This is a genomic window from Paraburkholderia sp. FW306-2-2C-D06C, assembly GCF_058781505.1.
Genome location: NZ_JBYSWU010000047.1, coordinates 1 through 57187, shown reverse-complemented (window position 1 = coordinate 57187; position 57187 = coordinate 1). Strand labels below are relative to the sequence as shown.

The window sequence follows — 57187 nt, the reverse complement described above, 5'->3', positions numbered from 1 at the left end:
ACCAACCTGGGCGACGCCGCCATCACGCTACCCGTGGCCGCTATCTGCGCCGGCTGGATCGCGCTATTCGATGTCCGCCTGGCATGCCGATGGATCGGCGCACTGGCCGCCGGCATGGCTCTGGTTGGCGCAACCAAGATCATCTACGCCGGGTGGGGCCTATCCATCCCGAGCTCGGATTTCCGCGTCGTTAGCGGACACACCATGCTGTCGACTTCAGTATGGATTGTGACGATCACCCTTCAATTGAAGTGGTGGCGTCAACCTCCGATACCAGGCATCGTCGCCGGCATGGCCATTGGGCTCCTGACCGGCATTTCCCGAGTCGTGGGCCACTCGCATTCGCTGCCCGAAGTGGTCACCGGCTGGGTTTTAGGCGTACTTGTGGCCGCGATATTCTTACGGGCTACTACTGGCATCCAGTTTGAGCGCTTCCGGCCTATCTGGTCGACCATCAGCCTTCTGCTTGTCGCGACGCTCGCCTATGGACACAAAGCGCCGCTGCAACATCTCATTGAGACGCGCTCGCCGGAACTCCGCAGCCATACGCCCTCTGTCCTCGCCCGCCTCGGTCGAATCGCCTATCGCGTCCATTCTCACGAAGCCACGTCGGCAAGATGACGCTCCTCAGTGAGCACCTGTTCGCTGACCCGATTCGGAAGAAACTGTTCGACGTGGCCGTATGGAATGCGGGAATCGATAAAATTCGTCAACGCCGCCTTGAAGTTCTCAGACGAAAATCGCTCTGCGTTCCTGCGACATTGCCGCGGATCAAACAGATTGGCATTGTGTTCAAATCGGATGACCGCCTCCAGCAGTGCTTCCGGCGTCTGCTCCCCGAAGAAAACGCCGGTCGGTCTTTCAAGCGGCAGACCAACAACGGACTCGAGCGCACCGCCCCTGCCGAACGCGATGACCGGCGTTCCACATGCTTGAGCTTCCACCACCGAGATACCGAAGTCCTCCTCAGCCGCAAACACAAACGCGCGGGCTCGCCGTAAATGGTCGACAAGGACTTCCGACGATTGATGACCCAGGATCGTCACGTTTTCCCCGGCAATGGATTTGATCTTTTTCATCTCGGGTCCGTCTCCGATCACCACAAGCCGGCGCTCAGGTGTCTGCGAGAAGGTCCGCACGATCAGATCGATACGCTTATAGGGCACCATGCGCGACGCCGTAACGTAAAAGTCGTCCTTCTGCGTGCACATCGTCATGTTTTTCAAATCGACCGGTGGGTAAATGACCGTCGCTTCACGTTGGTACGCTTTCCGGATCCGCCGGGCGATGAATTGCGAATTCGCGACGAGGTGATCGACTCCGTTCGCCGAGCGCGAATCCCAGCCCCGGATGTAGTGAAGCAGAACGCGCGCCATCGCGGATTTGAGCCCCCTCGCCAGATGCGACTCCCTGAGGTATTGATGCTGCAAGTCCCAGGCATAGCGAATAGGCGAATGAACGTAGCTGACATGCACCTGGTTCGGTCCGGTGAGAACACCCTTCGCGACCGCGTGCGAGCTGGAAATGACGAGATCGTAACCGGACAGGTCGACTTGTTCGATGGCGATCGGCATCAAAGGCAGGTATGCGCGGTAACGATTGCGGGCAAAGGGCAGCTTCTGGATAAATGAAGTCTCGACGGATTTGCCCTGCAGGCACTCGCGATCTTCCATAAAATCCACAATCGCGAAGACGTCCGCTTTCGGAAAGCATTCGATGATGTTCTTCAGGACCTTCTCTGCCCCACCCGAAACGACTAGCCAATCGTGAACAATGGCGACTTTCACTTCGACCTCCTGTGAGATTAGGATCGAAACCCTACGTGTTCGACAAACATGATTCACTCGTCCTTTGCGGTGCCCGCCTGAGTCCGTGCGCCCCATGCAAGCCGAACCATCCCAACCGCCCGTTTGGCGCCCGGCACCAGGCCAAACAGTTCCAGGCGAATCATGGTGCCCATCAGCAATGCCGATAGCGTTGCTTCACCAATCACCCGCGCGAATGCCATTCCAATTGCGCCATATCGAGGCGCGAGGAAAAGTGCCGCGGCAAGATTGGCGAGACCCGACACGACTCCGACGACGGCAAGCAGCCGGTCCTTCTTCCGCGGCACGAACACGTAGAACGCGGCGAATTCGTTAAACGCAGCGAACGGGAACATCCACGCGAAACACTGAAGTACGCGAGCGCTCGGCTCGAAGGCGGCACCCAGTATCAAAGGCAGCAGGAAAGGCGACAACGTTAGCGCGCCGCATAGAATCAATAGTCCATAACCCATCAGCAACGTTGCGCCTCGCCGGGTAGTGGCGTGCGCACCGTCCCTGTCTCCTTGCGCGAGTTGCCGGGAAATCGTGGGAATGAACACTTGCGACGCCGGCCCCATCAGGCTGAGCCCGATTGTTGCGAAGCGTTCGGCGGCGCCGAAGTAGCCCACCTGAGCGGGAGTGGACAAGAGAGTCAGCAGGTAGGTCGACGACGCCGTGAGGACGACCGATCCCGACGAATAACAGAAGAGCATTGTCGAGCTTCGCAGGAGCGGAACGATTCCGGCTAACCTGAGACGCGGCAACCCCAGTTGAGCGGTTGTGAGACCGTATGAAATCGCGAGAGATGCCACGCCTGCGATCAACAGGCTCCCAAGCACCCATACGGAGTCCTTCGGCCCTCTCACCAGATTCAGAACCAGCACGAGGCTCAAGGCGAAGCCGGAAACTTCGATCATGATGGGCGTTCGAAAGTGCTGACGCCCCTGAAACAGCCACCCGAGATTCAAAGCGGAGACAATACCCAGCAGGGTCGCCAGCAGACCGATGACGGGCCGTTCCGCCAATGTGGGAGAACACATCGTGGCAACAATGCCGACACATCCACCCGCCAGCCCCAGCAAAAGACGCGCACTTACGTGCAAGGAGTAGATGGCATTGCATTCTTCAGCCGATTTCGCGTTCGATACTTCGCGCATGCCGACGAAGGTGAATCCGTAGCTTACGAGCATCCATATCACGTTCATTAGTGACATCGACGCCAGGACGCGACCATATTCGGCCACACCAAGAATCCTGCCGTAGAACGGCACCACAATGATGAGATAAACGTATCTCATCACATACCCGCCGTAGACAAACGCAATGACGTTAACGTTCTCTCGTTTATCCATGCTGTTCCCCTTTGAACCGGATCGACACGCGTTCTGGACTTAGTGCTCGACCGTGCGACGACGGGCAAGCGGGTTGGTTATGTAACGAACCACAAAGTCAGAAAGTGGCGAGTACGGTACGAGACACAGACTTGATAAAGCGAGAGTGCCGAGCTTCTTCTTTAGACTCCAGAATGGGTTGGCGACGATCGCATGCAAATACCCGCGAGACTCCCGGAACATCCAGCGCCACCGTGTTAAAAGCGGCGCGCCGTAAACGGCCGCGCAGAAGCCAGCCTTCTCATGAGCAAAATCATGAAATGACACCGGAAGCTCGATCTGCAGCCGGGAACGTGCAATGTCCCTCAATATCGCCCACCGCATACTTAAGGCTTTCGGGGCCTTGGAGATTTTCTCCGAGTTAGCGAACGACGCAGTAGAGCCGACCGAGTTATGCACACGATAGCCCCCTAGCGATCTCGTGACGGTCGCGACAGGACCTAATAAAGCCGTCCCGTAGATGGCGTAGAAGTCCGCTCCGTAGCGATTTACATTCTCCTCCGGAACCGGAAAAATGTGCTTTAGCGCGCTCACACGATACGCATTTCCCGACGCGGGCGGCGATGGATACAGCCACCCGCCCCGCAATAGCGCGCCGCAATTGGCAGGCGGCTCGGTGTGCGGCACATAGGCGCCAGTTGGCTTTCCCATCACGTCCATGACGTCCAGGCGAAACTGCACCTTCGTCCGATCACCGTCATCGAAGATCCGCATCACTTCGGATACGGCGCCCGGATACAGGACGTCATCCGAATCGAGGAAGATCACATATTCGGTCTCGAGAATCGAAATCGCACGATTGTAAGCGGATACCTGACCGCCGTTTTCCTTGAAAATCGACACGATGCGCGCCCCATATCTTTCAATGATTGCGCGCGACCCGTCGGTCGAACCATCGTCGACGACAATCACACGTGTTCCCGGATGGTCCTGCTCGAGCGCAGAGTCGATCGCCGTGGCCAGATAGTGCTCGTAGTTGTAGTTGCAGATGACAACGGTGGCTTGGTTCATGGTATCTGGACGCTATCTAAAAGAGTCGGTCAGTGTGAATCCGCCGACAGTGAAACTGACAATTCCCGCAGCAAGCACGCGACGCACACCCCGCACACCCATTGAGCATCGCCTCCCGCCTGTCCGAATTGCTACGATTGAGTATGGACAACGACATAAGCGAGGTGCTTCGGTGGATCGTTATCCGGACCATTGACGCGACTTGGCACCTTGAATCGAATGTTCATGTTTTCGCCCTCCCACGTCAGACTGACATCGTCACGAGAACTCCTCAGGCCAGTCAGTGCGTCGATCAACTCGACATTTGCACGGCGCGACGGCGGCGGTTTGATCCCGGACGCAGTGACCGTTCGCCAGCCCGCGTCCGCGCTCAACTGAAGCACGATGTCTTTGCCGGAAAGTAGTGCACTTCCAGATACACCTGTACCGAACTTCAACGGTTTCGAAAAACTTGCAAGCGAGCCGGCAACGGTCTTACGAAGCACGATCAGACTTTTCCCCGATACGTTGTACGTCCTGTGAGGCGGCCCCCGATGTGTAAGACGGAACGGTTCGTAGCCATCCCAGTGATAGACCATGGAGAGATACTTGTCCGCGTCGGTCCAGTTCCGATCGAGCGCCCACACTGCAAAGTCAAAAAAATAGCGCGGCAAATAGTGCACATCCTTCATGTAGGCGTCACCGATTTCTGTTTGCCATATACCGCGAGCGGGACCATTCCTAACGTATTGCTGATAAAGCGAATCGAGATCGGCGACAGCGAGGTAATGCGTGTCGAGGTAGTCGACCCAATCGATCATGCGCTCCTTCAAGACGGGGCTCCTGTACTCCAGCCATTTGCTGAAATTGGCAAGCCCCCCCCGATCCGGCCATCCACCGTAGACAACATAGGCCCCGTAACGGCGGATGATTCGTGCCGCCGGGATATGGATTCGTTCAACGTAGTCCTGCATGGCGCGCTCATAGGGCGCTGAGCGCTTCTTGTCGACGTTGAAATCCGGGCCGTGCCAGAACGTGGCCTGAGGCAATCCCCCGGACAGCTTGCCGGCCGCCTCGTTCCAGATCTGGAAGTAGCGCAGGTTATAAGGCGGTGCGGAGTACTTGCGGACGACCGCTTCGACATATCGTTTCCACGCCTCCACATCCACAGGTGCCGAATTCGAGTCCCCCGGCACGCTCGCATTCCACGTAGGCGTATAGCCGAGCAACAGGAGAGATCCGATCCCGTTCCGGTTGTTTCGGATCAGAACCGACGGCAGATCGCTGTCAAATTCAGAGCCTGTCCTGTCGACGCGCATGACTTCGCCGGGCGAATCAGGTTGTCCAGGTCCCACAGAGCCGCGCCCCCAGCTGATGCCCATCTCGCGCCACATCTGAATGTCTCTAGCCGATCCGGGCCAGCCGTTTGTCCCGATCAATTCAGTGATCCTGCGCCCGGTGGCATCGTGCGTGCGGGAATCGGCCAGCAGCGCAAACGAGGTCTTCGCTCGCGTCATCGGCAAGACAGCCCCCGCGAGCGCTGCCAGTGTCCGCAACGCCCGCCGCCTGCCGGCACCGCGACCGGTCCGAAACATAAGCCTGCCCACCAGCATTCGCTAGCTCACCGACGCGCTGGGCGCAAGCTCGGACAGCCGGGTGCCAGTTTGGCCATACAGAATCTCCAGCATTCTCTGCGCCGAGCGCTCCCACTGATATTCCCGTGCATGAACCAGACCCTTTGTTCGATAGCGTTGCCGTAGCCCGTCGTCGGACATCATCAACGAAACCTTTTCGGCGATGTCCTGAGCGGAGCTCGCGTCGCAATACATAGCGGCATCCCCACACGCTTCCGGTATCGAAGTACGCGAAGAGGCGATCACCGGGCAGCCACAGTACATCGCCTCGAGCGGCGGCAGCCCGAATCCTTCGTACAGGGAGGGAAAGACGAGGCAGCCAGCATTCTCATAAAGCGCTTTCAATTCACCATCTGAAACAAATCCCGTCCACACGATCTGTTTCGAGTGCGCCGTTCGCCCAATACTTTCGCTATTGAAGATACGCGGATTCTTGCCTCCGACAACGACGAACTTGACGTCGCCGAAATGCTCGAGCTGATCGATGGCTTCTAACGCGCATTGCAAATTCTTCCGCGGATCAAGGCTGCCGACAATGATGCAGTACGCGTCCTTCACAAGATGAAGCCGTCTCACTGTCGCGGGATTCGATACAACGCGATCCAGATGATCCGCGCCGGGCGGGACGACCGCGACGCGTGCCTCATCGATCTTCAAGTGATGACAGATCCGTCTTTTTGAAAATGTCGATACCGTCAGGATCATCGGCTTCATCCTTGGCAGTATGGAAAAGCAGATCCGATACCACAGCAGAAACTTCTTCGAGAACCCTTGCGGGACGTCATAGACGGCCATGTCGTGGACCATCACGACCTGTCCGCGCTTGAAGATCGGATTGGTATTGCAGAGATTGAGAAGCGTCATTCCCCTTGCGGCGATTGGAAGCGTAATCTGCTCCCAAAGTGTGCCGCGCAGCCACGGAAAGCGCCTTTGATGCTTAAGCAGCGCACCCGGTTCGATGGCGTTTTCAGGCACGAAAACCTCCAGTTCGTCGCCAGGATTTGCGCGCATCTGCATGGCTCTCGTTAGTTCATAGGCAACTCTTTGAACACCGGTGATTTGCTGCGAGGTGAACTTTCCGTTGATTGCGAAGGCCATCAGGTTCTCCGTTTTTCGAATTGCAGAACATCCGGTCGCAACTCGCTTGCGACCCGGTCATTTCAGCGTTGGTTCGAGATCGCCAAAGTCGCTGGCGTAGTTCGTCGGATACCCGTAATAGCGGGTACTACGCCGTAGCGGGATGCCATTGAAGACCGCACCTGCCATGCGTCCCTCGGCGCGCTCCAACTTCTTGACCGTGTCGGCAATTTCCTGCTCGGTTTGCATTCCCGAGCGCAAGACAAGTAGCGATGCGCCGGCCTCACTGGCAACGATGGAAGCGTCAGTGACGGCGAGAAACGGAGGCGTATCCACAATTACCAGGTCGAACTGGTTGACGAGCTGCTCCAGTACATCCTTGAAGCGCGGCCTCATTAGCATCGCGGCGGGGTTCTCCGGACGCGCCCCGCATGACAGGAAGGACAGGCCGTCTATGCTGGTATGTCGCAGCGCATGACGCAACGCCATCCGCTCAGAGAGAACTTCGGAGAGACCGCCGCGGTTGTTCTGATCGAAAAACGACGCGAGGTGGCCGCGACGCATATCGGCGTCTACCAATACGACCCGCGAGCCGATCTCGGCATGCAGGATCGCCAGATTCGCCGCAACAAAGCTCTTTCCGGCAGACGGCGTCGGACCAATAACCATCAGGATGTTATTGCGCGCGTGCGCAAGGTCGCGCGTCACCGCGGTGCGCACAGTGCGAAGCGCCTCGACCGAGGGGTCGTTCGGAAAACATGCCGCGAGGACTCTGTTGCCATCAGCACGCAGGGAACCAGATGGATCCAGCTCATTGGCGCCACCCTGCAACCGGATATCGGATGCGGCTCGCTGGAACGGTAACGTAGTTCGCCCTCCACTGGTCGGCAGTGGTTTGCGTGCTCCATTCTGGGCGCTACGGTCGAGCAACACCTGCTGTTGACTGAATAGAATCTCGCCGAGCACCGGCACGCTGAATCGATGTTCAACGTATTTCGGATCCGTCACTCCAATCATGACGTGACGGCGCATGAAAACCAGGACGATGCCCGACACGATACCGAGCACCACGCCGGCCGGCAGCACGAGCGCGGGATTCGGCTTGACGGGCCGGTGCGGCCTGACTGCAGCGTCGACGATATGCGCGCCTCCCGTCGTGCTCGCACGCCGCACCTGCAATTGCTCGGCTTTCTGGACCATACCTAGATAAATCGTCTCCGCGACCTTCTGGGCCCGGACGAGATCGACGCTTTCGCGTTCAGATGCCGGCATGCTGCCAAAACGGCCGTCAAATTCCGCCTTCGCGTTTTTCAACTGCTCGAGTTGTTTATCGACGCTCTGCACCCAGCGGCTCTCGGGCGTGAAGCGCTCCAGCAGTTGGGTACGCTGTAGTTGCAGGCCCGCGATTTGCTTATCAAGGTCGAGCCCGCCCTGGAGGTAGGATTGCGCCTCGGTAGTCGGCTGCATGGACTGGGACGTCGCTCTGAAACGCTTGAGCGCTTCCTCGGACTTCCTGAGATCCGCGAGCAAACGGGGAAGCTCGCCGTTAATGAACGCGAGAGTGGTCGTGTCGTTGAGTTGCCGGCTGGCAACGGCAGCTGAAAGGTATTGCTTTCCTAGCGCGTCGGCGACTTCGGTGGCCTTGTCGCGACTCGTATCCGAATACTCTATTTGAAGCAGACCCGAGTCCTTAACCTTATCGCCAACTTTCACTACGTTGTCAAAGCGCTTGATGGCGTCAATTGAATTCCAGCGAATGACCTTGAATTCCGTGCCCGGTCGCGCGATCAATTGCTTCACCAGCATTGAAACGTCGTTTCCCTTCGCGGTCGCACCCACCGTCCCTTTGACCAGAACCTGACCAGAAGGACCACGCAACTCATACGCGCCACCAACAAGGGCAATCAAGGTCAATTGCTCTTCCTCGAGATCCTTTGGAACGTCCAGCGCACCGATCTGAACGCGTTCTCCTCCCCATGCGAACGTCTTCAATCCAAACCATGCTCCAGCCGGCTCACCAGGGGTGGCGAATTTTTCCGCGATATCGCCCAGCAGCGGAATCTTGTGCGGCGTCACGGTAACGTCGAACCGGTATTTCTCGATCACCGGCTCCAGTACCGAACGAGTCCGCATGACGGCCATTTCGGTAACCGGCGACGGCGCAGGCGGAGGAAGCGCCTCCTGGCTCTGTATTGCGAGGCCGAGCGCATTCGGTTCTGGCGGATCTACGCGCACGAGGACGTCGGCAGAGTAGATCGGCGTGGCGATAAGCAGATAACCCACCGCCAGCATAGAGACAATCGCCGTCGCGGCCAGAATCTCCCAGACGTGGTCTCGCATCAGATTGAGCATTCCGCCCACGCTGAGTTGACTGCGCTCTACGTTGGCGGCAAAGGGGAGCGAATTCGAAGGGTAATAATCCAACGGTGTGATCCTTCCAAGTTCGATGGGCGATGTCATGGTTCGGTACCGAGCCGCGGCACCGGTGTTTCGCAATCTGGAAGCGGCGCTGGCCTAATCGGATGCAGCACCCGCCCAACGCCGCCCTGGAGTTTCTGCTGGCTCGCATCAGGTTTAGGACCCGCTCTCAGGACTTCTTGAGCGCAGTCCAGACGATGCAGGGCGCGCTTCACCTCCGGCGCAATTGCAGATCTGCCCGGAGGCGCATTGCTTCATTCATCACGATATGAACTCCTTGTACACATCCAACAATAACTCGTGTTAATTCGTACTACCAATAGTCACACTGACTGAAAGTCAGAAAAATTTGTCTCTTCCATTTTTTTCGAACAAGTGGCTGCCCCAACTTTTGAACGAGCTGGGACATATTGAACGGCTGGCATCGGTGATGTCGACGCCGCGGTGTCGCGACAACCGGAGACCAGCGTCAAGAAGATCCAACGCGGGCCCCACAGGTCGCTGAGAAGACGGTTTCGCCTGATATGGCGTGTACCTCTCTCTATGCAGGTTGGCTCCCTGCAACCGGGGCCTTACACCTTCATGACTTGAAGTCCAGAAGGCAATCGAATGCTCGTAGAAGGCAATGATCTGACACGCTCTCCTCACCGCATTGGACGCGCCCTAAAAGTAAACTACTCCGCGTCAGCTCTCAGGAACTGACGCGTTCGCAACAACAGCTTTTGCATCCATGTTGCACTGAAGCATAGTCCCCACCAAAGGCACCGGATCGCCTTCGGCCTAAATTCGGGTGCTATTGGCCGATTCCGTTGAACGCGTTACAAATACCGCGACGTCAGAAAGCGTTGTTGCGGTCTGCAATTGATGTAACAGAGTTATACACGACGCATTTTTAAGTCGTGACACTATCGCGGTGACAGTTCGTCTCGCGCAATCGTCTGCTCTGGCGCGGCTCGCGGGCCGCAATTCCTTGCTACTCGGGGCAGACGGCCGCACGCACGCACAACTTCGGGTCGTCAACCTGCAAAATATTTGCGGGAAAAGTTTCCGATGAATTGAGCAACACGCGAAGATTCCTCAGTTTAATTAGAGGTAATAGTTTCATTCATTCTGACAATTACGCCAACACCCCTCGAAACTGGACAGGTCGCACGACTCGTTTCGATACGATAAGCTTGCTACGTAGTGTGATGCATCCATTTGCATAACTAAGTGACTGCTTTCACTCGTTTTTCTACGCCCTGCATCAAAGATGCACCAAGCGGGACTGAAGGTTATGAAACACATTGGACTTCTAGTTTTTCAGGAATGCTCATTGACGACCACAGGAGCGATCGGAGATGCCTTCCGCCTAGCTAACCAGTTTGGGATGACAGGAGGCGAGCAGCCTCCCTATAGGTTTTCAGTGTTGTCGGACGAAGGTGGCCTGGTAACTAGTTCGTCCAGCATTTCTATCTGGACGCAACGACTGGAGCGGTACAGCGTGGCCGAATTCCACGCGTTCTTTGTGGCTTGCCGCGACGCGACGGTGTCAGCGGAATCGAACGATAGCCTGCTTTCATGGATTACACGTCAAGGCTCCATTGCATCGTTTGGTATGCAGCAAGGAGCGAAAAATCTGGCCGTCGTCTGCAGGAACCCGCGGCAATCAACCGTGCCGATTTTTCTCTTTGACGACTGTTTCGGTGGAACGCCGAATCGCGGCGCGACACCCACCGACGTGGTTCTTGCACAGATCGAGCGCGACCTGAGCACGGATACCGCTCGAAGGATCGCCCGCGCGCTGCACACAAGGTTCGTCGAGCACATCGGGCCTGAGTTTGACGATGCAAGCATCGTTACGACAACCGAGAAGATCCGCGAGTCGGCGCGATGGATCAAAGAGAACTACAGCAACCCCATTTCGGTTGCTCTAGCAGCAGAATCCGCTGCGATGAGCAAGCGCAATTTTCAACGCCGCTTTAAATTCGAGTTCGGCATGACGCCACTCGAGTACCTGCTACGCACGCGCTTCGAAGTCGTTCGCACAATACTAAGGAATACCGACTTACCAGTCGACAAGATTGCGAGACGGTGTGGAATGGGAGACGGCAACCGCCTAGGCCGCCTGTTCAAGGAAAGATATGGCATGTCGCCTACGCAATTCCGCGCGCAGCAGCGCTTTGAACTCGGCGAGCGGAGCCTGCCCCATGACGAAAGTTGGGAGAACGTTAGCGAGATATTGCGGGAAACACCCTGAGCCGCCTAAACCTTTAGATGCAGTCTGGCAAGACCATCAGTTATGGATGGAAAAATGAAGAACAAAAAGTCCGCGCAATTCGACAGACACGCCGGCTCGGCCGCCCGACGACGAAATCGAGCCGATCTGTTCGAAGATATTGCGCCAAACGAAGGGATGTTCTCACCGGATAAGCTTCATCTCTCACCAAAAAGACCTGAGTCAGTCGCGCGAAGAATCAAGAATGCAGCGAAGTCGATGCTACCAGATGCTCTATTCCTGAGTCTGCTGCATCATAAATGCGTCGGCCGCTATCCAAACCTCATTCGTCCCACTACCTTCAACGAGAAGATCCTGCTACGGAGCCTCAGGCCCGACCCACGCTATGTCACATTGGCCGATAAGCTTTCAGTGCGAGAATATATTGCGGCGAAGCTTGGCGAGAAGCATCTCATTCCACTGCTCGCGGCGCCCGGGATTTTCACACGCGAGATCTTCGACGCACTCCCGGGTTCCTTCGTGATGAAGGCAAACCACGGCAGTAATTTTGTCGAAGTCGTTCGAAACAAGTCGGAGACCTCCTTCGGAAAATTGCAGCATCTGGCAGCACAATGGTTGTCCACCGACTTTTACACGATTGCACGGGAGAGGCACTACCGGAAAATAAGGCCGCGCATCTTCTTTGAACACCTTCTTCTGGACCAACGTGGCCAGATTCCCGCAGACTACAAAGTGCATTGCTTCGGCGGCAGAGCGGGACGACCGCTCATCTATATTCTGGTGATCTCGGATAGATTCGGGGGCGATACCAGCGGCGATGTGTACGACGTTGATTGGAATCATCTTGACGTAGCCATCGGCCACTACAAGCGCAGCGCAACGCCGCCCCCTCGGCCAAAGAACCTCGAGTCGGTGTTGGCTGCGGCAGCCACTCTATGCGAAGACTTCGACTATGTCCGCGTCGACTTATATGCTCCAGATGACAAGGTCTACTTTGGTGAGTTGACGTTCACACCCGGCGCCGGCGTATTGCCTTTTTCCCCCGACCGCGTCGACTACGAATGGGGCAGACTTCTGACCTGAACTCGAGGCTAATAGCACCACGTTGGACGGGTCCGCGACCTTGCAAGGACATGCGACCTGCTCCCGACTAGCAAGGCGAGTCAGGAGCAGGTCTATCTTGCGCTACAAATGCGGGGCGGGTTAATTGTCAGGATAGCCCGCTACGAAGCTCGAAAATGCACTGTATGGCGGATTCAGTGCGACACCGTTGTTCATAATGCCGAACGTATTGTCTCCGCTATCCAGCACGTAGTACATCACCGACTGGATGTTGTGCGTCTTTCTTGCCTGATAGAACTCGCCCAGTTTTGTGGTGATGTAATTCGCCCGATAGGCCTGGGTTTGCTCAGGGCCCGTGTTCCACTCCGAAATGATAAAGGGCACACCGTATCTTGCCTTGCAATAGGTAGGCAAATCAAAGCCGGGACCCGCCCCATCGGAACCGATGTTGAAAATGTCTCCGTACACTTCGTAATTGTGCCAGGTAGTGATGTCCCAGCGCACCTTGGAATAGCCCCCGCTTCCATCGGGCTGCATGCCGTCCCACAACGCGTCAGCCGCGCCAACATCCGCCACGCAAAAGTTGATGCCGCACTTTGCGGAGGCCTGGACTGATTTCACCCCGTCGATCATGCCGCGCATCACGCCACGCATGACCGGCCAGTTCGCATTGTTGAAATCGACGGCCTTCGTACCTGCGTTGGTAAAGTCCAGAATCGTGGCGTTTTGCCGTGTCAACTCATTTCCACATTCGTAAATTGTGACGCCGTATGGCTTCAGAGCGTTGGCAACCGCCATGCCGGCCGCGAAACCACGGTTGTAAGCGGCAGACTCGCCATTCAGGAGGCTTCCGTTGGTGTCGTAGACGCCTTGATTGACCAGCACAAGCAGCGTGAGCCCGGCTGACTGGAATGCTTGCGCCAGTTTCACCACGGCACTCAACTGATTCGGGTCGTCGCTGCAGCCGACGCGGTAGCTCGTACAGCCTAGACCCTTCAGGATCGAGACGAGTTGCCCAGGCGTGTACGCGTAGTCGTAATGTCCGTTCATCCCGTAGAAGGTGCCCGCTGTCGCAGCCGTGGCGATGCGGGGATCTTTGCACGGCAGCCATTGCGGGGAAACCTCCGCGTTCACGTAGAACTGGCCGCCTGTGCCGCTATGCCAGATCTTGCCGCCGTACCAGAGGACAAGCGATACGTTGTACGTGTTGCCTACGGTTGCTCCGTTCTTATAAATGACACCGTTGACGAGAGTCCATATCGCACCCGTCTTGTCGATAATGTACGGCGCTGAAGGAATCGTCGTACCGTCGGCAGAAGTGCCGCCCAGGCGCGGATCGTTGCAGGCGGTCCATGTGGAGCCGTTCCATGAATAGAACTGACCTCCGGTGCCTTCGTGATAAATACTCCCGCTGTACCACAGCACGAGCGTCACATTGTAGGTATTCCCCGCTTTGGCACCGTTCCGATATACCGATCCCTGCGCCAAGGTCCATACGGCGCCCGTGCTGTCGGTGATAGAGGTCGCCGACGGTATTGTCGTGCCACTCGCCGACGCAGTGCTCGCATGTGCCGTCGCATTACTGACGGCGGATCCGGAGTTACTGCTACTTCCGCCTTCGGAGCTTCCACCGCACGCGCTCAAAAGATAACTTCCGCTGAGAGCCGTCAGGCAACCAAGAAATTGACGTCGTTTTATCATTGCGAATTTAGTCCACTGTCGAAAAAGTCTCGATAAAAAATCCAAATGGTCGTTTTTGGATGTTTCGAATGAGTCAGTGCGCATAGACAAAGCGCGTTGAATTTCGCAGCCCTCAAAGCAAAAATTTTTCTAGTGACTTCTTCGTTCAGTTTGAAAGCTCGATTAAACCGCCAGGGGTAACGTTTGGTTAAACGCGGCGAGCCAATGGACAAGCGCCGCCTTTGCGAGCGAAGCCGATCCGCGCGCCACGCCACGTTTAACGAACGATTGAGACGATCTAACTGCGACACCCACCGTTGTTCAAAACCTACCGCCACGCGCCGGACAAACGTTCGACCGGGCAGGACTGCCATTAGCAGCCATCCGGCAAATTCTTCACGCTTACCGCCGCAACCGGGGTAAATCGTACCCGGAATGGCGGGTTGATCACAAACGAAATAGTCGCCTTCCGCCAAATAGCAGAATTCTTTCTATTACTTTGCCGCGTCGCAAAGATTTCGGCTTTCTCATGATGATCGGAAGATTGGATGCACACGAACTTTGCGATTTCGACCCCGAATGGAGCGACTCCGAGTGACTCTAATTGGTGTGCGCAGACGCTGTGCTAACGCGACGCTCACGCTAGTCGTCTCGCTTCCCTGCCTCACGAGGTAGCGAAGCCATTCTGAAAGGTACGGAACGTCGAACAGGTGTGGCGCGACGTAGCGATCTTCTCAGGTGGCATCTCGTCATTAAGAGAGAACGAGATTTCAAATGCACTCTCTATTTATAACTCACAGTGCCGTTCGAGGATGCAGTGTCCAATAAGCACAAAGTGGTCGAAAGTTCTCATGCTCGTCGCGCGGCACGCAAATCGCGCGGCGAGCGCTTCAGCGTATTCCCCAGCACGCGCTGAATATCCACTTCGCGAGTAATGCGGGTTTTCCCACATACCTGAAATTGACGCTCCGTCATCCTGTCAGTTCAGGCGTGTGCTGGGAGATCGCCATGTCGGTCTATGTCGATGAGGGGTTCAGGCCCTGTGTCACGGAATGCGCAACCGTGGCCTTTCGTGTCTGTTTTGACGATCGCGCGCAGATCTTCGAAGTGAGCGCTGAGGCGCTGATCAGATATTGCGGGGCCGCGAGCAGGCGGCGGACAGATCTTCTCATCGCGTTCGAAGACGCGCAGCTCGAGATATTGAGGGTGGCGGAACTCAAACAATCCTTCAAGCCCGCGGAGCCCATCAAGCTGGGGCTCGAAGAATTCAAAATGGTCATGCACTAGGTGCTGGCGGAAACGGCACGGCCGAAGGCAACGACGGCGCGTGCCGCGCACCCAGACATTCAACGACGCCGCCACCTCCTCCGCTGTCAGCGACAAGTGTGAGTAAAGCGCCGAGATGGCCCGCGATGCCACGCACCGATGAACGATTATTCTTCGGCGTTCAGCGTCACTTTTTTGATGCCGAAATCTTTAATCCCCCATTGCGAGAGCAGTGCTGCGTAGCTGCCATCGGCAATCATCTGGTTGACCGCATTTGAAACCGTCTTGATCAAGGCGATGTTCCCTTTGGCGATGCCGATACCGTTGTATCGCCAGACGAAGGGCGCGCCGAGCACTTGATAGAGGCCAACGCTGTCATGCAGCGGGAAACCACGGATGAATAAGTGAGCATGAAACTCGTCCTTTATTGTTGTGCGGATCGGCTCAGCTCAAAGCGGCCAACTTAGCCGAGCTTCGCGTCCAGCCACAACGCGAACGCGGACACGAGCGGAGTGTCCGCGAGTTCGTGACGGGACACCAGATAATAGGCGTGCCGCGAGGGCACCGTGATGTTGAACGGGCGAATCAACGTGCCGTCGACCAGATCGTCCCGCACCGAGAAACTGTCGCCCAGCGCGACACCCTGACCGCGCACGGCAGCTTCGATGCCGATGTGCGCGTTGCCGATTTCCAGAATCCGCAGACCCTCGAGCTTGTCGGCCGACGCTTGCGCGAGCCATCGCATCCACGATCCCGAGTGTTCGCAGAACAATGTCTTGCCAGCGAGATCCCCGACCTTGCGGATTGCGTCGGGCCCGTTCATCAGCGCCGGACTGACGACGGGGAACAACGCCGGATGGGTGATGAGCGTCACACGGCGGTCGCGCCAACGGCCCTCGCCATAACGCACACAAACGTCGACATCGGGAGCATAGACCTCGCGGTCATCGTTGGACGGGATCACCTTGAGTTTGATCCCCGGATAGTGATCGAGAAACTCGCCGATATGCCGCGCAAGCCAGCGCGAGGTGAACAGCAGCGGCGTCGAAACAACGAGATCGCCGGCCATGGCGGGCGAACCCAGTTTGACCACCGCACTCGCGATCATGTCGAACGCGCCTTTGACGGGATGCAACAGCGCTTCGCCCTCCCGGGTCAGCTTGACGCGCGCCTTCGACCTGACGAATAGCGCCACCCCAAGCGTGCCCTCGAGAATGCGGATCTGGTGACTGACAGCACTTGCCGTAACGTTCAATTCCTGCGCCGCGCCCGACACGCTGCCGCGCCGTGCCGCCGCCTCGAAGGCCCGAAGTGGGTTGAGCGGCGGAAGGCGATCTCTCATGGGCAGGGACAAGATGCTGAGAAAAATTTTATTTCATCAGAATTTAATTCTCGCTACAAGAAGAAAAGTTGAACACGTAGAGTTCATATAACCCAACTACGCAAGGCATCCGGCAATGAGCATTTCTGAACCAATCGAGCGCTTGTGGGGTGGCCGCTTCAAGTCCGGTCCCTCAGCCGCATTGGAGGCCTTGTCGAGATCCGACCCAAGCTTCTTTCGCCTCGCCCCCTACGATCTCGCCGGATCCCGCGCCCATGCGCATGAACTGCGTCGCGCGGGAATCCTGAACGATGACGAACTGCAGCAGCTTCTGAATGCGCTGGCGCAAATCGAAGCTGAGTTTCTCGCGGGCGAGATCGCCCCGTCGCTGGCCGACGAAGATGTACACACGTTTCTCGAGCGCGCGTTAACGGAGCGTCTGAACACGGTCGGCGGCAAGTTGCGAGCGGGACGTTCGCGCAACGACCAGGCGGCGAACGATCTGCGTCTTTATCTGCGTGACAAGGCGCGCAAACTTGCTCTGGGTGTGATCGGTCTTCAGAACGCACTCGTCGAACAGGCGCAGACGCATGTGCAAACCGTGACCGCGGGTTTTACCCACTTGCAGCCGGCTCAGCCCATCGTGTTCGCGCATCAGTTACTCGCGCATGCACAAGCCATCTATCGTGACGTGGACCGTCTGCTGGACTGGGACCGCCGCAGTGCGCGCTCGCCGCTGGGCGCCGCCGCACTGGCGGGTTCGGCGATCTGCCTGCAGCCGGAACTCTCCGCCGAGGAGTTGGCGTATGACGCGCCGTGTGAAAATTCGATCGATGCGGTTGCGTCACGCGACCATGTCGCCGAATTCGTGTTCATCGCGAGCATGCTGGCTGTGAACCTGTCGCGACTGTCCGAGGAAGTGATCCTGTGGACGTCCCGCCAGTTCGCCTGGGTCGAACTCGACGACGGCTATGCGACCGGCAGCTCGATCATGCCGCAAAAGAAGAACTCCGACATTGCCGAATTGACGCGCGGCAAGGCCGGCCGCCTGATCGGAAACCTGAGTGGTCTGCTGGCGACGCTGAAGTCGTTGCCGCTTGCCTACAACCGCGATCTTGCCGAAGACAAGATTGCGGCATTCGACTGCATCGACACGTTGGAACTCGTGTTGCCAGCAATGGCGGGCATGATCCGTACGATGCGCGTGAATGTCGACGAAATGCGGCGCCAGGCCCCGCTCGGCTTCACGCTGGCAACCGAGGTTGCGGACTGGCTCGCGCTGCGCGGCGTACCGTTCAGCGAGGCGCACGAGATCACGGGCGCACTGGTGTGCGCCTGCGAAGTGCAAGGCATCGAACTCGCTGACGTGTCGGCTGAAACGCTGGCCACGGTAGACGCCCGCCTCGAGCCGGCCGTGCTCGAGCGGGTCACACTGGACGCGGCCGTTGCAGCGCGCAGCGGCTTTGGCGGGACCGCGCCGCCGCGCGTCGCCGAACAGATCGCACGCCTGCGTGCGGCCATCGACCGACAGGCCGCCTGGGCAGCGGATTACAGGGGACCCACATGTTGAGCACATCGCAGAACAGCCAGGCAGCAACGGGCGCGGACGACGTCACCGGCATCTCGCATCTGGAGCATGTGCGACGCCGCTACTGGGGACGCTATCTCGCATCGGCGGCGATCATCGCGATCGTGGGCTATGTGGTCGCCGCTTTTGCACATGGACAGATTGAATGGCGCTACGTCGCGCGCTTCCTGACGGCGCGCTCGATCCTTACCGGTCTGGTCAACACGATCGTGATGACCATCCTGGCGATGGCGCTCGGCATCGTACTCGGTGTGATCACCGCGATCATGCGGCTATCGACCAATCCGGTATTGCAAACCGTCGCGCAGGCTTATGTGTGGCTGTTCCGCGGCACGCCGGTGATCCTGCAGCTGCTGCTGTGGTTCAACCTGGCGCTGGTGTTTCCGGCGCTGGGCATTCCAGGCCTGTTCGAGTTCCGCACCGTCGACGTGATGACGCCGTTCCTCGCCGCGCTGCTCGGTCTTGGCATCAACCAGGGCGCGTACACCTCGGAAGTGGTGCGGGCCGGCCTGTTGTCGGTCGACACGGGGCAGTACGAGGCAGCGAAGTCGATCGGCATGCCGCGGCTGCAGGCGCTGCGCCGCGTGATCCTGCCGCAGGCGATGCGGGTGATCGTGCCGCCGATCGGCAACGAACTGGTGGGCATGGTCAAGTTGACTTCGCTCGCGAGCGTGATCCAGTACGCGGAAATGCTGCATAACGCCGAGAACATCTACTACGCCAACGCCCGTGTGATCGAACTGCTGATGGTGGCGGGCATCTGGTATCTGGTGGTGGTGACGGTCCTGTCGTTCGCGCAGTCGCGCGTCGAGCGGCATTACGCCCGAGGCGCGGGCCGCGCCTCGGGCCGGCAGTGAACCCGGCGACGACAAAGGAGAAACCCACCATGACTTCCATCGTTCGCGCGGTCGATCTGCGCAAGTCGTATGGCGAATTCAAGGCGCTGCAGGGGATCACGCTGGACGTCGCCAAAGGCGACGTGCTGTGCGTAATCGGACCGTCCGGCTCGGGCAAAAGCACCTTCCTGCGCTGTATCAATCAGCTGGAGACGATCAGCGACGGCGCGTTGTGGGTCAACGGCGAACTGGTCGGCTACCGGCGTGTCGGCAACAAGCTCTACGAGTTGTCGGAGAAGCAGATCGCACGGCAGCGTCTCGCGACCAGCATGGTGTTTCAGCGCTTCAACCTGTTTCCGCACAAGACCGCGCTGGAGAACGTGATCGAAGGGCCGGTGCAGGTGCTCAAACGCCGTCGCGCCGAAGCGCTCGACGAAGCACGCGCCTTGCTGACGCGTGTAGGGCTCGGGCATAAGTGCGACGCGTTCCCGGTGGAACTCTCGGGTGGCCAGCAGCAACGCGTGGCGATCGCGCGCGCGTTGGCGATGCATCCGCAACTGATGCTGTTCGATGAACCCACCTCGGCGCTCGATCCCGAACTGGTCGGCGAAGTGCTGGCCGTCATGCGCGATCTGGCGAAGAGCGGCATGACGATGATCGTCGTGACGCACGAACTCGGCTTCGCACGCGAAGTGGCCAATCGCGTGGTCTTCATGGACCAGGGGCAAGTGGTGGAGAGCGGTCCACCTCAACAGGTCCTGTCGCAACCCCGGCATCGCCGCACCCAGGATTTCATTTCAGCCGTGCTGTCCTGAGCATAACGCCGGGTTCCGGCAGGCATCCGGTTCAACCTTCACTTCCAAGCGATCCCATGAACGCATCTTTCCGTTTGCGCAGCCTTGTCATGCTCATCGTCGGCGCTGCGGCGCTGCAGGTTTCGGTTGCCCATGCCGAGACACCGCCGTCGATCGGCAAAAGCACGCTCGTCGCGGCGATCGTGCCGAACTATCCGCCGTTCGAATACAAGGATCCTGCCACCGACAAGCTGATGGGTTTCGACGTCGATCTCGGCGAAGCACTCGCTGCGAAGCTCGCCGTCAAGCTGCAGTGGGAAGAGAGCAGCTTCGACCAGATGATGAGCGCACTCGCCACGAAGCGGGTCGACGTGATCCTGTCGGGCATGACGGACCTGCCGTCACGCCGCGAGGCGGTGAATTTCCTCGACTACATCGCGAGCGGTCCGCAGTTCTACACCGTCAAGGCGCGCGCAGGCGAATTCCCCAACATGGATGCGCTGTGCGGCAAGACCGTGGGTGCGAGCCGCCGCACATCCTTCCCGGACGACATTACGAAGTGGAGCGACGCGCACTGCGTGAAGGCCGGCAAGCCGGCGATCAAGGTGGTCGGCACGGACGGCTCATCCGATGCCCGCATGCAGTTGCGTCAGAACCGGATCGATGCCGCGGTGCAGGGAGGTGAAACGCTGCCTTACCAGAACTCGGTGGAGCAGAACGCCTATGCGCCGGTCGGCAAGCCGTTCCTGTCGCAGTACAGCGGCATTGGCATGGCGAAGGGTAACGCGGCGCTCAATACCGCGCTGACGACCGCGCTCAGCCAGTTGATCGCCGACGGCACGTACCAGAAGATTCTCGTGAAGTGGGGCTTGCAGGAACATGCCGTGCAGAAGGCCGTGATCAACGCCAGCAACTGACCGCGACCGCGCATGCTCATCGAGCATTTCGAGAGGCCGTATGGGCACGCATCGTGAGGCTTAGCGCGTCAGATTTCCACGCGTGCGCCCAACTCGATTACCCGATTGGCAGGCAGCTTCAAATAGGCCGCGACGTTGCCGACGTTGTGCAGCATGACCGCGAACAGCCGCTCGCGCCACATCGCCATGCCGCTGTCGCGCGTGGGCACCACGGTCGCCCGGCTGAGGAAATAAGACGTCTCAGCTGGATCGAAGGTGAAACCCGACGCCTTCAGTGCGCGCGGCAGATCGACCTCATCCATGAAGCCATAGGTGATCGTGACCTGGTAGCAGTCCGAGTCGAGCGGGTGCACAGTCACGCGCTCGCTCGCCGGAACCCATGGTATTTCCTCATTATTCACCGTCACGAAAACCACGCGATCGTGCAGCACGCGGTTGTGCATCAGATTGTTTATCAGCGAGTGCGGCACGCCATCAGGATCAGCCGACAGGAAGATCGCCGTACCGCCGACCCGCGTCGGCGAGCGGGCCAGCAGCTTCGCCAGGAATGGCCGGAGAGGCGTCGTCCCGGCCCTCACGCGCGCTTCGGCACGCATCATCTCCCAGCCGCGCCCCCATGTCGCCATGATCGTGTAGATGATCAGCCCGATCAGAAGCGGGAACCAGCCGCCCTGCATCAGCTTCAGCAGATTCGCGGAGAAGAACGTCGCGTCGATGACGAAGAAAAATACGGTGGCGAAAACACACAGCAGCCAGTTGTAATGCCACGCGTAGCGCACGACGAAGAACGTAAGAGCTGTTGTGATCAGCATCGTGCCGGTCACGGCAATACCGTATGCGGAGCCGAGCGCCGTCGATGAGCCGAAGCCGACCACCGCGGCCACGACGGCAGCAAGTAATGTCCAGTTGATGCCGGGTACGTAGATCTGCCCCATCTCCCTTTCCGACGTATAGACGACGTTCATGCGCGGCAGGAAGCCGAGTTGCATCGCCTGCTTCGTCATCGAATACGTACCCGAGATGACGGCTTGGGACGCGATGACGGTCGCGATCGTCGACAACACGATCATCGGATACAGCGCCCATTGCGGGAACAGCCGGTAGAACGGATTCTGCAGCGCCCCCGGATCCGCAAGCAGCAACGCGCCCTGCCCCAGGTAGTTCAGCGCGAGCGCCGGGAACACCAGGCCGAACCACGTCAACCTGATCGGCTTCGCGCCGAAATGTCCCATGTCGGCATACAGCGCCTCGGCGCCCGTCAGCGACAACACGACCGCACCCAACGCAACGAAGGCCAGCCACCGGTGACGCAGACAGAATGTGAGCCCCGTGAACGGATCGAGCGCATACAGTATCACCGGCGCCCTCGTCATATTGACGACGCCCACCACGGCAAGCACGATGAACCAGAGCACCATCACAGGTCCGAAGATCTTGCCGATGCCGGCTGTGCCGCGCTTCTGCATCAGGAACAGCGTGACCAGCGCAACCAGTGTCACCGGTATCACGTACGTCTTCAGAAACGGCGCGGCGACCTCCAGACCTTCGACCGCGCTCAGCACCGAGATTGCCGGCGTGATTACGCTGTCGCCGTAGAAGAGCGCGGCGCCCATGATGCCGACGCCCAGCAGCGTATGACGCAGCCGTGGCCGTGTCGTCACTGACGAAGCAGCGAGCGCCAGCAGCGCCATGATGCCGCCCTCGCCGTGATTGTCCGCGCGCAGAATCAGCGCGACATACTTGAGCGAGACGACGACAATCAGCGACCAGACGATCAACGACACAATGCCGACCACGTTCAGCGCGTTCAGTGTGAGTCCACTGGCCGGATCGAACACCGTCTGCAGCGTATAGAGCGGGCTGGTCCCGATGTCGCCATACACGATACCCAGCGCCGCAAGTGCAAGCGCGGGCATCGCCGGCCGGTGAGGCGCGGGTTCGCCGGGATGGTCGGGATGGCCGGGATGGCCAGCCTTGGCCCTGGCGGATACTGACTGGCTCATGTCTCGCTCCAGATTGGCGCTCCTGCGATGCAACGCACTCGATGTGCCGCTGTGCCGTAAGGAACAGATCGTCGCGTCTTCGCTCCCGATCGATCTGAAAGCCGGATGAATGATCAGTTGATTGGCTTGCTGCCTTGTTTGTTCAAAGTCCTTGTTTGTTCAAAGTATAGGGAGGCAACAGCCGAAAAGCAGGTTCGATGTGACAGCGACAAAAAGCGTACCGCGCCGGTCCGTCGGCTTCGGAACGCCGCCGCATGCCAGCCGATTGCCACCCGATTGCCGCTGTTCGGCCGATGAAGTCCGCCAGGCGGTTCGGATGTTGGCGGCACGCTCAGAAGTTCGCAAAGAAAGCCCGTGCGGCGACCATGCAGAACGACGCGACGAGGTCACCATGGTAGGCCTGCAGCACCGCCGAGGCGCCGCCGTCGGTGGCGCCTGCCGCAACCGCCTGACTGGCGAGCGTCGATTTCGCGAGCGCAAAACCTTGCTTGATCGGCGCGTAGGCGTCGTTGGGCCCGGAGACCGGGGAGTCGACATCCAGCACCGACGTGAGCCCCGCCGACACTTTGGCGTTCAGCCAGTAGGCCTGCTCGATCTGCGCGTTGAAGAAGAACACCGTGGGATCCGACTGGCCTCCGCAGAGCAGAACCGGCGAACGCGGACGCCAGTTTCGGAGATCGTTTCGCTTGAATGCCTGGCGCAACGGATGGGTCGGATTGGCAGCCGGCGCGAGAGCAACCGTTGCGTTGGGGAAGGCGCCATCGGGATTGACGGATGCGTCTTCGAGAAGGCTCAGCCGATACTCGTTGCGCACGAGGTTCGCGCTGCCGAACCCTGAAGCAAAGAGCGGCGTCAGCGCGGCGGGCACAAGGGGCGGAGCCGTCAGCGGCGTCATGGCGGCGAACTGCGGGGCGGGAGGGACGCTGCTGAAGAGTTGCGTCGCGGGCAGCTTCCCTTTTTCAAACAGGGTATCGAGCGGCTTCACGCTGGGCAGCAGATTCTCGATGCCGGGCGCGTAGGCGGCTTCGTAAAAGTCGCCGGGCTTGCGATAGATGTTCTGGTACGCATGCTGGTAGCCCGTCACGACCAGCGTCGTGAACAGCGTCGAGCCCAGGTTCACCTCGCCTTCGACGAGCGCGTCGGCGGTGGCGGCGAGCGCATAGGGTCCCGATCCCGGCGCGGCCGCGGTCACGCTGACGCCCGCCGCTTGCAGCGCTCGATGCGTCGCCATGGCCACAAAGCCGCCTTGCGAATAGCCGGTGATAAAGAGCTTGCCGTTTTCCCGCGTGCGCCTCTCCGACTTTTCCGGCCTTTCCGGTTTTGATTCACCCAGGACGATGCGCGCCGCCCGCAGCGAGTCGATCATATCCGCCGATTGCTGATCGGCGTTCAGATAGGGGTGGTACGGCAGATCGGAGCCGGCATAGCCCGCGTAGTTGCTGGCCACCACGATATAGCCTTGGGCTGCGTACATGGCGGCGACGCTGATGCCCTCCGACGCACCGTCCCCGTTGCCCGGATCGGTTTGCGTCACATCGGCGATGTTGTATTTGCGATAGGCGGTGGTGCCGTGCGCGTAGAGCATGAGCGGGCGCGAGCCGCTACACCCCGTACGTCCGCCAGGCATCATCAGGGCGGCGCTGGCCGTGGCGGGCTCCCCTGCTCCGCCGATGGTGCGGTAGCGGAAATACACGATCTCCACGTTGCACGCGGGGGTGCCGGCGACTTGAGCGAGTTGCTGGCCGGAGGCGGTCGACGCCAGCAGTTTCGAGAATGCGGCTGCGCTCAGGCGCAGCGTGGTGCGTCGATCGAGGAGTTGGCCGCGAGGATTGCAATTGGCGGAGTTGCATCTGGCATCGGCTTGTACGCAGACGGTGGCGCTCAACATGGAGCAGGTCAGTAATGCCAAGGCCGCGTTTCGCAATGCTATCGGCATGTGAGGCTCCGTGTTGTTGGTATGACTGTGGGTGGAGGTGCCTTACAGAGTGAGAGGAGTATAGGTAAACGCTCCGCGCACGTCATAGTGCCGCCCGGCAAGATCAATGCAATGGATCGAGAAACGGCGTGTCCGGATCACTGGTGTAAAAGATAACGACACGTAGCGGATCGCTATTTCAAGGTTCCGCTTCGTCTTGAGTCCGTGCCGGCTTACGTCACGCCAACCACCCAAAATTTCACGATGTGGCATGACGCGTTGCTCTGTAAAAAACCGTGGTGCAAGGCACAAATTCGCCATTCCGCAATGTCGCCTCGAGTTTCACATCTCAAAATGACTCAAACAAACCATTGTTTTTTAAGGGTATTTTTTGATCGAATGAGCCATCTAACGATCCCTTGCGACGCGACCTGCTGACGTAGACTCTTTCACATGAGTTGGCGCTTCACGCGGTCGAGTTGAAACGGATAGGACAAAAACGCTGTCGAGTCTGTCCCCCGCCGCCCGCAGGAAGCCGCCACGGCGTCGCGGTTTTTAATGGCAATTGGGAGACTAAAAATGAAAGGCTTTCGCTTTGGCTCGACCCAGGGAGCGTTCTACATTTTGCCGGGACAGGATGGTTGGGAGGCAACCTTCGGCAACGAAACGCTCGGTGAGTTTTCCAGCCCGCAACAAGCGGCTGACGACCTCGCGCGCGGCTTGACCTGCCCGCATCTGTCCGAAGTCGACACGTCGACGCTCGAAATTCCGGAAAAAATCGGCGATTGGGAAATCGTTCACGTGTGACGGCAGGCATGGCCGCCGCCCACGTGCAGGTAGAAACGACGATGGCGCTCACGAGCGCCATCGTCATGCTTACCGCTTACTTCACTGCGTACTTCAGTGCTTTACGCGACCATTTACGCAACCGCGTCCACGATCTTGTTCAACGTGGAGCTCGGACGCATTGCCTTGCTCGTCAGTTCAACGCTCGGACGATAGTAGCCGCTGATATCCACCGGCTTGCCTTGCGCTGCGCCCAACTCTTCGAGGATCTTCGTTTCGTTGTCGGCCATTGCCTTCGCCACACCGGCGAACTGCGCCTGCAGCGCGGCGTCTTCGGTCTGCGCAGCGAGCGCCTCGGCCCAGTACATCGCCAGATAGAAGTGGCTGCCGCGATTGTCGATACCGCCGACCTTGCGCGCAGGCGACTTGTCGTTATCGAGGAACTTGCCGGTCGCCTGATCCAGCGTCCTGGCCAGAATCGCCGCCTTCGGGTTGCGATACGCGTTGCTCAGGTGTTCCAGCGACGCAGCCAGCGCGAGGAATTCGCCGAGCGAGTCCCAGCGCAGGAAGCCTTCTTCGACCAGTTGCTGAACGTGTTTCGGCGCCGAACCGCCCGCGCCGGTTTCGAACATGCCGCCACCGGCCATCAGCGGAACGATCGACAGCATCTTCGCGCTGGTGCCCAGTTCCATGATCGGGAACAGGTCGGTCAGGTAGTCGCGCAGCACGTTGCCGGTGACCGAGATCGTGTCCTTGCCGGCGCGGATGCGTTCGAGCGAAAACTTCGTGGCATCGACCGGCGTCATGATGCGGATATCCAGACCGCTGGTGTCATGGTCCTTCAGGTATTGCTCGACCTTCCTGATGATCTGCGCGTCATGCGCGCGAGCCGCGTCCAGCCAGAACACGGCCGGCGTGTTGGTAGCGCGTGCGCGGTTCACCGCGAGCTTGACCCAGTCCTGGACCGGTGCGTCCTTGGCCTGGCACATGCGCCAGATATCGCCCTCTTCGACCGGCTGCTCGAGCAGAACCGCGCCAGCTTCGTCGGTCACGCGAACCACGCCGTTCGCCGGAATCTGGAACGTCTTGTCGTGTGAACCGTATTCTTCCGCGGCTTGCGCCATCAGGCCGACGTTGGGCACGGTGCCCATCGTGACCGGATCGAACGCGCCGTTTTTCTTGCAGTCTTCGATCACGGCCTGATAGACGCCTGCATAGCAACGGTCCGGAATCACGGCTTTGGCGTCGTGCAGCGCGCCGTCCGCGCCCCACATCTTGCCCGACTCGCGAATCATGGCCGGCATGGATGCGTCGACGATCACGTCGCTCGGCACGTGCAGGCTCGTGATGCCCTTGTCCGAGTTGACCATGGCCAGTTGCGGACGCTGTTCGTACTGAGCCTTGATGTCCGCTTCGATCGCTTCGCGCGTTTTGGCCGGCAGGTCCTTCAGGCGCGCATACAGATCGCCGATGCCGTTGTTCGGGTTGAAGCCGACTTGCGCCAGCGCTTCAGCGTGCTTGGTCAGCACGTCTTTGTAGAACACCGACACCACCTGGCCGAACATGATCGGATCCGACACCTTCATCATGGTGGCTTTCAGGTGCACCGAGAACAGCACGCCCTTCGCCTTCGCGTCGTTGATCTCGGCTTCGATGAAGCTGCGCAGCGCGTTCTTGCTCAGCACCGAAGCGTCGATGATCTCACCCGCTTGCACTGCCGTTTTTTCTTTCAGGACCGTCTTCGCGCCGTCAGCGGCCGTCAATTCGATCTTCACGCTGCCGGCTGCCGCGATCAGCGCCGACTTTTCGCTGCCGTAGAAATCGCCGCCGCTCATGTGCGACACGTGCGACTTCGAGTCCGCGGTCCACGCGCCCATCTTGTGCGGGTGCTTGCGCGCGTAGTTCTTCACCGACAACGGCGCGCGGCGATCCGAATTGCCTTCGCGCAGCACCGGGTTCACCGCGCTGCCCTTGATCTTGTCGTAGCGTGCCTTGACGTCTTTTTCAGCGTCGGTCTTCGCCTCGTCCGGATAGGCCGGCAGCTTGTAGCCCTGGTCGCGCAGTTCGGTGATCGCGGCCTTCAGCTGCGGCACCGACGCGCTGATGTTCGGCAGCTTGATGATGTTCGCTTCCGGGCGCGTGGTGAGTCCACCCAGTTCCGCCAGATCGTCGGAACCCTTTTGTTCCGCGGTCAGGTAATCCGGAAAGGCAGCGATGATCCGGCCGGCAAGCGAGATATCACGCGTTTCAACGATCACGTCGGATGAGCGCGTGAAAGCCTTGACGATCGGGAGCAGCGAGTAGGTCGCCAGTGCAGGCGCTTCGTCGGTAAGGGTGTAGATGATCTTTGGCGTGGACATGTTTAATGCTTTGCTTGGTGAATTGAAAGACAGAGCGTTGTAGCGCTGAGCCAGCGAGGTTGCGACGAACGGCGCAAAGGCAGCGCGACCCACGGCACTACTTTTTACGGCCCGCACGTGAGTATATGCGTGTTTTCCAGTACGCGCTGCTAGATAAACATACGCCGCAGACACCCCAAACCGGGCCGATGCCCGCCAGGCATGGGTTTGAGGGAATCTCCCCTAGTCTTTTGTCAGATGTCTTATAGATGACTTGAACAGGACGCAATTGTTAATACGAATCAGATGCGTCAACATTCATACTAACTTGCCGTTTTCCCCAGCCGTTCAACCGATTCCTTCCACACACCTTTGGTGCAGGAAGGCGTCACGCTGCCCAATTCAAAGAATATGCAAAATCAATTGCCTGCCGGCCGCCCTGCGTTTGCGCGCGGCCAACGCCGCACTCCGTCGCTTCTCAGTGCGGGGCTCCTGGTGAGCGTCGGTCGATACCAAGGCAGTGGATCATACCTGCACCCTATTCATCGGAGTCGAGCGCCAGCCGGGGTTGAAGTTGTTCCAGCGTAGCTCCAGAATCGTGTCGTCCTTGTCGATCTCGGTGTTCAGCACGTCGTGGATCACTTCGCCGGAGTCGATACCGTTGTCGACGTAATGAAACGACGCGCCTTGTCGGCGGCGGCGTTTCTCAAAGACCAGATATAAACGAGTTTTTTCTTCGGCATAGTCGGTTCGAGTAGGGGTCAGTCGTTGCAATGTTGAACATGGCAATGGACGTTCGGACGGCGCTCGAAACCCAGCTGCCCGCCCGAACGCCTGCCGCTTACCAGTCGTACTTCGCCGTCGCGATCACCGTGCGCGGATTACCGTAGAAGCAGGTGTTCGCCGACTGGCAACCGCTCACAAAGCGGCGATTGAAAATGTTCTGACCGTTGATCGCCAAGCGCCAGTTGCACATCTCGTAGTGGATCGCCGCGTCGTACACGGTGTAGCTCGGCACGTACAGCGAGTTGTCGGCGGCGCCCGCCGAGCCGCTCTGATAGCGAATGCCGGCGCCCATGCCGAAGCCCGCGAGCGGCCTGGCGGCGACCTGACCGCATTAGAGCGCCCACTGAGCGCCCATTTACCCGCGGCGGCGGGCACGGCTGCCGCAGAACACGGGACCGGCAACGCCGCGATTGCAGGCGTCGAGGCAATCGGCGCAATGCTTCTCGGCATCGCGCACCATGAAATGCACCAGCGTTTGCGAAACGTCGAGCGCGCGCGCCGTGCTTTGCAGCGTCTCCTCGCGCAGCCGCACCATCTCGAACGCGGCGCGGCTTCGCGGCGGCAACTGGTCGAGCGCGTTGTAGACATGACGCAGCGTGTCGCGCACGAGCAGCGCCGCTTCGGGCGACGGTTCCGGCGACGGCACGTCGAGCCCGTCGTCTTCGTCCGCGTGGTAAGTGCTTTCGAGGCTCTGGCGGCGGAAGGCATCGATCGATGCATTACGCACCATGCGGGTCACATAGGCCACGGGTTGCCGCACGGCATCCTGATCCGGGAAATCGACCAGCTTGATGAAGACGTCGTGCACCACGTCTTCCGCCAGACTCGCGCAGCCGACAAAGCCGCGCGCCAGATTGACGAGCATCGGCCGGTTGGCGATCAGCACGTCGAGCAGCGTGCCGTTCTCCCAGTCGACGGAGCGGGAACGGCGGCGCATACGTGGCGAAGGCGGCGGGCACGCAACGCCGGGGCTGAAAACAGACATCGGTCGCGCCGTTGAAGCCCCCCGCCGAGTGAGCACCTCAGCCATAGATTCGCTCCGTTTTTTTCAAGACAGGGTGTCAATCTATCGTAAACGCGAATCATTCTCAATAATGATCTGGAATAACCTTACAGTCGCGATAGTTTTGTCTGACGAAACGTGATGTGGGCCGCGACCAGGGTGAGCCTACGCGCCGGCGTAAATGGATTTGACCAGCCAGTTCAGCGAGTTGAACGCGACTGCGCTGTTATTCGCTTTGGCGACTGTTGCCGGTGGCGCGACGGGCAGCCAACAGTATTTTCTACGGGGACATCATGCAAAGCTGATTCGCATCCCATATCGATTGACGATCGCCACCCACCGGTCTCGCGGATGGCGTCAGATTCAATCATGGCTAGAGCGTCAAGCCTTGCCGCTCATCCGGTCGATAACCGCCAGCAGGTCCGTCAGAGATTGCTTGCATTCCGCCGCATTCGGCGTGCCGGCGCGCAATGCGCTCAATGCGCGATCGATTGCCTTGTCGACGGTGTGCCAGTCGGCTGCGGCGCGTGGCTTCAGCGAAGGCTCGGCATCGTCCCATGCGAGTTCCAGATCCTTGATGCGCGCTTTGCCGCCCGCGAGCTCGCCTTTGCCGACCAGGGCCGCGGTATCGGCGGCAATCTTGCGGAACGGCGACAGGTCGCCGAGCTTCGACGCCTTGGCCGGTTCGGCAGCCGCTGCGGACGAAAAGCCGATCCTGCCCGGCTCGATGTGGCCGAAACTGGCCGCGGAGATCGCGATGAACGAAGCAATGACGGCTTTACTGAGGGTACGTTGATTCATGATTGTTCTCTTCGGTTGGATCCGATACTCGGTGAAAAAAGAAGGCATCGTGTGCAGCTTTCCGCGCGACGCAGGTTCAAGGCTCAAGGTTCGCGTACGGTGACCGCGCGCATGGACCGCTGTTCGATAGCGCTGGCGAAGATAACCAGCACGACGATCGCGCTCAGGAACATCACACTCGTATTGATCGTGCCCAGACCGAGACCGCCGTATGCGCGTGACTGCGAGAGCAGATCGCCGAACGAGGCGCCCAACGGTCGCGTCAGAATGTAGGCAATCCAGAAGGTCAGCACAGGATTTCCGCCGACGTAATACCCGATGCCCACCACCGCGATCAGCGCGCCGAACGCCACCGCACCGATCATGAAGCCGAGTCCCAAGGCTTCTGTCGCGAGGTCGCCGGCCGCGGTGCCCAATGCGAACGTGAATAATATGGCGGCCCAGTAAAACAGTTCTCTGCGTGTCGTGACGATCGTGTGGATCGACAGCGTTCGCTCACTGCGGTACCAGAGGGCGAACACAGCGGCGAGCGCAATGGAAAACGCAATCGTGCTGGCGTAAAGACTGACGCCGAGACGGTCGGTCAGCGCATCGGTGATCTGCGTGCCGACCACGCTGACCAGAACCACGGTCAGCCAATAAATCCACGGTACGTACTTGCGCATACGAAGCTGCACGGCCAGCGCGGCGAGCAGCAACACAAGCATCATCCCGCCGGTGAGCGCCGTGCCAAGACCGACGTGCACGGTCAGATAGTCCGCACCGGTTTCGCCGACGGTGGTTGCCATGATCTTGATCGCCCAGAAGACAAGTGTCGCTTCAGGCACTTTGTTGCTCATGTCGGCAACGCGATAGTTCGAGATCTCTGCCAAGCTGGTTCTCCCGTTAATAGGCGTATAGATCGACGCTGCGAGCGAGGCGGCTCGCGTTTCGTCCAGGCGCCAATATGCGACGGGAAACCTTATGGAAAGCTTACGACGATGTAAAAAGGAATCGCGAGTCGCTGTTGTCACGCACATCACGAAGACAGGCTTCGATCGAGCCTTAAGAGATGCTTAAGAGCCGCGCGAAATGCAAAAAATATAGCGTCAAAGAAAAGACCGCCGGGCGGTATCGGCGGCGGTCTTGCTGTGCGTGAAGCATGCCGATGCATGGCACGCCTATTGAGGGTTGCGCGTCAGCGCTCAACCCACGGATTCCGTTTCGACCACACTGTCGCTCGAGCGCTGCTTCTCCAGCCAATGCGACAGACGGTCGAACCACAAATGCACCACCGGCGTCGTGAACAGCGTGAGCATCTGCGAAACGATCAGGCCGCCGACAATCGCGATGCCGAGCGGCACGCGCAGCTCAGCGCCCGCACCATGACCGAGCGCGAGCGGCAACGCGCCGAACAGCGCCGCAAGCGTGGTCATCATGATCGGCCGGAAGCGCAGCACGCAGGCCTGCCGGATCGCTTCGCGCGGCGACAGGCCCTGCTCCCGTTCGGCCACGAGCGCGAAGTCGATCATCATAATCGCGTTCTTCTTCACAATACCGATCAGCAAGATGATGCCGATCATCCCCATGATCGAGAGATCCTGACCGCACAGCATTAACGCAAGCAGTGCGCCCACGCCCGCCGAAGGCAGCGTCGAGATGATGGTAAGCGGATGAATCGCGCTCTCGTACAGGATGCCGAGTATCAGATAGACCACCACGAGCGCCGCGGCGATCAGATACGGCTCGCTCGCGAGCGATGCCTGGAACGCCTGTGCAGTGCCCTGAAACGAGCCCGTCAGACTATCGGGTTTGCCTGCCGCGACCTCGGCCTGGTGAATCGCCGCCACCGCGTTGCCGAGCGACTGCCCCGCCGCAAGATTGAACGAGATCGTCACGGCCGGGAACAGCCCCTGGTGATTCACCGAAATCGGCGACACGTTGTTCTCGAGCCTCGCCAACGTGTTGAGAGGCACCAGTTCGTTGGTCAACGGCGAGCGCACGTAGAGGTGCGCGAGTGCATCGGTGGTCAACTGAAAACCGGGGCTGACTTCTTCGACGACATGGTACTGATTCAGTTGCGTGAAGAGCGTCGCGATCTGCCGCTGGCCGAACGCATCGTAGAGCGTGTCGTCGATCGCCTGCGCGGTGATGCCGAAGCGCGAAGCCGTGCTGCGATCGATCACGAGCGTCGCGCTGGTGGCGGCGGCTTGCTGGTCAGAGGTGACGTCGGCGAGTGCCGGCAGCCTCGACAGCCGGTCGGTCAGCACGCTGGCCCAATGGTTCAGCTCGTTGATGTCCGGATCTTGCAACGTGTACTGATACTGCGCGGCGCTGATGCGGCCGCCCACCTGTATGTCCTGCCGCACCTGCATCGACAGTGAAATGCCCATGACCTTCGCCAGTTTCGGCTTCAGGCGGTTGAGCACCTGCGCCGCGCTGTCCTTGCGCTGATTGAACGGCTTCAGATTGATCATGACGCGCCCCTGGCTCACGGTCGGATTCGGGCCCATCCAGTAGTAGACGTTGTCGACAGCCGGATCGGCTTCGATCAGATTGCCCAGTTGCTGCATCTTGACCGACATCGAGCGAGGCGAGATGTCCGGCGCGGCCTGCGCGACGCCCATGATCAAGCCGGAGTCTTCCTGCGGAAAGAAGCCCTTCGGGATCGCGACGAACAACGCGCCGGTCGCCGCAATCGTGGCCACCGTCACAGCCAGCATCAGCTTCTGATGACTCAGCACCCAATCGAGGCCACGCTCGTAGCGCCGCTCCACCGCGGTAAAGCCCGCTTCGAGCCACGTTTCGAACTTGCGCATCCAGCCTGCGTCATCCGGCTCGGGCAAGCGGATCAGCCAGCCGCACAGCATCGGCGTCACGGTCAGCGAAACCAGCGCCGACATCACGATCGCCGCGCTCACCGTCACCGCGAATTCGCGGAACAGACGGCCGACAATGCCGCCCATCAGCAGAATCGGAATGAAGACGGCGATCAGCGAGATCGTCATCGAAACGATGGTGAAGCGCACTTCCATTGCGCCGAGCAATGCGGCCTTCATTCTGGGCACACCCTCTTCGATATGCCGCATCACGTTTTCGATCACGACGATCGCATCGTCCACCACGAAGCCCACCGCGATCGTCAGACCCATCAGCGACAGATTGTCGAGGCTATAGCCAAGCAGATACATCACGCCGAACGTGGCCACCAACGAAAGCGGAATCGTCAGGCTCGGAATCACCGTCGCCCACAGGTTGCGCAGGAACGAAAAAATGACCATCACGACCAGCGCGATCGTCAGCATCAGCGTGAACTGCACGTCGTGCACCGACGCGTCGATGGTCTGCGTGCGATCGCCCACCACGTGCAGATGCGCGGCTGCGGGCAGCGTCGCTTCGAGCGCCGGCAGCTTCGCCTTGATGTTGGCGATGGTCTGCACGACGTTGAAGCCCGGCTGCTTGTGAATGTCGAGAATGATCGCGCGCTCGTGTTGCAGCCACGCGGCCTGCTGGTTGTCTTCGGCGGCGTTCAGAACCGTGCCGAGATCGGACACGCGAATCGGCGCGCCGTTCTTGTACGCCACCACCAGATCGCGGTACTCCGAGGCGCTCGTGATCTGGTCGGTCGCGTTGAAGATGACCGAGCGGTCCGGGCCGTTCAGGCTGCCCTTCGGCGCATTCACTGTTTGCACGCCCACGATCGAGCGCACGTCTTCCAGCGTCAAGCCGCGTGCGGCGAGTTTGTCCGGATCGAGCTGGATGCGCACCGCGGGCCGCTGCTGGCCGTGGAAATCGACGAGGCCGACACCGGGCATCTGCGAGATCTGTTGCGCCAGATAGTCTTCGGCGTAGCTGTCGAGCTGCGTGAGCGTCAGCGAAGGCGAAGTCAGCGCCAGCGACAGCAACGTGAAGTCCGCGGGATTGACCTTCTGATAGGTCGGCGGATTCGGCAGATTCTTCGGCAGATTGCCGCCGGCCGCGTTGATGGCGGTCTGCACATCCTGCGCTGCGCCGTTGATGTCGCGCGACAGGTCGAACTGCACGGCGATGTTGGTGTTGCCGAGCGAGCTCGACGACGTCATCTGCGTCACGCCGGAAATCAGCGACAGTTGCCGCTCGAGCGGCGTGGCCACCGACGTCGCCATGGTTTCCGCACTTGCGCCGGGCAACTTCGCGACGACCTGGATGGTCGGAAAGTCGACTTGCGGCAACGGCGCGACGGGCAGCAGAAAATACGCTACCGCGCCGACCAGCAACACCGCGATCGCCAGAAAACTGGTCGCAATGCGCCGCTTGATGAACAACTCCATGAAACTCATGACGGATTGTCCTGGTTAGCCTGGCTGCCCGCTGCGTTGGCATTGGCGTTGACCGGCGGCGCCTCGGCGAGCGTCGCCACCATGGTCGCCGCCACATGCACGCCCGGGTTCAGACGGCTTTGTCCGTCGAACACGATCAGATCCGCCGGGGCAATGCCGCTGCGTATCTCCGTCATGCCGTCGACCGTGACACCGGTTCGCACCGGCCGCATCCGCGCTGTGCCGTTCGCGTCGATCACGTACAGTTGCGTGCCGTTCTGCGTATTCACCACCGCGCGGCTCGGCACCGCGAGACGCTGCGAATCGGTACGCACCAGCACGCGCGCGTTCACCAGTTCGCCCGGCCAGAGCTTGCGGTCCTTGTTGGTGAACGAGGCCTTGAGCTTGATCTGGCCGGTAGTGGGATCGACCGTGCTGTCGATGAACACGAGCGTGCCGTCGGCAAGCGGCGTACTGCCGGAACGCGTAGTGACGCTCACCGTCAGCGGCGCTTTCGCCTGATTGGCGAGCAGGTCGGGCAGCACGTCCTGAGGCACGGAGAACTGCACGGTAATCGGCTCCATCTGCGTGACCGTGACGATGCCGGTCGTGTCGGTCGGATGCACGATCGCGCCGATATCGGCTTCGCGCGCGCCGGCGCGGCCGGTGAACGGCGCGGAGAGCGTCGTGAAGCTGAGTTGCAGGCGCTCGCTCTGCACCAGCGCGGCATCCGCGGCGACGGTCGCGGCGAGTGCTTCCACTTGCGACCTCGCCGTGTCGACCGCCTGGGTGGTCGCCGCGCCGATGCCGACCAGCTTCGAATAGCGCGCGAAATCGAGCCGCGCATTGTCGAGCGATGCCTGGTCCTTGCGCTGCGCCGCTTCCGCCTGATGCAGCTGGGCAGTCAGCGGTCCCTGATCGAGTTGCGCGAGCAGTTGCCCGGCGTGCACATCCTGCCCTTCGGTGAAGGCGATGCGCTGCAACTGGCCGTCGACGCGCACCTTGACGTCCACGGTATTGAGCGCCAGAACCGTGCCCACCGCCGCGACGCGGATCGGAAAGTCGCGATTCGCCGCATGGCCGGCGTTGACCGGCACGGCCGGCGCCGGTTTGACAGCCGGGTGCCTCGGCCAGAACCACGCCACGAGAATCACGACGAGAACGGCCAACGCCACAGCGAGCGGCGCGCGGCTTCTGCGCGCACGCGGCGCCTCATGTTTCGGAAGGTCAGCAGGTTTCATGAGCGGGAAGGCGTAGAAGAGGAAGCGGGACGGCCATCGCTATCGCCGGTTATGCCGAAGCCGCCGCCGAACGCGCGAAACAGACTGACCGACGCTTGCAGGCGCGCGAGCCGCGCCTGCACCAGCGTGTCTTCAGACTGGTACAGCGTGCGTTGGGCGTCGAGGACGGTCAGAAAATCGACGGTGCCGAGCGAGTACTGGGTTTGCGCGAGCGTGGCGGCTTTGCGGGCGGCGTCGGCGGCGTTCTGGTCGGCGGTTTCCGCGAGTTGCTGCTGCTGCGCCGCTGAGAGCGAATCCTCGACGTCCTGCAGCGCGGTCACCACGGCCTGCCGGTAATCCGCCACGCTCTTCGTCTCGGCCGCCTGGCTCGCATGCAGTTGGCCGCGCAGCGCGCCGCCGTCGAAGATCGGCGCCGCCAGCGAAGCGGCGATGCTGGCGAACGGGCTCGACAGGAAGTGCGACAGCGACTTGCTGCTGAGGCCGCCGTCGGCGGTCAGCACGATGTTCGGCAGAAACGCCGCGCGCGCCGCGCCGACGCTCTGATTGGCCGATTGCAACTGCGCTTCCTTCGAGCGGATGTCGGGGCGCGTTTCGAGCAGGCTCGCGGGCAAATTCGCGCGCGGCTGCGGAATGACGATGTCGGCGAGCGGGGCTTCGCTGACCGTGAATTGTTCCGGCGCCGTGCCCACCAGGACAGCGAGCGCATGCACGCTGGTGTCGAGTTGCTGCTGCAGCGCCGGCACCGCGGCCTGGAAGGTGGCGAGCGCATTGCGCTGCTGCTGCACCTGCAATTCGGTCGCGACGCCCGCGGCTTGTTGCGCGAGCAACAATTGCAGAATGCGCGCTGCGTCGTCGGAAATGGTCCGTGCGATCGCGAGACGGCGGCGCAGACTCTGCACCTGAAAATACGTGTCCGCAACCGAGGCAGTCAGCGTCAGCGCAACCGTATCGCGATCGAATTCGGACGCGCGCGTGAGCAGGTCGGCGGCATTGGCGTTGGCGGCATTCAAGCCCCAGAAATCGATTTCGTAGCTGGCTTCGGCGAAGAGGCTTTGGCTCTTTGTGGTCGAACCGCGGCCCTGGTGACTGCGAGTAAAAGTCCCGCCGGCCGACAGCGAAGGATACTGTGGCGCGCCGGCTTTCTCGGCATTGCCGCGCGCCTGTTCGACGCTCGCGACGGCCGACGCCAGCGTGAAGTTGTTGCGCAGGCTGCGCTCGACCAGCGCGTCGAGCGCGGGGTCGTGATACTCGCGCCACCAGCCGCTTCTGACCGGCACCGTATCGGCCAGCGAGGCCCCCGCCGCGCCGTCGAAGCTTGGCGCCAGCGGCGTACTGGGCCGCTGATAGGCAGGCACGAGCGAGCATCCGGCCAGAACCGCGGCGGCCAGCGTGCACAAGGCAGCGCGCATGACGCTGGAACGCCGCGCATGAGGACTGACGACGGGAGAAAACGGCGCCGGACGGAACAGCCCTGACATGGAAAAGCCTCAGGCAACAAAGAATGCCGCCAGATTAGCCAATGGGTTCTGTCGGCGCTTTCGCCCAATGATTAAAAAAATTTAATGCGGCGCAACATGCGTGGGGAACGGCTTGCGGAATGGCCTGTGCGAGGCCATCGACGGCGTTCAGGGCGCGGGATTGAGCACGTAGCCCGCGCCGACCACGGTGTGAATCAGCGCCACCGGAAAGTCGCGATCCACTTTCATGCGCAGGCGATGCATGTGCATGTCGATGATATTGCCGCGCGGTTCGAAATCGTAATTCCACGCGGCCTCGAGCAACATGCTGCGCGTCACGACCTGCCCCTCGCGGCGCGCGAGGCATTCGAGCAACAGGAACTCGCGATGCTGCAGGCGCAGATCGCGGCCCGCGCGGCTCGCGCTCCGCGCACGCGTGTCGAGCACCAGATCCGCGCACTCGAGCCGCTCGCTCATCCTGCTGCGATCCGCGCGCCGCGCCAGCGCTTCGATTCTCGCCAGCACTTCAACGAACGCGTAGGGCTTCATCAGATAGTCGTCGCAACCCGCGCGTATCCCCTCTACACGTTCGTTCAGCCCGCCGAGCGCCGATAGCATCAGCACCGGTGTCGTGTCCCCGCCGGCGCGCAGTTGTTGCACGAGTGCGATGCCGTCGAGCGCGGGCAAGAGCCGATCGGTCACAATCACGTCGTAGATGCCCTCGCGCGCATAGGCGAGCCCGGTCGCACCGTCGGCCACCGTGTCGACAATGAGACCGCTCTCGCTCAAGCCGCGCGCCAGAAACTGGCTAGCGCGCGTATCGTCTTCGATCAGAAGGATTCGCATCCGCAATCGGGCTTACATTAAAATTTTTTCATGTTGGCGCGAAACGCCTGTGCAGCTTCGCGCGGCATACTGCGGAGATCGCGCGTACGGGCATAGTGTAAAACGGCCGGCCGGCTGCGGCCCGCCGCGCGCCGATTGCGCCGATTGCGCCGATTGCGCTGATTGCGCTGATTGCGCTGATTGCGCTGATTGCGTTGATTGCGTTGATTGCGTTGATTGCGTTGGCTGATTGCGTTGGCTGATTGCGTTGGCTGATTGCGTTGGCTGACTGAGCTGTCTGATTGAGCTGCTCATTGACTGGATAAAGGCATGTCGAATGTACTGGTCGTCGAGGACGACGAGCAAACCCTCGCGGAAATCGTCGAGGCCCTCACCGATCACGGCTGCACGGTGCAAGCCGCGAGCACGGGCCGCGACGGCCTGATGCTCGCGGTCGCCAATACGTACGACGCGATCGTGCTCGATCGTATGTTGCCAGGCGGCCTCGAAGGGCTCGGCATGCTGGCGGCGTTGCGCAGCGCCGGGGTGCTTACGCCGGTGTTGATTCTCAGCGCGCTGTCCGCGGTCGACGAACGCGTGCGCGGTTTGCGTGCCGGCGGCGACGATTATCTGACCAAGCCGTTCGAGTTCATCGAACTGACCGCGCGGCTCGACGCGCTGATGCGCCGGCGCGAAGCGGCGCCGGGTGTGCAGGAGTACCAGGTCGGGCCGCTGCGGCTCGACCCGCTCAAACGCGAAGTGACCTGCGGCGGCCGTCCGGTGCCGCTGCTGCCGCGCGAATACCGGCTGCTCGAATATCTGATGCAGCACGAAGGCCAGGTGGTGAGCCGCACCATGCTGTTCGAGGCGGTGTGGGATTACCGGCTCGACGAGCGGACCAATGTGATCGACGTGCACATCAGCCGTCTGAGGAAAAAGCTCGACCCGGACGGGTCGGCGCCGATGATCGATACCGTGCGCGGTTCGGGGTACATGCTGCATGCGCCTGACTGAACTGCACCGCACCACCGGTTTTCGCCTCGCCACGCTGTTTCTGGTGCTGTTCGGCGTGATCGCCATGTTGCTGTTCGGCTATCTCTACCGCGAGATCACCGGCTTCGAACAGGAACGCATCGACGACTGGCTGGTGCGGGAACACGCGGAGCTGATACGCGAAGACCCGAACGAACTGGTCGCGCGATTCCAGCATCAAGGCCAGTTCGACCCGCGCCACCAGCGCCCGTTCGCGCTGTTCGACAGCAGCGGCAAACATCTTGCGGGCGGCTATCCGGGCGAGCAACCGTCGATTTCCGCTTTCGACAAGCCGTTTTCGATGCGTCTCGCGAATCTGCCGGGCCACCCGCCCGGACGATGCATCGCCGCGCGGCTGTCCGACAGCCGCGTCGCGTTGCAATGCCAGAACACCCGCGAGCTCGATCACTTCGACGAAGAACTGCTGCACGCGCTGCTGTCCACGGCCATGCTCACGTTTGTGATCGGCCTGATCGGCGCGAGCCTGATCGGCATCTCGGCAATGCGGCGGCTCGATGCGGTGACTGCGTCGATCGAAGAGATCGTCGCCGGCAATCTCAGCAGGCGTTTGCCCGTGCATTCGAAACGGGACGACGTCGATCGTCTCGTCGGCGTCGTGAACGGCATGCTCGATGAGATCGAGCGGCTGATGCACGAAGTCAAGGGCGTGTGCGATGCGATTGCGCACGATCTGCGCACGCCGCTCACGCGGATGCTCGGCGCACTCGAACGCGCGCAGCGGCGCGCCAAAACCGAAGCGGAGTATCGCGCGGCGATCGATGAAACCATTGTCGAGACCACCGGCCTGCTGCGCACCTTCAATGCGCTGCTGCGTATTTCGGAAATCGAGAGCGGCGTGCGTCGTAAGGGTTTTACGAATGTCGATCTGGCCGCCGTCGCCGACGACGTATTCGAGTTCTACGAGCCGACCGCCGAGGACAAGCAGATCGTCTTCGACGTGCAGCGGACTACCGCCGGTCCGCTGGAAATTCAGGGCGACCCGAGTCTGCTATTCGAAGCACTGGCGAATCTGGTGGAGAACGCCATCAAGTTCGCGCCGCATGGCGGCAAGGTACGGCTCACGGTGTTTCGCGACCGCACGGGCGCGGGCGTCAGCGTATCCGACGACGGGCCGGGCATCGCACCCGCCGAACGGCAAGCCGTGCTGCGGCGCTTCTATCGCGGCGAGGCGAGCCGCCATACGCCGGGCAGCGGGCTCGGCCTGAGTCTGGCGCTGGCGGTGGCCGGCATGCACGGCATGTCGATCCGTTTCAACGACGCAACGCCTGGCTGCGAGGTGATGCTGTACAAGCCGAATGAGTAGCACCGCTCCAGGCGGCGTGGCTGAACGGGGCAGCGTGACGGAATGTGGCTACAGCGTGCGGCTACAGCGCCCCGGCAAACGCTTCGCGAGGCGCTTCTTCGCGCAGGATGTAGCCGAGTCCACGCAAGGTCATGATCTTCACGCTCGAACTCGCGAGATGCTTGCGCAAGCGGTGAATGTAGATGTCGATCGCATCGGCGCTCGGTTCGTCGTCGAGATTGAAGACGCTGTCCATCAGCGTGGTCTTCGAGACGGTCTTGCCCTGCTTGAGAATCAGCGCTTCGAGGATCGCGTGTTCGCGTCGGCGCAGCGGCAACAGCTCGTTTTGCAGCAGAAATTCGCGTGTGTCGAACAGATAGCGCAGATCGCCGCAGTCGATCGACTGGCCCTTGTCGCCCGCCGCCTGACGGCGGATCAGCGCCTTGATGCGCGCCACCAGTTCGCGTGCGTCGAAGGGCTTGACGACGTAGTCGTCCGCGCCGGCCGAGAAGCAGGCGACCTTGTCGTCGGTCGACCCGTTGGCGGTCAGCATCAGCACCGGCACGTTGTCGCGTTTGCGGCGCAAACGCGCGAGCACATCCTTGCCGCCGATGCCTGGCAGGCGCAGATCGAGCAGCACCGCGTCGTAGCGTTGCGAGCCGAGCAGCGTCTCCGCACTCTCGCCGTCCTGCGCCCAGTCCAGCGCGAAATTTTCGACCTGCATCAGGTTGATGACCCAGCGCGCCAAGTCGGCGTCGTCTTCGACAAGCAGCAGTTTCATATGTCTCCCCTTGCCGCGCTTCGAACCACGGCTGCCCACAATCGCATCTCGACGGTCGCGACCAGACCGACACCGTCTTCTCCCGGCCCGAGCGTGACGGTGCCGCCCTGCCGCTGGGCGATCTCGCGCACGATCGGCAAACCGAGGCCGGTTCCGTCCGCGTGGTTCGATGCGCGATAGAAGCGCTCGAACACGCGCGCCCTCGCCTCGGCCTTGATACCCGGCCCGTTGTCGACGACACGCACGATCGCCATGTCGTTCCTGCGCTGCGTCTGCACCGTGACGCGGCCGCCCGCTTGCGTATAGCGCAGCGCGTTATCGACGAGATTGGTCACCAGCGCCGCGGTCAGCGCCTCGTCTCCGGTGACGTGCAAACCGTCTTCCAGCTCCGCGCCCAGATCGATTTCACGCGACTGGGCAAACGCAATCAGCTCTTCGAGCACGCCCGCGATCAATGCGCTCAGATCGACGCGTTCGTGTTCTTTCGACCGCGCTGCGGACTCCGCCTGAGCGAGCAGCAGCAGTTTGTTGGTCAGCGTCGTCATCTTGCGGCTGCTCTTGTGCATGGCGGCCAGTGCTTCGGCAAGCCGCACGTCGCGGTTCTCGCGCTGGCGTGCGAACTGGATCTGCGCATCGAGCAGCGTGAGCGGCGTGCGCAGCTGATGCGCGGCATCGGAGATGAATTGCCGCTGCGCCGCGGCCTGCTGGCGCATACGCGCGATGCACTGATTGATCGCCTCGACGATCGGCCGCAGCTCCACATGCAGCCGCGCCACGCGAATGGGTTCGAGCTGCGATGGATTGCGATCCTCGACGTCGTCTTTCACTTTCATCAGCGGACGCAGTTCGAAGGTCAACCCGAGATAGACGAAGACCATCGCGAGCACCAGCGTGAGAACCTCGCCGAACAGTTGTGGACGCAGCAGACGCCACACCATCGCGTCGCGCGAGCGTTCCGTCTTGGCGACCGCCACCACGACTTCCTCGGTCCGCCCGGAGTCGTACAGCTGCCGCACGTAAGTGGCGGCGCGCACGGCGCGGCCATCGTCGAGATGGGTGGAATAGAGCCTCGGGCCGACCCCGGCGCCAGGCGGCAACGGCAGCTCGGGGATACCCGCCAGCAGACGATGCCCGCTCGCCTCGACGCGATAGAACACGCTGTCCTGCTCGGGCGATTCGAACAGTTCGAGCGCGGCCGGCGGAATCTGAATCACGACGCTGCCGTTATCCCAGTCGACGTCCTCGCCGATGATTCGCATCGACGAAAGCAACGCATTGTCCTGCACCAGATCGGCCGTGGTCTGCGCGTTGCGGAACGAAATCATGCCGGAAATGGAAACGAACGCCGCCAGCGGCAGCAATAGCCACCACAGCAAACGTCCGCGCAAACTGCCTGAAAACACGATTCGGCGTTCCTCTTGTCTCAGGAGGCCGGCGCACCTCGCGGCGCGGCCGGCGTCCATCTTATGGTTCGACCTGGTTCACGAACTGACTCGTGAAAGCGCTCGACAGCTCGATATGGCGGTCCTTCATCGCAGGATTGAAGCCCGCGAGCACCTTCAGCACCGGAGCAGCCAGGAACAGTGGGAGCGGCGCCGCGACCACGGCACGGACGGCGCGCGTGAAGCGCGTCAACGCATGGTTCATGGTGAATGTCTCCGTTTTATGTCCCGTATCCGGGCGGGCGTCGGGTGGATCGCCTGCAAAAATTCTAGGGGCGCAAACCCTTCTATATGCTTTCGCTTGTGCGTTTCCTGCGCCAATTGCGGGTTTGTCCCGACGCCGGCAGCAAGCAATGCGCGCCAAGGCGCTCGTCAGAGTGGCTGCGCCTCGTCGGCCGCCGCTCGCGGGAACGACACTGTCACGTGCACGCCTTTGCCGCCCTCGCCGGGCTTGAGCGTGATTTCGCCGTGATGCGCATCCGTGATCTCGCGCACGATCGCGAGGCCGAGCCCGGTCCCCTCTGTATCCGTCGACGCCCGGAAGAACGGTTCAAACACACGGCTGCGCGACTCGGGCGGAATGCCCGGCCCGTCGTCGAGCACGGTGAGCGTGACCGTTTCCGCATCGGCGCTGACGGCGACGGTGACATGGCCGCCCTTGCCGGAGTAGCGAATCGCGTTCTCCGCCAGATTCGCGACCAGCGCCTGCAGCAGGCCGCGGTGCCCCGCCACCGGCGCGGGCCCGTTCAGCTCGGCGCCCAGATCGATGTCGCGGGCCTGCGCAAGCAGCGCCAGGTCTTCCACCACTTCCATTGCCAGCGGCACGAAATCCACCGTTTCCACGGCCAACTGCGTGTTGTCGGCCGCCTCCGCCTGCGCGAGCAGCAGCAGCTTGTTGGTCAACCCGACCATCGAACGATTGCTGCGGTGCATGGCCGCGAGTGCTTCATCGAGCGCGGGCGTCAAGCCGTCCTGCTGGCGCGCGAACTGCAACTGCGTGCCCAGCAGCGTGAGCGGTGTGCGCAACTGGTGCGCGGCATCGGCAATGAAGCGCCGTTGCGCGGCCACCTGAACACCCAGCCGCGCGATACATTGATTGATCGCTTCGACGATCGGCCGCAACTCCGTGTGCAGGCGCTCGACGCGAATCGGCTCCAACTGCATCGGATCGCGGTCGGCCACCTCTTCCTTCACTTTCATCAGAGGACGCAACTCGAAGGTCAGGCCGATGCACACCAGCGCGACCGCCAACACGATCATCTCGATCTGCCGCACGAGCTGCGGCTGCCACAGCTGCTGCGCCATCGCATCGCGCGACCGCACGGTCTTGCCGACCGTCACGAGCACGCGCCGCGTTACGCCGTTATCGTACATCTGCCGAACCAGGCCGACGGCGCGCACCGGCTGGCCGTGCAGGTCGGCGTTGTAGTGATCGGGCGTGTCGGGTGCCTGCGCCTTGCGCTGCGGGAAATCCGGCGTGCCCGCCAGCAGCCGGCCGTCGTCGACGCTCACGCTGTAGAACACCTGGTCGCGATACGGCGACACGAAGACTTCGAGCGCCGCGGGCGGCACATCGACACGCAGGAACCCGTCCACCCATTCCACTTCGCCCGCGATCATACGCGCCGACGAAATCAGCTGGTTGTCCTGCACCAGATCCGCGGTGCGCCGCGCATTGTCGTATTCGGCCTTGCCCGTGACGAACACGTACAACGCGAGCGGCACCAGCAGCCACCACAGCAAACGCATGCGCAGGCTATTGGTCATCGTCTTTCTTGCGCAGCAGATAGCCGAGCCCGCGCAGCGTGACGATCGCCGCCGAACTGCCGTCCAGCTTCTTGCGCAGCCGCGAGATATAGATTTCAATCGCGTCTTCGCTCGGCTCGTCCGCGAGCGTGAAGATCGCGTCCGCCAGCGCCGGCTTCGTCACCGTCTTGCCGAGCCGCAGAATCAGCGTTTCGAGCACCGTGCGCTCGCGCGGCGTGACGTTCAGCGGCGCGCCCTTCAGCGTGAACTGGCGCGTGTCGATATCGAAAGCGAGGTCGCCGCACACCACCTCGCCGGCCTTCGACGGCGTCTGCCGCCGGATCAGCACCTTGATGCGCGCCACCAGCTCCCGTACTTCGAACGGCTTGACCAGGTAGTCGTCCGCGCCCGCGCCGAGCAATTCCACCTTTTCGTCGATCGAACCGCTCGCGGTCAGGATCAGCACCGGCGTGGCGTCGCCGCGCTGGCGCAGCCGCCGCAGCACGTTCTTGCCCGACAGCTTCGGCAGATTCAGGTCGAGCAGGATCACGTCGTAGTGGTTGGTGCGCAGCAGCTGGTCGGCGGCATCGCCGTCCTGCACGGCGTCGAGCGCGAACGACTCCTGCTCCAGCATCTTCGCGAGCCAGTGCGCCAGCGTGGGGTTGTCTTCGATCAGCAGCAGCTTCATGGCGGGAACGGCAAAAGTCAGGACGCCGATTGTGCCGTAAAACAAAGGCTTTGCGCGCGTCTCGCGTGGTTTGCAGCGTACGTTGTGATGTTTGAGGCGCGCTCGCGGCCCGGTTCCGGCTCAGTTTCGACTCGCTTCCGGCTCAGTCTCGGCTCAGTTTCAGCTCAGTCTCGGGTTAACACCCATGATTTGCCCGCAGCCCAGAAAGCTGCCAGAAGGTTTCCAATTTCTATAATCCTCGACATTCATCCAGAAAGCGCCGCATTTTTTGCACCCAGCGGCGACCATACCTAAGGAGACTGCTTCATGCGTACCTTGCGCCAGATTGCCGCTGTGACCGGTGTTGCGTTCACCCTTGCCGCCGCGTCGGCCGCCGCTCATGCCGAGAAGCTCACCATCATGGTCGGCGGCGCCACCAAGATCATCTACCTGCCGGCCAAGCTCACGGAACAGCTCGGCTACTTCAAGGACGAAGGCCTCGACGTCGAAATCCTCTCGCAACCGGCGGGCGTCGATGCGGAAAACGAACTGCTCGCGGGCGCCGTGCAAGGCGTGGTGGGCTTCTACGATCACACCATCGATCTGCAGAGCAAGGGCAAGGAAGTCGAGGCGCTGGTGATTTTCGGCCAGGTGCCGGGTGAAGTCGAAATGGTCTCCACCAAGGCCGCCGAAACGATCAAGAGCATGGCCGACGTGAAGGGCAAGACGCTTGGCGTGACCGGCCTCGGCTCCTCCACCAGCTTCCTCACGCAATACCTCGCACAACGCGCCGGCGTGCCGTCGACGCAATACACGCTGCTGCCGGTCGGTGCGGACAACAGCTTCATCGCCGCCATCAAGCAGAACCGCATCGACGCCGGCATGACGACCGAGCCGACCGTTTCGCAGTTGCTGAAGACCGGCGACGCGAAGGTGCTGGTCGATATGCGCACGCTGGAAGGCACACGCGCCGCGCTCGGCGGCACGTATCCGGCTTCGAGCTTCTACGTGCAGCGCGCGTGGGCCGATTCGCACAAGGACGACGCGGCGAAGCTCTCGCACGCGTTCGTGAAGACGCTGAACTTCATCGCCACGCATAGCGCCGATGAGATCGCGGCCAGGATGCCGAAGGACTACTACGGCAATAACAAGGACCTTTACGTCGGCGCGCTGAAGGCATCGCTGCCGATGTTCACGAAGGACGGCAAGATGCCCGCCGACGGCCCGGACACGGTGCTGAAGGTGCTGTCGGCCTTCAATCCTTCCGTCAAGGGTAAGCATATCGACCTCGCCAAGACCTACACCAGCGACTACGTGTCGTCGGTGCCGGTCAAGACCGCGGCTAAGTAACGAACACGAACACACTTTCAACATCACGAGAACAGCGAGGCATCAGCCGATGAATCAACCTATGTCACGCGATACGCCAGCCATCGAGTTCCGCAACGTATCGTGCCGTTTTATTTCTCCCGACGGCAAGGCGACAATCGCGTTGCGCGACTTCAGCATGTCGGTGGCGCGCGGCGAGTTCGTCGCCGTTGTCGGCCCGACGGGCTGCGGCAAATCGACGACGCTCAGCATGATCACCGGCCTCCTGAAGCCGACCACCGGTGAAGTGCGCGTCATGGGCGCGCCGGTGGACGGCATCGATCCGCGCATCGGCTTCGTGTTTCAGGCCGACGCCGTGTTCCCGTGGCGCTCGGTGATCGACAACGTCGCGGCCGGCCCGCTGTATCGCGGCCGCTCGAAATCCGCCGCCCACGACGAAGCCAACGAATGGCTGCGCCGCGTCGGCCTCGACAAGTTCGGCAAACACTATCCGCATCAGCTGTCGGGCGGGATGCGCAAGCGCGTGGCGCTCGCGCAGACCTTCATCAACAAGCCGGAAATCCTGCTGATGGACGAGCCCTTCTCGGCGCTCGACATGCAAACCCGCACGCTGATGCAGGACGAACTGCTGCAACTGTGGGGGGGTGCCGGCTCGGTGGTGTTCGTCACGCACGATCTGGAAGAAGCAATTGCGCTCGCGGATCGCGTGTTCGTGCTGACCGCGCGCCCGGCTACGCTGAAGAAAGTGTACGAAATCGATCTGCCGCGTCCGCGCGTCACGTCGGAAGTTCGCTACGACCCACGCTTTATCGAAATCTCGCGCGACATCTGGCATGACCTGCGCGAAGAAGTGCAGATCGGTTAATCAAGGAACGGCAAACATGTCTACTACCTCTCAACAGATGATGCCTTCGGGCATCGATGCGGCGGCGCTCGCGCAAGTCGAACGCGTCGCGCAAAAACGCATCCGGCAACGTCATGCGCTAGTGATTTCGCTGCGTATTCTCGTGCTGGTGGTCGTGCTCGGCGGCTGGGAACTGTCGGCGCGCCTGAAGTGGATCGATCCGTTCTTCTTCTCGATGCCGAGCGCGATCTTCGAACAGATCATCGACTGGTTCGTGAACGGTACTTCGCAGGGTCCGTTGCTGACGCAAGTGTGGGTCACGCTGGAGGAAACCGGACTCGGCTTCATCATCGGTTCGGTGGCCGGCGTGTTCTGCGGCATCGTGCTTGGCCGCAACAAATTGCTGTCCGACGTGTTCAGTCTTTACATCAAGATCGCCAATTCGATTCCGCGTGTGGTGCTCGGCTCGGTGTTCGTGATCGCGCTCGGTCTCGGGATGGCGTCGAAGGTGGCACTCGCGGTGGTGATGGTGTTCTTCGTCGTGTTCGCCAACGCGTTTCAGGGCGTGCGTGAAGCTGACCGTTACATGATCGCGAATGCGCAGATTCTCGGCGCGTCGCGCCGCCAGGTGACGACTTCGGTTGTGATTCCTTCGGCGCTCAGCTGGATTCTCGCGAGCTTGCATGTGAGCTTCGGCTTTGCACTGGTCGGCGCGGTGGTCGGCGAGTTCCTCGGTTCGAAGCAAGGTATCGGTTTGCTGATCTCCACGGCTCAAGGCGCATTCAACGCAAGCGGCGTGTTCGCGGCGATGATTGTGTTGGCGGTGGTCGCACTGGCGGCGGACTATCTGTTGACCGCTGTTGAACAGCGATTGCTGAAGTGGCGGCCGACGGCGGTTTAACCAGACCGTCAGGCAGTATAGTGAAAAGGGCGCCACGGGCGCCCTTTTTGCATTCTGATTGCAGCGCACGCGAATTATCCGCCGCTCCCTTCCTCACGTTCCCCTTGGTCCATGCGCGTTGTCCCAGCGCAATCATCGTATAAAAACACCAGACCCGAGTTTGCCTCTCACGCATTGAGGATGGCTGATTAATGCTTGAAATTCATCTCAAGCGGGTCGTCTCATTATCAAGGTGGAGGCAATCCGGTTTCCTGAGGTCCGTCAAACAACAACGCCTCAGCATGCACCGTTCCATTGCGAAAGGAAGCTCTTCCGGTAACGCACTTCTCTGGTGCGCTGCGCAGAACTCGACAAGGGACGCCGGTGGCCATCTCCACTCCGTGTCTCGTCAGAGCGCTCGGCGTTCATCGTGAGCAATCCGGCGAGGTTTTCGCAATGAGGTGTCGTTAGAGCGGCGCCGGCAGTTTGAAGGAGATGGAAATGAAGAAGGCTTTGATGATCGCAGGCGGACTGCTTTGCGCACTTTCGTGGCAAGCGCATGCCGAAGACGCCGGCACGGGCACGACAGCGCAAACCCAGCAGTCAGCTGCCGACTCCGTCGGCGGGCAACCTGCCACCACCACGATGTCGGGTGGTCCCGCACAAGGGCTGACGCGGGCGCAGGTTTACCAGCAGCTTCTACAATCGCAGCAAAGCGGTGAAGCGGCCCGAATGCAGGAGCTTTTCAAGGGAGGCAATTGAAATGGCAGGCTGATTTCTCGACGCCACCGCTCCAACCCGGGTAAGACGCCGCTTCACTTGCTATGGCATGTAGGCTAACGCGGCGCCTACTCGAGATACACCGCATCGGGCTCCCGATGACTTCGCCTGAACCTTCGCGGTCTGCGCGCGTTTTCGTCACCGCGTTCTCGTTACGCTATCTCTGCGCGGGACGCAACGCTCAATCGCGAGCGACCAGATCGCCCACGCGTCCGCGGCCCGTAACAAGGCAGCTCGACAGGAAATTTTCGCCCTGGCTGCTGGATCCCGCCTCGCCGAAGCCCTTTTTCAACGCGTCCAGTTTGACCAGCTCCGCGCCTCTTGCGCAGGTTATCGTCCCCACTTCTCCCGCCTGGGCGCGCATCAACGCTCTATCCGCCATCAGATAGCCAAGCAGCAACACCACGGCAATATTGAACACTTGTCTCAAGGTTCGTCTCCTCTTTTGAAGAGACTAACTTGAACCATGGATGCATGGATGCCAGGGGTTTCCCGATTGGCCTGTGTCAGATGATGCAGATTGAATGCGCGCCTTCGCGTTAGCCGACCGCGTTCATCCGCCCTGCTTCGCCAGGAATTGAGACACTTTGGCCAACGCAGCCTCGAGCACATTGCGGTTATTGGCGTAGCCGATGCGCACATAGCCTTCCATGTCGAGCGCGCTGCCCGGCGTGAACATCACCCCGGTCTGCTCGATCAGCGCCGTGCAGAAATCGCGCGACGACGTCGGCAAATCGTATTTCAGCAGCGCCGTAGTGCCGGATTTCGGCTTGATGTACGAGATTGCCGGCTCCTTTTCGACCCAGGCGTCGACGATCGCCAGATTGGTGCGCACGATGTCGTGATTGCGCGCGAGAATCGCGGCGCGGTGTTCGAGCGCGATGGTCGCGAAGTGATCGTCGATCATGCCCACGCTGATCGTGTTGTAGTCGCGATGAATCGCGACCGCATGGATCAATTCCTTCGGACCCGCAATCCAGCCGAGCCGCAGTCCCGCCAACGAATAGGTCTTGGACATGCTTGCGGTGCTGATGCCGCGCTCGTAGACGTCCGCAATGGACGCTGTGTAGCCGCTACCGTGCTGATCTGTGCCGCGATAAACCTCGTCGCACAGCACGTATGCGCCGCACGATCGCGCGATCTCACTCACCTCGCCGAGAAACTTCTCGTCCATCAACGATCCCGTCGGGTTGTTAGGATTGTTGATCGCTATCAGTTTTGTTTTGTCGCTGACGAAGCTTCGCAGTTCGGCGAGATCCGGCAGGAACGCATTCTCCTCGCGCAGCTTGAGAATGCGCACGTCCGCGCCATAGCTCTCGGGAATCGAATAGTGTTGCTGGTACGTCGGCAGCACCGAGATCACCGTATCGCCGGGTTCGACCAGCGTTTCGTACACCAGCGCATTGCCGCCGATCGCGCCATGCGTGACGATCACATTGGCCGGCGTCTGATGTTCGTACATCGCCGAGATCGCCTCTCGCAAACGCGCGGAGCCCTCGATGGCGCCGTAGGTGAGCTTGAGCGCACGCAACTCGTCCAGGATGCTGTCCTGCTTGCCCGTGAGGGTCAGCAACTGATCGACCGTCAGCGATTCGACGCAGGTTTCCGCGAGGTTGTACGTGCATTGGTTTTCATAGAGGTCCATCCAGCGCTCGACGCCGAATTCCTTGATCTTCATTTCACGCTCCTTATTTTTCAAATCGCGCCGACGTCTCCGGCCTGTCTAGCGGAACCGCTCCGGACGAAACGGATGCACGTCGGCAAACGGCGCAGCGCCCGTCATCATTTCCGCTAGCAGGCGCCCTGTGACGGGACCGAGCGTCAAGCCATGATGGTTATGCCCAAACGAAAACCAGAGGCCGCGATGCCGAGACGCAGGTCCGATCACGGGCCGCATGTCGGGCGTGCACGGACGCAGCCCGAGCCATGGTTTCTCATCGAGACGATCCCCCAGACCGAATACCGGTCTGGCGATACGTTCCGCGCGGTCGAGTTGAACCGCGGTAGGCGCCGCATCGCGCGCGGCGATCTCGACGCCGGTGGTGAGACGCAAGCCGCCGCGCATCGGTGCGATCACGTAGCCTTCCTCAGTATCGACAACCGGCACCGACAGCATCGTTTGCATGGGCTGATAGTGCATGTGATACCCGCGTTTCGCGCGCAACGGAATGCGGTAGCCGAGCGGCGCGAATACCGTATCCGACCACGGTCCGAGCGCGACCACCACTTCCTTTGCGCTGATTTTTCCGGCGCTTGTCTGGACGGTCCAGGCATCGCCTTCGGCCCGCACGGTGGCCGCGTCGCCGGTCAGCAGCGTACCGCCGCCGTCTTCGAAGAGACGCGCGTAGCCCTCCGTCAGTGCGCCGGGATCAGAGATGCTCTTCGGGTCCTGCCAGTGCAGCGCGCCACAAAAGCCCGGGCCAATGCCGGGCTCCTGCTTACGGAGCGCCGCCGCATCGAGCGGCACGAGACGCAGGCCGTGCTGGCGCGCGGAGACTTCGGCGGCGGCCGCCTGCTGATCGAACTCGGCCCGCGTGCGAAATGCTTCGATCCAGCCGCCGTCGTGCACGAGATTGCCAAGACCGGCGCGCTCGATCAGCGCATCGTGTTCGGCGACGCTTTGCCGGATCAACGGCAGCATGTCGCGCGCGGCCATCGCGAGACGCTGCGGTGACGACTCCCACCAGAAACGCCCGAGCCACGCCGCGAACGCAGGGAGTGCCCGGTAGTCCCAATAGAGGTCGGTTGACCGATTGCGGGCGTAGCGCAGCAGCGTGCCGAGACGGCGCGGAAACCCGTAAGGCACGATCGACGACGACTCGATCAAGCCCGCGTTGCCGAAGCTGGTTTCCTCGCCGGGGCCACGCCGGTCGACCAGCGCGACGCGGCGTCCGCGATCCTGCAGATGCAGCGCGGACGACACGCCGACTATGCCGGCGCCCAGTACGATTACATCGAAATCCATAGACTCGCTCTGTGTTCCTCACCGGCTCGCGCGGTTCGGATCCGTCGGCCCCGGCCTGGGAGCCGGTTACTTCGCAATGATGTCGCGCTTGAAGTACTTCATCGACAGATTGCTCAGCGTGCCGTCTTTTTTCAGCGCGTCGAGCACAGCGTTGATCTTGCCGCCCAGCGCCTTGTCGTCCTTGCGCATGCCGAAGCCGGTGCCTTCGCCGAGCGTGGCCGGATCTTTCAGCGGCTCACCGACGATTGCGTAGTCGTGACCCGCCGGCTTATCCAGAAATCCTTCCTGCGCGGTCTGCGCTTCCTGAACCGCTGCATCCAGACGTCCCGCGAGCAGATCCGCATAGACCTGATCCTGGTCCTGATACGACACGATCGTGACGCCCGCATTCGCCCAGTGCTGCTTGAGGAAGTCTTCCTGCGACGACGCCTGCAAGACCCCGACACGCTTGCCCTGGAGACTCTTTACATCGGGCAGCAGCGTCGAGCCGCGCCGCGCCACCATCACGATCGGCACGACGTAGATCGGCCGCGTGAAATCGATGCTCTGCTTACGCTTGGCGGTGATGTTCATCGCCGAATTGATGACGTCGAATTTACGCGCCTGCAACGCGGGAATCAGACCGTCGAACGAGTTTTCCACCCACACGCACTTCACGCCCATCTTGGCGCAGACGGCATTGCCGACATCGATGTCGAATCCCTGCAACTGGCCAGCGGGCGACTTGCTTTCGAACGGCGGATAAGCGGCTTCGATGCCGAAACGCAAGGTGCCTGCGGTTTCGGCGTTGACCGTGCCGGCCACGCTGGCCAACGCGGCAGCGAGGCAGAGTGAAAGCGAAATCTTGAGATTCATGATGGTTCCAGGCGTGGTTGGTATCGCTAGAAATAGGGATCGGGTGAAACAGCCATGAGACCGCCGGCGCCGGTGGGCATGAACCGTGTTCATCGCTGTTCTGGAACATCAGTCTATTCTGGACTCAGACAATTGCAAGCATTTTTCAAAAATAATAGTCCAGAATGGACTTTGAATTTAGAATTGCGTCACCGCCGGAACCCGGCAACGACTTGGAGAGCAGGCCAATGAGCAATCACGAAACGAACCAGACCCCGCTGATCGTTCAGGAAGACGCCGTGCGCAAGGCCCTGCCAGAACTGGATGTGCGCCGTGCGCTGACGCAGATGTTTCGCGCGCTCGGCCATGAAGATGCGGTCCAGCCGCCGCAAAGCCTCACGCTGTTTCCCGCCAACGCCGGCGATTTCATCACGTACCTCGGCGCCATCGCCGACGCCAGGGTATTCGGTGCGAAGCTGTCGCCGTACATCGTGACAGGCGCAAAACCGATCATCACCGCGTGGACGGCGCTGATGTCGATGGAAACCGGCCAGCCGCTGATGTGGTGCGACGCCGGCCTGCTCACCATCGAGCGCACGGCCGGCGCGACGGCGCTCGCGGTCGAACATCTTGCGGCAACTGGCGCGCGCCGCCTGGCGATCGTCGGCGCTGGAGCGGTCGGGCAGGCGCACCTGCGCCATATCGCTCCGTTGCGGCCGTGGGACTCGATCCAGGTGTTCTCGCCCGGACTGCACGGCGACGTGGCGAAATGCGCGGCGATCACCGCGCTGGATGCGCGGGTGACGATCAACGCCACACTCGAAGAGTGCGTACGCGACGCGGACGTGGTGGCGCTGTGCACTTCATCGGGCACGCCCGTGTTGCTGGAGGGCATGCTGGCGAAACCGGCGCTGATCACGTCGATCAGCACGAACGCCGCGAATGCACACGAGATCCCGCCTGCGTGGTTGACGGAGATGGACGTCTATTGCGACTACCGGCGCACCACGCCCGCCAGCGCGGGAGAAATGAAGCTGGCGGCCGAGCGGCACGGATGGTCGCCGCAAAGCGTGGTGGCTGATTTGCCTGAATTGGTTTGCGGCAACGCTGAGAAGCCGTCTTACCGGAAGCATGCTTTTTTCCGCTCAATCGGACTCGGACTCGAGGACGTGGCGATCGCTTACGAGTTGTTGCGGCATCTGACGTTGAAAATCGCCGCATAAACGCCGTGGCAAAATAGCACGGACCACACGGATCGGCGGCGGCATGAACAAGCCGATGCCGGACATCGCCGCCACCTGAAAACTGCACCTATCTCCATGCGAAAGACAAAAACCACACCGGCTCGCCGGCTTCTGCTCGAGCGATATGGCCGTGTCGCCGACGGTATCGCGCTGCTCTTTTTCCCGTATGTCGAAATCGTCATTCACGACCTTCAGAGCCAGACGGTCGCGTATATCGCCAACAATCTGTCGAAGCGCGAGTTGGGTGACGAATCGGCGCTGGAAGAAATCGATCACGTCGCGACGCCGGGCACGATCGGTCCATACGAGAAGATCAACTGGGACGGCCGGCGCATGCGCTGTGTCAGCACGGTGTTGCTGGACGACGCCGGCGCCACGGTCGGCATGATGTGCATCAACTACAACATCGCGGTCTTCGATGAAGTGAAACACGTCATCGACCTTGTCGTTTCAGGCGCGGGCGTCGTGAAGCAGCCTGAGGAACTGTTCAAGGACGACTGGCAGGAACGCATCAACACGTTCCTTCACGCATGGCTTCAGGAACGCCAGTTGGCGTTGAACTCATTGACCCGAGACCACCGGCGCGAACTCGTCACGGCGCTGTGGGCGGAGGGCGCCTTCAAAGGAAAGAGCGCGGCGAACTACGTTGCCAACGTTCTGGGAATGGGCCGCGCGACGGTGTATCAGCACATCAGGGATCTGCGGGACGCGGCGGAGTAGCGTTACGTTCCGAGCCGTGCTTCGATTTTTTCGATCCGCCGCTCCACCGACCCGCGCACAAGCGCGTTCGACGGCACCAGCAGCATTGAAGACGCGATGATCCTGTACACGTCGTTGCGCCGCACCTTGGAAACTTTGGCCGGGTCGAGCCACGCGTCGTTATCCACCAGCAACAACAGCGTGTCGAGGCCGATCAGCACCGGCCACAAACAGGCCAGACGCAAGCGCACGGAAAACGCGGGAATCGCGAGCGTGTACGCCAGGGCCTCGCGGAAGTGATCCAGAGCCTTGCGCACGAGTTCCACCATCAGAGGCCGCGCGTGGACCGAATTGCCAGGCGACAAGAGGTCTTGCGCACTCAAGCCGAATCGATCCAGCATCGTGCCGGGAAGATAACAGCGGCCGATCCGCAGATCTTTGCCGCAATCGCGCAGCACATTGGTCATCTGCAGCGCTTTGCCGAAGCGCACGCCCCGGCGCGTCATCGTCCCGGGTTGCTCCTTCAGCGTGCCGGGCATGTGCGCGTAGGTCATCGTGGTCCAGAATTCGCCGACGCATCCCGCCACCAGATAGGTATACCGGTCAAGCTCGTCATATTCGCGAAGCGCGACGATCTGCCCGGATTGCTCGTCAGGAAAAGTTCGAAGATCGAATTCCATGCCTTCGGTGAGTGTCGAGACGATCTCGCGCACGGCCTTCCGATCGGACTCGCTCAGTTGCGACAACACCTCCAGCGCAGGTCCGAGCGACTCGAGCAGTACTTTTTCATCCGACTGGATCTGCTGACCGGCCACTTCGGCCGCGATCCGCCGGATCGAAGCGCCATCGTCGGCCGCGCCGTTGACCTGATTGCGCAGCGACAACAGCAACGCGAGACGTTGTTCCGGCGGAATCAGCGACGTGTCCGCGATCGTGTCGGCGGCGCGCGCCAATAGGTATGCAAGGCCGATCGGATCGCGCATGCCGGCGGGCAGCACGCGCAAGGTGAGGTAAAAGGAGCGTGAAACGCCTTTCAGGAGCGGACCGAGAAGAAAGGCCCGGGTCGGATTAGGCATGGATGGGATCAGGTCAGTATTGGGCAAATTTCAGGCGCTGCCGAATTGTATACGGCGAAAGGCTTTTGCCGGGCGGCGCGGAATGCTCGAACGCCCCGCGCGACTGACCTTCCGTATCCCAAGCGTCAGGACGCTCAGGCGCTCAAGCCGAGCAAGCCGATCGCGTTCTGCTTCAGAATCAGGGGCTGCAGCTCGTCCCTGAAGCCGGCTTGCCTGAAATCCTCGAGCCACGTCGCCGAGATGGATCGGCGCCGAATACTCCAGACGCAGCCCTCCACCATTCCACATGTCCGGGCCCATGCCGGAATGTCCGCGATGAAACACGATCGTCAGACGATGTTCGGCGATTAACTCGTACAGCGGATCAGTGAGCCGGTCATTGGCAAATAACGCTTGCATCGTCGGATGAGACTTGAAGCCGCGCGCACCGTATTCCTCCGCCAGCTTGCGCGCCTCCCGGACGCCCAGCCAGATCGCCATCGAAGCCGCGCATTTCGCGAGTGAGTGATTCACCTGCCGACGAATGCTTCCGCCTCATCTCAAAATAAGAACTGCAAATAATCGTCGACCTCGGAATTGTCTTATAGACACGCTTTGGTCTGCCGATTTAGCGTGTAGCCCTGAATGGCATTGGCCCGCTCGCATGCGTGTCCCTGTCGATCAACACGAAAACGGAGATCACTGCTGTCATGGGAACCCTCAAGGACGTTTTGCAGCATCCGAGTGCCAGGCTGACCCAACACCTCGGTTGCTCGATCGCCACGCTGGACCGATTCCTCGATGTTCTCGAGTTCAGAATTGAGGAGGAATTCAATGAAACCTACGTGGCCGACATCACCGTCACGTCGACCGACAAGGCAATCGACGGTGCAGCCTGCGTAGGCCGCCGGGCAACCTTCACGATCGACGAGCGTGCTGCGATACCGTCGTTGCCGGGCCTGACCGACCCGGTGGTGAATCCTGCGCGCACCGTCAATGGCGTGGTGACGCAGTGGGAGCGTGTGAGCGCCAATCGCGACGAGGCGACCTACAAACTGCGCATCGAGCCGCGTGTCGCTCTGTTCAGGCACGTGCACGACTCCGGGATATTCAAGGACAGGACGCTGAAGGAACTGATCGCCGAGTCGATCATCGA

At 60.9% G+C, this 57187-nt stretch carries 50 protein-coding genes and 1 pseudogene (1 of these 51 cut by a window edge); 18 read left to right on the top strand and 33 right to left on the bottom strand.

Features of this window, described 5'->3' with window-relative positions:
• Positions 1 to 621, top strand: the 3' portion of a protein-coding gene (locus tag AC3WLT_RS28130; RefSeq protein WP_492594934.1) for a phosphatase PAP2 family protein. It extends 15 nt beyond the left edge of the window; 621 of the gene's 636 nt are visible here — the last part of the coding sequence; its start codon lies beyond the left edge, outside the window; it ends in the stop codon at positions 619 to 621.
• Here AC3WLT_RS28130 and AC3WLT_RS28125 read toward each other — a convergent pair.
• From AC3WLT_RS28125 to AC3WLT_RS28100, 6 genes are all read right to left on the bottom strand, one after another.
• Positions 597 to 1787: a glycosyltransferase family 4 protein gene (locus AC3WLT_RS28125; RefSeq protein ID WP_492594933.1), complete on the bottom strand. Its 1191-nt coding sequence runs from the start codon at positions 1785 to 1787 to the stop codon at positions 597 to 599. The two genes, AC3WLT_RS28130 and AC3WLT_RS28125, sit on opposite strands and share 25 nt — an antisense overlap.
• Positions 1788 to 1840: 53 nt before the next feature.
• Complete coding sequence (locus AC3WLT_RS28120) at positions 1841 to 3157, bottom strand: lipopolysaccharide biosynthesis protein (RefSeq protein ID WP_492594932.1); 1317 nt, start codon at positions 3155 to 3157, stop codon at positions 1841 to 1843.
• A 39-nt stretch (positions 3158 to 3196) separates the two neighbouring features.
• Complete coding sequence (locus AC3WLT_RS28115; protein WP_492594931.1) at positions 3197 to 4207, bottom strand: glycosyltransferase family A protein; 1011 nt, start codon at positions 4205 to 4207, stop codon at positions 3197 to 3199.
• Positions 4208 to 4338: 131 nt separating this feature from the next.
• The gene (locus AC3WLT_RS28110) at positions 4339 to 5781 is read right to left on the bottom strand and encodes a hypothetical protein (protein WP_492594948.1); all 1443 of its coding nucleotides are present in this window, start codon (positions 5779 to 5781) and stop codon (positions 4339 to 4341) included.
• 21 nt (positions 5782 to 5802) lie between these two features.
• Positions 5803 to 6918, bottom strand: a complete 1116-nt coding sequence (locus AC3WLT_RS28105; protein WP_492594930.1) for a glycosyltransferase family 4 protein — start codon at positions 6916 to 6918, stop codon at positions 5803 to 5805.
• A gap of 57 nt (positions 6919 to 6975) precedes the next feature.
• Positions 6976 to 9249, bottom strand: a complete 2274-nt coding sequence (locus AC3WLT_RS28100) for a polysaccharide biosynthesis tyrosine autokinase (RefSeq protein ID WP_492594947.1) — start codon at positions 9247 to 9249, stop codon at positions 6976 to 6978.
• A gap of 1549 nt (positions 9250 to 10798) precedes the next feature.
• On the opposite strand from AC3WLT_RS28100, the gene AC3WLT_RS28095 reads away from it, so the two are divergent.
• Entirely contained in the window at positions 10799 to 11554 is a 756-nt protein-coding gene (locus AC3WLT_RS28095) for a helix-turn-helix domain-containing protein (RefSeq protein WP_492594929.1), read from the top strand.
• A 156-nt stretch (positions 11555 to 11710) separates the two neighbouring features.
• Positions 11711 to 12616: an ATP-grasp fold amidoligase family protein gene (locus AC3WLT_RS28090; RefSeq protein WP_492594946.1), complete on the top strand. Its 906-nt coding sequence runs from the start codon at positions 11711 to 11713 to the stop codon at positions 12614 to 12616.
• 120 nt (positions 12617 to 12736) lie between these two features.
• Here AC3WLT_RS28090 and AC3WLT_RS28085 read toward each other — a convergent pair whose 3' ends face one another.
• Positions 12737 to 14296 (bottom strand): hypothetical protein, encoded by a 1560-nt coding sequence (locus tag AC3WLT_RS28085; protein WP_492594928.1) that lies wholly within the window; start codon positions 14294 to 14296, stop codon positions 12737 to 12739.
• Positions 14293 to 14751, bottom strand: coding sequence for a hypothetical protein (locus AC3WLT_RS28080; protein ID WP_492594927.1), 459 nt, complete (start codon positions 14749 to 14751; stop codon positions 14293 to 14295). The genes AC3WLT_RS28085 and AC3WLT_RS28080 overlap by 4 nt, the downstream gene beginning before the upstream one ends.
• A gap of 532 nt (positions 14752 to 15283) precedes the next feature.
• Here AC3WLT_RS28080 and AC3WLT_RS28075 point away from each other — a divergent pair.
• A complete protein-coding gene (locus AC3WLT_RS28075; RefSeq protein WP_492594926.1) occupies positions 15284 to 15562 on the top strand; it encodes a DUF1488 family protein in 279 nt (92 codons plus the stop codon).
• A 146-nt stretch (positions 15563 to 15708) separates the two neighbouring features.
• Here AC3WLT_RS28075 and AC3WLT_RS28070 read toward each other — a convergent pair whose 3' ends face one another.
• Together AC3WLT_RS28070 and AC3WLT_RS28065 are read right to left on the bottom strand one after the other, a co-directional pair.
• The gene (locus AC3WLT_RS28070) at positions 15709 to 15897 is read right to left on the bottom strand and encodes a hypothetical protein (RefSeq protein WP_492594925.1); all 189 of its coding nucleotides are present in this window, start codon (positions 15895 to 15897) and stop codon (positions 15709 to 15711) included.
• A gap of 107 nt (positions 15898 to 16004) precedes the next feature.
• A complete protein-coding gene (locus AC3WLT_RS28065; protein ID WP_492594924.1) occupies positions 16005 to 16883 on the bottom strand; it encodes a LysR substrate-binding domain-containing protein in 879 nt (292 codons plus the stop codon).
• Positions 16884 to 16998: 115 nt separating this feature from the next.
• Between AC3WLT_RS28065 and argH the strand changes: the two genes are divergently transcribed.
• From argH to AC3WLT_RS28045, 4 genes are read left to right on the top strand one after another with little or no spacing between them, the layout of a single operon-like run.
• Positions 16999 to 18432, top strand: a complete 1434-nt coding sequence (gene argH, locus AC3WLT_RS28060; RefSeq protein WP_492594923.1) for an argininosuccinate lyase — start codon at positions 16999 to 17001, stop codon at positions 18430 to 18432.
• Entirely contained in the window at positions 18426 to 19307 is an 882-nt protein-coding gene (locus tag AC3WLT_RS28055) for an amino acid ABC transporter permease (protein ID WP_492594922.1), read from the top strand. The genes argH and AC3WLT_RS28055 overlap by 7 nt, the downstream gene beginning before the upstream one ends.
• Positions 19308 to 19336: 29 nt before the next feature.
• Positions 19337 to 20101 (top strand): amino acid ABC transporter ATP-binding protein, encoded by a 765-nt coding sequence (locus AC3WLT_RS28050; protein WP_492594921.1) that lies wholly within the window; start codon positions 19337 to 19339, stop codon positions 20099 to 20101.
• 56 nt (positions 20102 to 20157) lie between these two features.
• Positions 20158 to 20997, top strand: a complete 840-nt coding sequence (locus AC3WLT_RS28045) for an ABC transporter substrate-binding protein (RefSeq protein ID WP_492594920.1) — start codon at positions 20158 to 20160, stop codon at positions 20995 to 20997.
• A gap of 68 nt (positions 20998 to 21065) precedes the next feature.
• On the opposite strand, the gene AC3WLT_RS28040 is transcribed toward AC3WLT_RS28045, so the two are convergent.
• Positions 21066 to 23000, bottom strand: a complete 1935-nt coding sequence (locus AC3WLT_RS28040; RefSeq protein WP_492594919.1) for a potassium transporter Kup — start codon at positions 22998 to 23000, stop codon at positions 21066 to 21068.
• 331 nt (positions 23001 to 23331) lie between these two features.
• On the bottom strand, positions 23332 to 24936 hold the full coding sequence (locus AC3WLT_RS28035; RefSeq protein WP_492594918.1) for an alpha/beta hydrolase family protein: 1605 nt from the start codon (positions 24934 to 24936) through the stop codon (positions 23332 to 23334).
• Between the two features lie 558 nt (positions 24937 to 25494).
• On the opposite strand from AC3WLT_RS28035, the gene AC3WLT_RS28030 reads away from it, so the two are divergent.
• Positions 25495 to 25722: a hypothetical protein gene (locus AC3WLT_RS28030; RefSeq protein ID WP_492594917.1), complete on the top strand. Its 228-nt coding sequence runs from the start codon at positions 25495 to 25497 to the stop codon at positions 25720 to 25722.
• A gap of 113 nt (positions 25723 to 25835) precedes the next feature.
• Here AC3WLT_RS28030 and AC3WLT_RS28025 read toward each other — a convergent pair whose 3' ends face one another.
• The 10 genes and pseudogenes from AC3WLT_RS28025 to AC3WLT_RS27980 form a co-directional block, all read right to left on the bottom strand.
• Positions 25836 to 28061: an NADP-dependent isocitrate dehydrogenase gene (locus tag AC3WLT_RS28025; RefSeq protein WP_492594916.1), complete on the bottom strand. Its 2226-nt coding sequence runs from the start codon at positions 28059 to 28061 to the stop codon at positions 25836 to 25838.
• A gap of 504 nt (positions 28062 to 28565) precedes the next feature.
• Positions 28566 to 28814: a hypothetical protein gene (locus AC3WLT_RS28020; protein ID WP_492594949.1), complete on the bottom strand. Its 249-nt coding sequence runs from the start codon at positions 28812 to 28814 to the stop codon at positions 28566 to 28568.
• Positions 28815 to 28881: 67 nt separating this feature from the next.
• A pseudogene (locus AC3WLT_RS28015) lies at positions 28882 to 29136 on the bottom strand (TonB-dependent receptor domain-containing protein); the annotation flags it as partial.
• A gap of 45 nt (positions 29137 to 29181) precedes the next feature.
• Complete coding sequence (locus AC3WLT_RS28010; RefSeq protein ID WP_492594915.1) at positions 29182 to 29856, bottom strand: RNA polymerase factor sigma-70; 675 nt, start codon at positions 29854 to 29856, stop codon at positions 29182 to 29184.
• Positions 29857 to 30210: 354 nt separating this feature from the next.
• Positions 30211 to 30630, bottom strand: a complete 420-nt coding sequence (locus AC3WLT_RS28005; RefSeq protein ID WP_492594914.1) for a histidine kinase — start codon at positions 30628 to 30630, stop codon at positions 30211 to 30213.
• 83 nt (positions 30631 to 30713) lie between these two features.
• On the bottom strand, positions 30714 to 31469 hold the full coding sequence (locus tag AC3WLT_RS28000) for a COG4705 family protein (protein WP_492594945.1): 756 nt from the start codon (positions 31467 to 31469) through the stop codon (positions 30714 to 30716).
• A gap of 345 nt (positions 31470 to 31814) precedes the next feature.
• Positions 31815 to 34928, bottom strand: a complete 3114-nt coding sequence (locus AC3WLT_RS27995) for an efflux RND transporter permease subunit (protein ID WP_492594913.1) — start codon at positions 34926 to 34928, stop codon at positions 31815 to 31817.
• Complete coding sequence (locus AC3WLT_RS27990; RefSeq protein WP_492594912.1) at positions 34925 to 36148, bottom strand: efflux RND transporter periplasmic adaptor subunit; 1224 nt, start codon at positions 36146 to 36148, stop codon at positions 34925 to 34927. Before AC3WLT_RS27990 ends, AC3WLT_RS27995 begins: the two co-directional genes overlap by 4 nt.
• Positions 36145 to 37557, bottom strand: coding sequence for an efflux transporter outer membrane subunit (locus AC3WLT_RS27985; RefSeq protein ID WP_492594911.1), 1413 nt, complete (start codon positions 37555 to 37557; stop codon positions 36145 to 36147). Before AC3WLT_RS27985 ends, AC3WLT_RS27990 begins: the two co-directional genes overlap by 4 nt.
• 216 nt (positions 37558 to 37773) lie before the next feature.
• Entirely contained in the window at positions 37774 to 38451 is a 678-nt protein-coding gene (locus AC3WLT_RS27980; protein WP_492594910.1) for a response regulator transcription factor, read from the bottom strand.
• Between the two features lie 309 nt (positions 38452 to 38760).
• On the opposite strand from AC3WLT_RS27980, the gene AC3WLT_RS27975 reads away from it, so the two are divergent.
• Together AC3WLT_RS27975 and AC3WLT_RS27970 are read left to right on the top strand one after the other, a co-directional pair.
• Positions 38761 to 39444, top strand: coding sequence for a response regulator transcription factor (locus tag AC3WLT_RS27975; protein WP_115100856.1), 684 nt, complete (start codon positions 38761 to 38763; stop codon positions 39442 to 39444).
• Positions 39431 to 40786 (top strand): sensor histidine kinase, encoded by a 1356-nt coding sequence (locus AC3WLT_RS27970; protein ID WP_492594909.1) that lies wholly within the window; start codon positions 39431 to 39433, stop codon positions 40784 to 40786. The genes AC3WLT_RS27975 and AC3WLT_RS27970 overlap by 14 nt, the downstream gene beginning before the upstream one ends.
• A 61-nt stretch (positions 40787 to 40847) precedes the next feature.
• Here the strand turns inward: AC3WLT_RS27970 and AC3WLT_RS27965 are convergent, their stop codons facing one another.
• The 5 genes from AC3WLT_RS27965 to AC3WLT_RS27945 form a co-directional block, all read right to left on the bottom strand.
• A complete protein-coding gene (locus AC3WLT_RS27965) occupies positions 40848 to 41546 on the bottom strand; it encodes a response regulator (protein ID WP_492594908.1) in 699 nt (232 codons plus the stop codon).
• Positions 41543 to 42949: a sensor histidine kinase gene (locus AC3WLT_RS27960; RefSeq protein ID WP_492594907.1), complete on the bottom strand. Its 1407-nt coding sequence runs from the start codon at positions 42947 to 42949 to the stop codon at positions 41543 to 41545. Before AC3WLT_RS27960 ends, AC3WLT_RS27965 begins: the two co-directional genes overlap by 4 nt.
• A 61-nt stretch (positions 42950 to 43010) precedes the next feature.
• The gene (locus tag AC3WLT_RS27955) at positions 43011 to 43193 is read right to left on the bottom strand and encodes a hypothetical protein (protein WP_492594906.1); all 183 of its coding nucleotides are present in this window, start codon (positions 43191 to 43193) and stop codon (positions 43011 to 43013) included.
• 167 nt (positions 43194 to 43360) lie between these two features.
• Complete coding sequence (locus tag AC3WLT_RS27950; RefSeq protein WP_492594905.1) at positions 43361 to 44755, bottom strand: sensor histidine kinase; 1395 nt, start codon at positions 44753 to 44755, stop codon at positions 43361 to 43363.
• The gene (locus AC3WLT_RS27945; RefSeq protein WP_492594904.1) at positions 44745 to 45422 is read right to left on the bottom strand and encodes a response regulator; all 678 of its coding nucleotides are present in this window, start codon (positions 45420 to 45422) and stop codon (positions 44745 to 44747) included. The genes AC3WLT_RS27950 and AC3WLT_RS27945 overlap by 11 nt, the downstream gene beginning before the upstream one ends.
• A gap of 306 nt (positions 45423 to 45728) precedes the next feature.
• Between AC3WLT_RS27945 and AC3WLT_RS27940 the strand changes: the two genes are divergently transcribed.
• The 4 genes from AC3WLT_RS27940 to AC3WLT_RS27925 all read left to right on the top strand — a co-directional run bounded on the left by AC3WLT_RS27940 (position 45729) and on the right by AC3WLT_RS27925 (position 49216).
• Positions 45729 to 46751: an ABC transporter substrate-binding protein gene (locus AC3WLT_RS27940; protein WP_492594903.1), complete on the top strand. Its 1023-nt coding sequence runs from the start codon at positions 45729 to 45731 to the stop codon at positions 46749 to 46751.
• A gap of 49 nt (positions 46752 to 46800) precedes the next feature.
• Positions 46801 to 47595: an ABC transporter ATP-binding protein gene (locus tag AC3WLT_RS27935; protein WP_492594902.1), complete on the top strand. Its 795-nt coding sequence runs from the start codon at positions 46801 to 46803 to the stop codon at positions 47593 to 47595.
• 16 nt (positions 47596 to 47611) lie between these two features.
• Positions 47612 to 48475: an ABC transporter permease gene (locus AC3WLT_RS27930; protein WP_492594901.1), complete on the top strand. Its 864-nt coding sequence runs from the start codon at positions 47612 to 47614 to the stop codon at positions 48473 to 48475.
• Positions 48476 to 48955: 480 nt separating this feature from the next.
• Positions 48956 to 49216: a hypothetical protein gene (locus tag AC3WLT_RS27925; protein ID WP_492594900.1), complete on the top strand. Its 261-nt coding sequence runs from the start codon at positions 48956 to 48958 to the stop codon at positions 49214 to 49216.
• Positions 49217 to 49415: 199 nt separating this feature from the next.
• On the opposite strand, the gene AC3WLT_RS27920 is transcribed toward AC3WLT_RS27925, so the two are convergent.
• From AC3WLT_RS27920 to AC3WLT_RS27905, 4 genes are all read right to left on the bottom strand, one after another.
• A complete protein-coding gene (locus AC3WLT_RS27920) occupies positions 49416 to 49664 on the bottom strand; it encodes a hypothetical protein (RefSeq protein ID WP_492594899.1) in 249 nt (82 codons plus the stop codon).
• Between the two features lie 123 nt (positions 49665 to 49787).
• Positions 49788 to 50912, bottom strand: coding sequence for an aminotransferase (locus AC3WLT_RS27915; RefSeq protein WP_492594898.1), 1125 nt, complete (start codon positions 50910 to 50912; stop codon positions 49788 to 49790).
• Between the two features lie 45 nt (positions 50913 to 50957).
• Complete coding sequence (locus AC3WLT_RS27910) at positions 50958 to 52199, bottom strand: NAD(P)/FAD-dependent oxidoreductase (protein ID WP_492594897.1); 1242 nt, start codon at positions 52197 to 52199, stop codon at positions 50958 to 50960.
• Between the two features lie 66 nt (positions 52200 to 52265).
• Entirely contained in the window at positions 52266 to 53054 is a 789-nt protein-coding gene (locus AC3WLT_RS27905) for an ABC transporter substrate-binding protein (protein WP_492594896.1), read from the bottom strand.
• A gap of 227 nt (positions 53055 to 53281) precedes the next feature.
• Here AC3WLT_RS27905 and AC3WLT_RS27900 point away from each other — a divergent pair, with 227 nt between their 5' ends.
• Both AC3WLT_RS27900 and AC3WLT_RS27895 read left to right on the top strand, forming a co-directional pair.
• Complete coding sequence (locus tag AC3WLT_RS27900; RefSeq protein ID WP_492594895.1) at positions 53282 to 54256, top strand: ornithine cyclodeaminase family protein; 975 nt, start codon at positions 53282 to 53284, stop codon at positions 54254 to 54256.
• Positions 54257 to 54352: 96 nt separating this feature from the next.
• Positions 54353 to 54997: a helix-turn-helix transcriptional regulator gene (locus AC3WLT_RS27895; RefSeq protein ID WP_492594894.1), complete on the top strand. Its 645-nt coding sequence runs from the start codon at positions 54353 to 54355 to the stop codon at positions 54995 to 54997.
• Between the two features lie 2 nt (positions 54998 to 54999).
• Here AC3WLT_RS27895 and AC3WLT_RS27890 read toward each other — a convergent pair whose 3' ends face one another.
• Positions 55000 to 56052 (bottom strand): phytoene/squalene synthase family protein, encoded by a 1053-nt coding sequence (locus tag AC3WLT_RS27890; protein WP_492594893.1) that lies wholly within the window; start codon positions 56050 to 56052, stop codon positions 55000 to 55002.
• A 30-nt stretch (positions 56053 to 56082) separates the two neighbouring features.
• Positions 56083 to 56532 (bottom strand): amidohydrolase family protein, encoded by a 450-nt coding sequence (locus AC3WLT_RS27885; protein ID WP_492594892.1) that lies wholly within the window; start codon positions 56530 to 56532, stop codon positions 56083 to 56085.
• Positions 56533 to 56741: 209 nt separating this feature from the next.
• Between AC3WLT_RS27885 and AC3WLT_RS27880 the strand changes: the two genes are divergently transcribed.
• Positions 56742 to 57187 (top strand): contractile injection system protein, VgrG/Pvc8 family (locus tag AC3WLT_RS27880; protein ID WP_492594891.1); only part of this gene is annotated, 446 nt, incomplete at its 3' end.

Excerpts from the sequence above, each read along its gene's own strand:
- AC3WLT_RS28105 (WP_492594930.1), bottom strand. The coding sequence starts at position 6,918 with ATGGCCTTCGCAATCAACGGAAAGTTCACCTCGCAGCAAATCACCGGT.
- AC3WLT_RS28055 (WP_492594922.1), top strand. The coding sequence starts at position 18,426 with ATGTTGAGCACATCGCAGAACAGCCAGGCAGCAACGGGCGCGGACGAC.
- AC3WLT_RS28040 (WP_492594919.1), bottom strand. The coding sequence starts at position 23,000 with ATGAGCCAGTCAGTATCCGCCAGGGCCAAGGCTGGCCATCCCGGCCAT.
- AC3WLT_RS28065 (WP_492594924.1), bottom strand. The coding sequence starts at position 16,883 with ATGAGAGATCGCCTTCCGCCGCTCAACCCACTTCGGGCCTTCGAGGCG.
- AC3WLT_RS27980 (WP_492594910.1), bottom strand. The coding sequence starts at position 38,451 with ATGCGAATCCTTCTGATCGAAGACGATACGCGCGCTAGCCAGTTTCTG.
- AC3WLT_RS28100 (WP_492594947.1), bottom strand. The coding sequence starts at position 9,249 with ATGCTCAATCTGATGCGAGACCACGTCTGGGAGATTCTGGCCGCGACG.
- AC3WLT_RS27965 (WP_492594908.1), bottom strand. The coding sequence starts at position 41,546 with ATGAAACTGCTGCTTGTCGAAGACGACGCCGACTTGGCGCGCTGGGTC.
- AC3WLT_RS27940 (WP_492594903.1), top strand. The coding sequence starts at position 45,729 with ATGCGTACCTTGCGCCAGATTGCCGCTGTGACCGGTGTTGCGTTCACC.
- AC3WLT_RS28000 (WP_492594945.1), bottom strand. The coding sequence starts at position 31,469 with ATGAGCAACAAAGTGCCTGAAGCGACACTTGTCTTCTGGGCGATCAAG.
- AC3WLT_RS28115 (WP_492594931.1), bottom strand. The coding sequence starts at position 4,207 with ATGAACCAAGCCACCGTTGTCATCTGCAACTACAACTACGAGCACTAT.
- AC3WLT_RS27935 (WP_492594902.1), top strand. The coding sequence starts at position 46,801 with ATGAATCAACCTATGTCACGCGATACGCCAGCCATCGAGTTCCGCAAC.
- AC3WLT_RS27945 (WP_492594904.1), bottom strand. The coding sequence starts at position 45,422 with ATGAAGCTGCTGCTGATCGAAGACAACCCCACGCTGGCGCACTGGCTC.
- AC3WLT_RS28050 (WP_492594921.1), top strand. The coding sequence starts at position 19,337 with ATGACTTCCATCGTTCGCGCGGTCGATCTGCGCAAGTCGTATGGCGAA.
- AC3WLT_RS27905 (WP_492594896.1), bottom strand. The coding sequence starts at position 53,054 with ATGAATCTCAAGATTTCGCTTTCACTCTGCCTCGCTGCCGCGTTGGCC.
- AC3WLT_RS27970 (WP_492594909.1), top strand. The coding sequence starts at position 39,431 with ATGCGCCTGACTGAACTGCACCGCACCACCGGTTTTCGCCTCGCCACG.
- AC3WLT_RS27895 (WP_492594894.1), top strand. The coding sequence starts at position 54,353 with ATGCGAAAGACAAAAACCACACCGGCTCGCCGGCTTCTGCTCGAGCGA.
- AC3WLT_RS28045 (WP_492594920.1), top strand. The coding sequence starts at position 20,158 with ATGAACGCATCTTTCCGTTTGCGCAGCCTTGTCATGCTCATCGTCGGC.
- AC3WLT_RS27955 (WP_492594906.1), bottom strand. The coding sequence starts at position 43,193 with ATGAACCATGCGTTGACGCGCTTCACGCGCGCCGTCCGTGCCGTGGTC.
- AC3WLT_RS27885 (WP_492594892.1), bottom strand. The coding sequence starts at position 56,532 with ATGGCGATCTGGCTGGGCGTCCGGGAGGCGCGCAAGCTGGCGGAGGAA.
- AC3WLT_RS28010 (WP_492594915.1), bottom strand. The coding sequence starts at position 29,856 with ATGGCTGAGGTGCTCACTCGGCGGGGGGCTTCAACGGCGCGACCGATG.
- AC3WLT_RS27990 (WP_492594912.1), bottom strand. The coding sequence starts at position 36,148 with ATGAAACCTGCTGACCTTCCGAAACATGAGGCGCCGCGTGCGCGCAGA.
- AC3WLT_RS28085 (WP_492594928.1), bottom strand. The coding sequence starts at position 14,296 with ATGATAAAACGACGTCAATTTCTTGGTTGCCTGACGGCTCTCAGCGGA.
- AC3WLT_RS28110 (WP_492594948.1), bottom strand. The coding sequence starts at position 5,781 with ATGTTTCGGACCGGTCGCGGTGCCGGCAGGCGGCGGGCGTTGCGGACA.
- AC3WLT_RS27925 (WP_492594900.1), top strand. The coding sequence starts at position 48,956 with ATGAAGAAGGCTTTGATGATCGCAGGCGGACTGCTTTGCGCACTTTCG.
- AC3WLT_RS28030 (WP_492594917.1), top strand. The coding sequence starts at position 25,495 with ATGAAAGGCTTTCGCTTTGGCTCGACCCAGGGAGCGTTCTACATTTTG.
- AC3WLT_RS28035 (WP_492594918.1), bottom strand. The coding sequence starts at position 24,936 with ATGCCGATAGCATTGCGAAACGCGGCCTTGGCATTACTGACCTGCTCC.
- AC3WLT_RS28075 (WP_492594926.1), top strand. The coding sequence starts at position 15,284 with ATGTCGGTCTATGTCGATGAGGGGTTCAGGCCCTGTGTCACGGAATGC.
- argH (WP_492594923.1), top strand. The coding sequence starts at position 16,999 with ATGAGCATTTCTGAACCAATCGAGCGCTTGTGGGGTGGCCGCTTCAAG.
- AC3WLT_RS27900 (WP_492594895.1), top strand. The coding sequence starts at position 53,282 with ATGAGCAATCACGAAACGAACCAGACCCCGCTGATCGTTCAGGAAGAC.
- AC3WLT_RS28005 (WP_492594914.1), bottom strand. The coding sequence starts at position 30,630 with ATGAATCAACGTACCCTCAGTAAAGCCGTCATTGCTTCGTTCATCGCG.
- AC3WLT_RS27890 (WP_492594893.1), bottom strand. The coding sequence starts at position 56,052 with ATGCCTAATCCGACCCGGGCCTTTCTTCTCGGTCCGCTCCTGAAAGGC.
- AC3WLT_RS27910 (WP_492594897.1), bottom strand. The coding sequence starts at position 52,199 with ATGGATTTCGATGTAATCGTACTGGGCGCCGGCATAGTCGGCGTGTCG.
- AC3WLT_RS27915 (WP_492594898.1), bottom strand. The coding sequence starts at position 50,912 with ATGAAGATCAAGGAATTCGGCGTCGAGCGCTGGATGGACCTCTATGAA.
- AC3WLT_RS27985 (WP_492594911.1), bottom strand. The coding sequence starts at position 37,557 with ATGCGCGCTGCCTTGTGCACGCTGGCCGCCGCGGTTCTGGCCGGATGC.
- AC3WLT_RS28120 (WP_492594932.1), bottom strand. The coding sequence starts at position 3,157 with ATGGATAAACGAGAGAACGTTAACGTCATTGCGTTTGTCTACGGCGGG.
- AC3WLT_RS27995 (WP_492594913.1), bottom strand. The coding sequence starts at position 34,928 with ATGAGTTTCATGGAGTTGTTCATCAAGCGGCGCATTGCGACCAGTTTT.
- AC3WLT_RS27975 (WP_115100856.1), top strand. The coding sequence starts at position 38,761 with ATGTCGAATGTACTGGTCGTCGAGGACGACGAGCAAACCCTCGCGGAA.
- AC3WLT_RS28025 (WP_492594916.1), bottom strand. The coding sequence starts at position 28,061 with ATGTCCACGCCAAAGATCATCTACACCCTTACCGACGAAGCGCCTGCA.
- AC3WLT_RS28090 (WP_492594946.1), top strand. The coding sequence starts at position 11,711 with ATGTTCTCACCGGATAAGCTTCATCTCTCACCAAAAAGACCTGAGTCA.
- AC3WLT_RS27930 (WP_492594901.1), top strand. The coding sequence starts at position 47,612 with ATGTCTACTACCTCTCAACAGATGATGCCTTCGGGCATCGATGCGGCG.
- AC3WLT_RS27950 (WP_492594905.1), bottom strand. The coding sequence starts at position 44,755 with ATGACCAATAGCCTGCGCATGCGTTTGCTGTGGTGGCTGCTGGTGCCG.